The 57377-nt window shown below is 60.9% G+C and carries 48 protein-coding genes and 1 riboswitch (1 of these 49 only partly in view); of the genes, 32 read left to right on the forward strand and 16 right to left on the reverse strand.

The features are described from left to right. On the reverse strand, nucleotides 1-4182 hold the 5' portion of the coding sequence (locus tag SSARUM_RS17580) for a DUF637 domain-containing protein (RefSeq protein WP_060430432.1). 1800 nt of this gene lie to the left of the window's left edge; 4182 of the gene's 5982 nt are visible here — the first part of the coding sequence; the start codon lies at nucleotides 4180-4182; the stop codon falls past the left edge of the window. Between the two features lie 60 nt (nucleotides 4183-4242). Continuing rightward, nucleotides 4243-5910, reverse strand: a complete 1668-nt coding sequence (locus SSARUM_RS17585) for a ShlB/FhaC/HecB family hemolysin secretion/activation protein (protein ID WP_060430435.1) — start codon at nucleotides 5908-5910, stop codon at nucleotides 4243-4245. 376 nt (nucleotides 5911-6286) lie between these two features. Here SSARUM_RS17585 and SSARUM_RS17590 point away from each other — a divergent pair, with 376 nt between their 5' ends. The 3 genes from SSARUM_RS17590 to SSARUM_RS17600 are packed head-to-tail and all read left to right on the forward strand — an operon-like array spanning nucleotide 6287 to nucleotide 8230. After that, on the forward strand, nucleotides 6287-6877 hold the full coding sequence (locus SSARUM_RS17590; protein ID WP_230200802.1) for an SIR2 family protein: 591 nt from the start codon (nucleotides 6287-6289) through the stop codon (nucleotides 6875-6877). Beyond that, nucleotides 6828-7742: an SIR2 family protein gene (locus tag SSARUM_RS17595; RefSeq protein ID WP_230200801.1), complete on the forward strand. Its 915-nt coding sequence runs from the start codon at nucleotides 6828-6830 to the stop codon at nucleotides 7740-7742. The genes SSARUM_RS17590 and SSARUM_RS17595 overlap by 50 nt, the downstream gene beginning before the upstream one ends. After that, nucleotides 7739-8230 carry a TIR domain-containing protein gene (locus SSARUM_RS17600; RefSeq protein ID WP_033654571.1) on the forward strand — a complete coding sequence of 164 codons (492 nt, stop codon included), beginning with the start codon at nucleotides 7739-7741 and terminating at the stop codon, nucleotides 8228-8230. Before SSARUM_RS17595 ends, SSARUM_RS17600 begins: the two co-directional genes overlap by 4 nt. A gap of 69 nt (nucleotides 8231-8299) precedes the next feature. Here the strand turns inward: SSARUM_RS17600 and pstB are convergent, their stop codons facing one another. The 3 genes from pstB to SSARUM_RS17615 are packed head-to-tail and all read right to left on the reverse strand — an operon-like array spanning nucleotide 8300 to nucleotide 12958. Beyond that, on the reverse strand, nucleotides 8300-9112 hold the full coding sequence (gene pstB / locus SSARUM_RS17605; RefSeq protein WP_047570992.1) for a phosphate ABC transporter ATP-binding protein PstB: 813 nt from the start codon (nucleotides 9110-9112) through the stop codon (nucleotides 8300-8302). A 28-nt stretch (nucleotides 9113-9140) separates the two neighbouring features. Beyond that, entirely contained in the window at nucleotides 9141-10790 is a 1650-nt protein-coding gene (gene pstA, locus SSARUM_RS17610) for a phosphate ABC transporter permease PstA (protein ID WP_033648825.1), read from the reverse strand. Next, the gene (locus SSARUM_RS17615; protein WP_060430437.1) at nucleotides 10787-12958 is read right to left on the reverse strand and encodes an ABC transporter permease subunit; all 2172 of its coding nucleotides are present in this window, start codon (nucleotides 12956-12958) and stop codon (nucleotides 10787-10789) included. Before SSARUM_RS17615 ends, pstA begins: the two co-directional genes overlap by 4 nt. Before the next feature lie 396 nt (nucleotides 12959-13354). Between SSARUM_RS17615 and ppk1 the strand changes: the two genes are divergently transcribed. The 6 genes from ppk1 to SSARUM_RS17645 all read left to right on the forward strand — a co-directional run bounded on the left by ppk1 (nucleotide 13355) and on the right by SSARUM_RS17645 (nucleotide 22938). Further along, a complete protein-coding gene (ppk1, locus tag SSARUM_RS17620; RefSeq protein WP_033648827.1) occupies nucleotides 13355-15418 on the forward strand; it encodes a polyphosphate kinase 1 in 2064 nt (687 codons plus the stop codon). A gap of 10 nt (nucleotides 15419-15428) precedes the next feature. Continuing rightward, on the forward strand, nucleotides 15429-16979 hold the full coding sequence (gene ppx / locus SSARUM_RS17625) for an exopolyphosphatase (RefSeq protein ID WP_033635528.1): 1551 nt from the start codon (nucleotides 15429-15431) through the stop codon (nucleotides 16977-16979). A gap of 181 nt (nucleotides 16980-17160) precedes the next feature. Then, complete coding sequence (locus SSARUM_RS17630; RefSeq protein ID WP_004941600.1) at nucleotides 17161-17343, forward strand: YfgG family protein; 183 nt, start codon at nucleotides 17161-17163, stop codon at nucleotides 17341-17343. Nucleotides 17344-17446: 103 nt separating this feature from the next. Next, the gene (gene mgtE / locus SSARUM_RS17635; protein WP_033635529.1) at nucleotides 17447-18880 is read left to right on the forward strand and encodes a magnesium transporter; all 1434 of its coding nucleotides are present in this window, start codon (nucleotides 17447-17449) and stop codon (nucleotides 18878-18880) included. Between the two features lie 185 nt (nucleotides 18881-19065). Then, entirely contained in the window at nucleotides 19066-22392 is a 3327-nt protein-coding gene (locus tag SSARUM_RS17640; RefSeq protein ID WP_060430439.1) for a diguanylate cyclase, read from the forward strand. A 192-nt stretch (nucleotides 22393-22584) separates the two neighbouring features. Next, complete coding sequence (locus SSARUM_RS17645) at nucleotides 22585-22938, forward strand: DNA-binding protein (protein WP_033635531.1); 354 nt, start codon at nucleotides 22585-22587, stop codon at nucleotides 22936-22938. A 9-nt stretch (nucleotides 22939-22947) separates the two neighbouring features. On the opposite strand, the gene alkA is transcribed toward SSARUM_RS17645, so the two are convergent. Beyond that, nucleotides 22948-24438: a DNA-3-methyladenine glycosylase 2 gene (gene alkA, locus SSARUM_RS17650; protein WP_060430442.1), complete on the reverse strand. Its 1491-nt coding sequence runs from the start codon at nucleotides 24436-24438 to the stop codon at nucleotides 22948-22950. Nucleotides 24439-24602: 164 nt separating this feature from the next. Here alkA and yegD point away from each other — a divergent pair, with 164 nt between their 5' ends. Continuing rightward, entirely contained in the window at nucleotides 24603-25955 is a 1353-nt protein-coding gene (gene yegD, locus SSARUM_RS17655) for a molecular chaperone (protein ID WP_033648831.1), read from the forward strand. Nucleotides 25956-26006: 51 nt separating this feature from the next. Next, nucleotides 26007-26579: a GNAT family N-acetyltransferase gene (locus SSARUM_RS17660; RefSeq protein WP_060430444.1), complete on the forward strand. Its 573-nt coding sequence runs from the start codon at nucleotides 26007-26009 to the stop codon at nucleotides 26577-26579. Here the strand turns inward: SSARUM_RS17660 and SSARUM_RS17665 are convergent. Continuing rightward, the gene (locus SSARUM_RS17665) at nucleotides 26576-27193 is read right to left on the reverse strand and encodes a pyridoxamine 5'-phosphate oxidase family protein (RefSeq protein ID WP_060430446.1); all 618 of its coding nucleotides are present in this window, start codon (nucleotides 27191-27193) and stop codon (nucleotides 26576-26578) included. The two genes, SSARUM_RS17660 and SSARUM_RS17665, sit on opposite strands and share 4 nt — an antisense overlap. 62 nt (nucleotides 27194-27255) lie before the next feature. After that, the gene (locus SSARUM_RS17670; protein ID WP_060430448.1) at nucleotides 27256-28209 is read right to left on the reverse strand and encodes an aldo/keto reductase; all 954 of its coding nucleotides are present in this window, start codon (nucleotides 28207-28209) and stop codon (nucleotides 27256-27258) included. A gap of 272 nt (nucleotides 28210-28481) precedes the next feature. Here SSARUM_RS17670 and SSARUM_RS17675 point away from each other — a divergent pair, with 272 nt between their 5' ends. The 6 genes from SSARUM_RS17675 to baeR are packed head-to-tail and all read left to right on the forward strand — an operon-like array spanning nucleotide 28482 to nucleotide 39467. Continuing rightward, nucleotides 28482-29735 (forward strand): MdtA/MuxA family multidrug efflux RND transporter periplasmic adaptor subunit, encoded by a 1254-nt coding sequence (locus tag SSARUM_RS17675; RefSeq protein ID WP_060430449.1) that lies wholly within the window; start codon nucleotides 28482-28484, stop codon nucleotides 29733-29735. After that, on the forward strand, nucleotides 29735-32854 hold the full coding sequence (locus SSARUM_RS17680; RefSeq protein WP_060430451.1) for an MdtB/MuxB family multidrug efflux RND transporter permease subunit: 3120 nt from the start codon (nucleotides 29735-29737) through the stop codon (nucleotides 32852-32854). The genes SSARUM_RS17675 and SSARUM_RS17680 overlap by 1 nt, the downstream gene beginning before the upstream one ends. Then, on the forward strand, nucleotides 32851-35931 hold the full coding sequence (gene mdtC, locus SSARUM_RS17685; protein ID WP_060430452.1) for a multidrug efflux RND transporter permease subunit MdtC: 3081 nt from the start codon (nucleotides 32851-32853) through the stop codon (nucleotides 35929-35931). The genes SSARUM_RS17680 and mdtC overlap by 4 nt, the downstream gene beginning before the upstream one ends. 10 nt (nucleotides 35932-35941) lie before the next feature. Next, nucleotides 35942-37372 (forward strand): multidrug transporter subunit MdtD, encoded by a 1431-nt coding sequence (mdtD, locus tag SSARUM_RS17690; RefSeq protein ID WP_060430454.1) that lies wholly within the window; start codon nucleotides 35942-35944, stop codon nucleotides 37370-37372. Beyond that, nucleotides 37369-38751 (forward strand): envelope stress sensor histidine kinase BaeS, encoded by a 1383-nt coding sequence (baeS, locus tag SSARUM_RS17695; RefSeq protein WP_033635541.1) that lies wholly within the window; start codon nucleotides 37369-37371, stop codon nucleotides 38749-38751. The genes mdtD and baeS overlap by 4 nt, the downstream gene beginning before the upstream one ends. Next, on the forward strand, nucleotides 38751-39467 hold the full coding sequence (baeR, locus tag SSARUM_RS17700; RefSeq protein ID WP_033635542.1) for an envelope stress response regulator BaeR: 717 nt from the start codon (nucleotides 38751-38753) through the stop codon (nucleotides 39465-39467). The genes baeS and baeR overlap by 1 nt, the downstream gene beginning before the upstream one ends. A gap of 7 nt (nucleotides 39468-39474) precedes the next feature. On the opposite strand, the gene SSARUM_RS17705 is transcribed toward baeR, so the two are convergent. Then, the gene (locus SSARUM_RS17705; protein WP_041036282.1) at nucleotides 39475-39864 is read right to left on the reverse strand and encodes a type II toxin-antitoxin system VapC family toxin; all 390 of its coding nucleotides are present in this window, start codon (nucleotides 39862-39864) and stop codon (nucleotides 39475-39477) included. Between the two features lie 3 nt (nucleotides 39865-39867). Further along, complete coding sequence (locus tag SSARUM_RS17710) at nucleotides 39868-40131, reverse strand: antitoxin (protein ID WP_004941563.1); 264 nt, start codon at nucleotides 40129-40131, stop codon at nucleotides 39868-39870. Between the two features lie 339 nt (nucleotides 40132-40470). Here SSARUM_RS17710 and SSARUM_RS17715 point away from each other — a divergent pair, with 339 nt between their 5' ends. The 12 genes from SSARUM_RS17715 (at nucleotide 40471) to gutQ (ending at nucleotide 51120) form a co-directional block, all read left to right on the forward strand. Next, nucleotides 40471-40809 carry a YegP family protein gene (locus tag SSARUM_RS17715; protein WP_033635544.1) on the forward strand — a complete coding sequence of 113 codons (339 nt, stop codon included), beginning with the start codon at nucleotides 40471-40473 and terminating at the stop codon, nucleotides 40807-40809. Nucleotides 40810-40989: 180 nt separating this feature from the next. Then, entirely contained in the window at nucleotides 40990-42342 is a 1353-nt protein-coding gene (gene trhP, locus SSARUM_RS17720; protein WP_033635545.1) for a prephenate-dependent tRNA uridine(34) hydroxylase TrhP, read from the forward strand. A gap of 466 nt (nucleotides 42343-42808) precedes the next feature. Then, nucleotides 42809-43714 carry a lipid kinase YegS gene (yegS, locus tag SSARUM_RS17725; protein WP_033635546.1) on the forward strand — a complete coding sequence of 302 codons (906 nt, stop codon included), beginning with the start codon at nucleotides 42809-42811 and terminating at the stop codon, nucleotides 43712-43714. Nucleotides 43715-44003: 289 nt separating this feature from the next. After that, the gene (gene fbaB, locus SSARUM_RS17730; RefSeq protein ID WP_033635553.1) at nucleotides 44004-45053 is read left to right on the forward strand and encodes a class I fructose-bisphosphate aldolase; all 1050 of its coding nucleotides are present in this window, start codon (nucleotides 44004-44006) and stop codon (nucleotides 45051-45053) included. 337 nt (nucleotides 45054-45390) lie between these two features. Then, nucleotides 45391-45918: a hypothetical protein gene (locus SSARUM_RS17735; RefSeq protein WP_033648847.1), complete on the forward strand. Its 528-nt coding sequence runs from the start codon at nucleotides 45391-45393 to the stop codon at nucleotides 45916-45918. Between the two features lie 258 nt (nucleotides 45919-46176). Continuing rightward, nucleotides 46177-46725: a PTS glucitol/sorbitol transporter subunit IIC gene (gene srlA / locus SSARUM_RS17740; protein ID WP_004941528.1), complete on the forward strand. Its 549-nt coding sequence runs from the start codon at nucleotides 46177-46179 to the stop codon at nucleotides 46723-46725. A gap of 15 nt (nucleotides 46726-46740) precedes the next feature. Then, nucleotides 46741-47721, forward strand: a complete 981-nt coding sequence (gene srlE, locus SSARUM_RS17745) for a PTS glucitol/sorbitol transporter subunit IIB (RefSeq protein WP_033635556.1) — start codon at nucleotides 46741-46743, stop codon at nucleotides 47719-47721. A gap of 22 nt (nucleotides 47722-47743) precedes the next feature. Next, nucleotides 47744-48106, forward strand: a complete 363-nt coding sequence (srlB, locus tag SSARUM_RS17750) for a PTS glucitol/sorbitol transporter subunit IIA (protein ID WP_021504438.1) — start codon at nucleotides 47744-47746, stop codon at nucleotides 48104-48106. 10 nt (nucleotides 48107-48116) lie between these two features. Further along, nucleotides 48117-48896, forward strand: coding sequence for a sorbitol-6-phosphate dehydrogenase (gene srlD / locus SSARUM_RS17755; RefSeq protein ID WP_033648848.1), 780 nt, complete (start codon nucleotides 48117-48119; stop codon nucleotides 48894-48896). Between the two features lie 46 nt (nucleotides 48897-48942). Then, complete coding sequence (gene gutM, locus SSARUM_RS17760) at nucleotides 48943-49299, forward strand: transcriptional regulator GutM (RefSeq protein ID WP_060388332.1); 357 nt, start codon at nucleotides 48943-48945, stop codon at nucleotides 49297-49299. Nucleotides 49300-49382: 83 nt separating this feature from the next. After that, nucleotides 49383-50156, forward strand: a complete 774-nt coding sequence (gene srlR, locus SSARUM_RS17765) for a glucitol operon DNA-binding transcriptional repressor SrlR (RefSeq protein ID WP_033635559.1) — start codon at nucleotides 49383-49385, stop codon at nucleotides 50154-50156. Beyond that, nucleotides 50149-51120 carry an arabinose-5-phosphate isomerase GutQ gene (gutQ, locus tag SSARUM_RS17770; protein WP_060420023.1) on the forward strand — a complete coding sequence of 324 codons (972 nt, stop codon included), beginning with the start codon at nucleotides 50149-50151 and terminating at the stop codon, nucleotides 51118-51120. Before srlR ends, gutQ begins: the two co-directional genes overlap by 8 nt. A 40-nt stretch (nucleotides 51121-51160) precedes the next feature. On the opposite strand, the gene SSARUM_RS17775 is transcribed toward gutQ, so the two are convergent. The 3 genes from SSARUM_RS17775 to thiM form a co-directional block, all read right to left on the reverse strand. Next, nucleotides 51161-51619, reverse strand: coding sequence for an inhibitor of vertebrate lysozyme family protein (locus tag SSARUM_RS17775; protein WP_033648850.1), 459 nt, complete (start codon nucleotides 51617-51619; stop codon nucleotides 51161-51163). Between the two features lie 84 nt (nucleotides 51620-51703). Beyond that, nucleotides 51704-52504, reverse strand: a complete 801-nt coding sequence (thiD, locus tag SSARUM_RS17780) for a bifunctional hydroxymethylpyrimidine kinase/phosphomethylpyrimidine kinase (RefSeq protein ID WP_060420027.1) — start codon at nucleotides 52502-52504, stop codon at nucleotides 51704-51706. Continuing rightward, nucleotides 52504-53295: a hydroxyethylthiazole kinase gene (gene thiM / locus SSARUM_RS17785; RefSeq protein WP_033648852.1), complete on the reverse strand. Its 792-nt coding sequence runs from the start codon at nucleotides 53293-53295 to the stop codon at nucleotides 52504-52506. The genes thiD and thiM overlap by 1 nt, the downstream gene beginning before the upstream one ends. Before the next feature lie 35 nt (nucleotides 53296-53330). Next, a riboswitch (TPP riboswitch) is annotated at nucleotides 53331-53427 on the reverse strand. A 142-nt stretch (nucleotides 53428-53569) separates the two neighbouring features. On the opposite strand from thiM, the gene SSARUM_RS17790 reads away from it, so the two are divergent. Together SSARUM_RS17790 and SSARUM_RS17795 are read left to right on the forward strand one after the other, a co-directional pair. After that, a complete protein-coding gene (locus SSARUM_RS17790; protein ID WP_033648853.1) occupies nucleotides 53570-53995 on the forward strand; it encodes a GNAT family N-acetyltransferase in 426 nt (141 codons plus the stop codon). A 101-nt stretch (nucleotides 53996-54096) separates the two neighbouring features. Next, complete coding sequence (locus SSARUM_RS17795) at nucleotides 54097-54777, forward strand: methyltransferase (RefSeq protein ID WP_033648854.1); 681 nt, start codon at nucleotides 54097-54099, stop codon at nucleotides 54775-54777. Here the strand turns inward: SSARUM_RS17795 and SSARUM_RS17800 are convergent. Continuing rightward, entirely contained in the window at nucleotides 54754-55983 is a 1230-nt protein-coding gene (locus SSARUM_RS17800) for an MFS transporter (protein WP_060388330.1), read from the reverse strand. The two genes, SSARUM_RS17795 and SSARUM_RS17800, sit on opposite strands and share 24 nt — an antisense overlap. 95 nt (nucleotides 55984-56078) lie before the next feature. Here SSARUM_RS17800 and SSARUM_RS17805 point away from each other — a divergent pair, with 95 nt between their 5' ends. Further along, nucleotides 56079-56528, forward strand: a complete 450-nt coding sequence (locus SSARUM_RS17805; protein ID WP_033648951.1) for a winged helix-turn-helix transcriptional regulator — start codon at nucleotides 56079-56081, stop codon at nucleotides 56526-56528. A 6-nt stretch (nucleotides 56529-56534) separates the two neighbouring features. Here the strand turns inward: SSARUM_RS17805 and SSARUM_RS17810 are convergent, their stop codons facing one another. Both SSARUM_RS17810 and SSARUM_RS17815 read right to left on the reverse strand, forming a co-directional pair. Continuing rightward, nucleotides 56535-56795 (reverse strand): DUF1158 family protein, encoded by a 261-nt coding sequence (locus SSARUM_RS17810; RefSeq protein WP_033648856.1) that lies wholly within the window; start codon nucleotides 56793-56795, stop codon nucleotides 56535-56537. Next, entirely contained in the window at nucleotides 56767-57321 is a 555-nt protein-coding gene (locus SSARUM_RS17815; protein ID WP_223182026.1) for a DUF2778 domain-containing protein, read from the reverse strand. The genes SSARUM_RS17810 and SSARUM_RS17815 overlap by 29 nt, the downstream gene beginning before the upstream one ends. Between the last annotated feature and the right edge of the window lie 56 nt (nucleotides 57322-57377).

The following is a 57377-nucleotide window of genomic DNA, read 5'->3' on the forward strand; positions in this document are numbered from 1 at the left end:
ATCCCAGCTGTCGTAAGCGTCTTTGACCTTGCTCCACTGCACGTCGTTGCGCTTGTTCAGATCTTTGACCCAGGTGGTGCCCGGCGTATTGCCCAGGGCGTCGATGGCGCTTTGCAGCGCCTGCCCGTTTTTCACCTTCACATCGGCGCTGACGCCCTTGGCGGCCTCTACGGTCAAGGCGCCACCGGTATGAATGCTCGGCAGCACCCACTTATTGTCTTCGTACCCTTTATTGGCCTGCTTGATAAAGAAGCCTTTCGAATTGCTGACGGTCTGTTCGAAAGAGGTGTTTTTCACCGCGCGGAAGTTAACCTGGCCACGGGAACTGGTCAGGCGCGCGTTTTGCCCGGCGGCGATTTTACTGGCTTCATAGGTGCTGTCGTCGCGGCTCATCAGCGTGATATTGCCGGCGGCGGTAAACTCGGTAACCTTGTTGGTCACGTCATGGCGGGTCTGCTTAACCTCGGTTTTCTTGCCCCACCATTTGCGCTTGGTTTCCTTTTTCTCGTAATGGCTGGACTCTTCCATTGCCTGGGCGTAGAGATAGCCGCCCTTGGCGGCGATATCCATATTGCCGACACGCATGGCCTCTGCCTGGTTGTGGGCATCGACCTGGGCTTTCAGCCTTGTTTCTTCCGCATGTTTAGCTTGGGCTTCCTGTTGGACGCTAACTAATTTCCTATTTGCGTTTACCTTTTCACTATCAACAGAATTCAACGCTTGTTGGGCGGCGTGTATCTCATTCTTTTTTTTGATTATGCGTTGACGCAAATTTTCATATTCATCTATCGTCTTTTTTCGAATTGCCAGCGCAATCTCATAACCATCACCGGATGTTTCCGCAGGATCGACACCATAAGGGAATGGGTCAAATGCCTTCCCTCCCTCATTAAGCAATCTATCCAGATCTGAACGGGTTTTTATTTCAATATTCCCCATATCGAGGTGATAAGTCCCCGTACCCGGTATCATTACAGAACTACTGTGCTTGTATGAAATAGGATGCTGAGCAGGATTATCGAGTAACAAACCTTCAGGCGTATTTCTAACGTTGTTCAGTACATTCTGTTTTTGATTAACATTTTGCTCTGCATTTCTAACCGCCTGCTCCGCCGCCGCTATCCGGCTTCCCCAATCCGTCACCGCCACCGACGGTTTCCAGTTCGCCCCTAATCCTTTAACCACCAGTTTGGTCGCCTGGAACAGAATGCTGCCGCCGGAAATCACCGTCATCAGGCCGCCGGCATTCAGCTCGGTGCCCTGCTGAGTGCGAGTTTCGGTGAACTCGTTGCCGCCCTCGCGGTAAGTGTGATTTTGCACCGCCTCGAAACGCATATCGCCGCCGGAGGTCAGCGTCATGTTGGCGCCGGAGGTCAGCCTGGCGCCGTAAGTCAGCAGTTGGTTATTCGCCGACGCGGTCAGGTTTTTACCCGCGCTGAGGGCTGTGACCACATGGCGGTCGTCTTTGTTGTTGTCGTTGGCGGCATCAATGGCGGAATAGGCCAGGTTCGACAACCATAGATTCTGCCCGGCCAGCAGCGTGATATTGCCGTTAGCGGAGAGCGCGCCGCCCTGGGTGCCGATGTCGCGGGCCGAGTTAATCAGCAAATTGCCGCCGGCGTGTACCCGGCTGCCCAGTTCAGGCGTGCGGGACACAGGGAAAAGCGCATTGAATCGACCGTCAAGTTCACGGTAGTTAAGATCGGCGTTATGGGCGGCTAACAGCGTAACGTCCTTATCCGCATTAATCTTGGTGCCGCGGAGCGCCAGATAGCCACCGCTATTGAGCAGAACCGAACCCGTTGCCCTCATTTGGCCACTGGCCAACAGCTGGTTGAAGTATTCCTGCCGTTTAGCCGGAGAAACCGGCCCCCCCAATAGCGCCCCCTCCAACAACGCGCTGTTTTTTACGATTGCAATGCTGCCGTTAGCCGTCATGGCGATATTGCGACTTTGCGGCGCCAGCAGCGTATTCAGCAACGTAATGGTGCTGCCAGCCGTGAGAGACAAATCGCGTGAAGCCTCAAGGCTGCCCAACCAACGCGAACCGTCAGGACGGAAGTAGTGAGGTTTCTCGCTGGAATGTATCTTTATCTCACCGTTTTTGGCGTTTAGCGTGACGTCCTGCCCTTTCAGCTCACTTTGCCAGGCGTCGATGGCGTTGACCGCCGTCAGAGACAGCTCTTTTCCGGCGGCCAAAATGCCTTGCCCAAGAACAATCCGATCTTCGGCAATCGCGGTGATATTGCCGTCGGCACGAATCGCATCAGTACCGACGATATTTTTGGCATGCAGCAGAACATTCCGTGCCTTTAGCGACTCTGGCCTGCCGGAGGTGACCACTTCATTCAGCTGATTTTCATGAGGCGTCGGCGTACTGATCTCTATCTTATTTTTAAAATCCGCAGTGAGATTATTGCCGGCGGTAATCGATGATTTTTGCTGCCCCTTTGCTCGCCAGACGACAAGTTCCTGCTGCTTGGTATAAGGCGCTTTTTCCGTGACATACAGCAGATCCCAATCTCCGGGAGGCGCATCTTCGTCACGGGCAAACGCCCCAACGCCAAACGTGTTCGTTCCCAGACGCCAGTACCGATCTTTCTGGCCGAGTTGAATGCTCTTTACGGTAAAATCGTTCCCCGTCAGGATCAGATCTTTGGCCGCGCTGATATTCGACTGATCGTTCCATAACGTTGTCGCGTTGATATAAGCGTTGTTGCCTGAATTTATCACCCCCGGCGCCTGCGATTTCACCAGAAGATACTCGTCTTTCCCCACATTAACCTTGTCGCCTTTCGACAGGTTGATTTCGCCAAACCAACTGCCGATGCCAAAGTCCTTCAGTTCAGGCTCCAGCAGCACAATAGCGTCAACACCTTGCCGTGAGTCGTAATAACTTCCTACCAAGGATTTATTGAACGCTTTAGAGTTAGCGGGAGTATTTTTCCAAACGGCTTGAACCTCTTGCCTGACATTGTTCAAATTCTCCGTGCGTATAACCAAGTCACCGCTGTTGGTCTGAATGCGTGCAGAGCGGTTTTCTATCTGTTTGGCTTTATTCCCCTGAGCGTCTTTCTGAATCCAGAGATTATTGTTGCTATGCAATGCGGTGTTGTCGCCATCACGTAGTGCCACATTGCGTACCGTATCGGCAAACACCCGCATATCGCGATGCGCCGTAACATTGCCGTTGTTATTGAGCGTATCGGCAGCCATTGTCACGTCACGTTCACCGCGCACCTTAACACCCGATGAGATATGAATTTCCCTGGCGCTGGCGTTCAAGTCTGTCGCTGCCTGTGTATTGCCCAACTCAATCCGCCCGCTAACGCTCAGCGTAATATCCCGCTGTTTGCTGGTGAGGTCTTTCAGGTTAACCCCTACCCCATCCTCATTGGCCACCAGGCGGATTTTGTTGGCGTACATGCCGCCCAGTGCCTTGGTGTCCACCGCCAACACTGGTTTGGCGCCTTCGCCAGCGATCGGCTTGATGGTGCCGTCTTTAAAACTGATGCGGTTAGCGCCCTGGGTCAGCGACAGGTTTTGCGCGTTGATTTTGCCGTTCAGCTCGGTGGCGCGGCTGATGATGTCAACATAGTCGGCGCCGCTGCCGTCCAGCCCTTTACCGCCGATGGTGACGCCGCCTTTTTTCACCTCCAGCGCCTCCAGCGCGCCCTGCTTGTCGAACTGCGGTTTGCCGGTGGTTAACGTCACGCCCGGCGCGTTGATAAAGCCGCAGCCGTTGCAGGTGATGCCATTCGGGTTGGCGATCATCACGTTGGCTTTGTTGCCGAACACCTCGAGCTTGCCCTGCAGCTCGGAACGACTGCCTCCGGTGACTTCGTTGATGATAAGTTCTGCTGGCTTCCCTTTCAGATTCGGGTTGCCCTTTGCATTCTCAATAGTCACGCCCAGTTGGGTCTTGCCACCCTGGATGGCATTATTCAGCACCGCACCGGGCGTACCGACGTTAAAATCCTTGTAGGTATTGTGTGAAATCCCCGCGCCGTTCGGCGTGGCGATATTCACCACCGGTACGTTGCCCGGCTTGATAACCACCTGCGTATTGCCGTTAGCGGCGGTAATGCCGGCGGCGAACGCCGGGTGCAACGGCTGGAAAGCCGTCAGGTAGATCAGCAAATAGCTGGCGCCCCGCGCCAAAGGGGAAGTGGACTTATCCATATTCATTCCTTCGAAAGGATGTTGTTTTGAACGCCGAGGCGCTCCTGCTGTGTGCTGGCGTTATAACGTGACGGTGGCTTGCCAGTAGGCCACCCAACGATCCGGTTGCAGGCTGCCTGGGTGCGTCAGCGATTTACCGACGGTGACCGCCTGATTGAACCAGCGGCCGTTTAACGTCGCGCTCAGCGCCGCGCCGGCGACGCTGCCGCCGTCTATCAGACCGGCGCGCCCCTGCAACCAACCGGCGTCTAACGCGCCGGTGAAAGAAAGCTCTCCCAGCCCCGGCAACGTCTGCCATTGCCAGTTGAGTTCATTGCGCCAGTAGGCGCCGCGATTTCCGGTCAGGTACTGCTCTTTAAAGCCACGCACCGAGTATTGCCCGCCAATGGAAATGCGCTCGCCGGCATACAGGTTGTCTGCGCTGGTTTGCCCATAGGCCGAGGTCAGGTAATAGAGAGAGGGGGCGAGCGGATAAAAGTAGCTGGCGCTGAGGCCAAGCTTGCGGAACTCGCTGCGCGGCGCCCCGTCGCGCTCAGGATCGTCGGCGGTGGCGCCCAGCATGCGCAGCCCGCGGCTTACCGTCGGGTTCAGCGTCATATAGCCGCCGCCCGCAGCCGCACTGTAATTGAGGCCCAGGCTGGCGACGCTGAGCGTCGGGCTGCTGACGCCCAACCGTTCCCCCGCCAGCTTATTTTCCGTGGTACGCCGCGCCAGCCCGATATCGACGGCCAGCTTGCGTTTGCCATCCCGCAGCAACGTGCGGTTGGCGCCCAGACGCTGGGTCTGGTTGTTGCCCTGATAGCGGTAAGCCGCGCCGTTGAACGGCACCCGCTGGAAAAAATCGTTCCAGGCGTACTGGTAACTGAACAGCCAATAGCCGTAGGGTAAGGTGACGCCGCCGTTCAGGCTGCGGCTGCGGTAATGCGGGCTGAAATCGTTATTGCGCGCTGCGGAAAGCGACCATTGATCGGCGAGGCGCAGCGGGTTATCCAGCGTGAAGGCGGCGTTCATCTGCCCGGTGCCGGTGCTTTTCTGGCCGCTGTTGTCGGCGCCGAAAGAGAAAGAGACCGGCGCACGCCGGGCGCCACGCAACAAAACCACGTTGGAAAAGCCGGGTTGTTCGCCGGGTTGAATATCGATAGCCACCTGTTGCGATGGCAGGCGGTTGAGCTGCTCCATGCCCTGCTCAATATCGCGCAGATTCAATACGTCGCCAACCAGGCCGGGAAACGCCATTTTCAGCGCCAGCGTCTGCTCGCCGTTCTGCGTGATGGACTCGATTCGCCCTTCGCTGGCGCTCACGGTCAACACGCCGCGGGAGATATCCTGCTCCTGTAGCCAGGCCTGCGAGGTGACATAGCCGCGTTGCAGATAAGCATTGGTGGTTTCGCGCACCAGACGGTTGATGTGCTCTAGCGTCAGGCAGCGCCCTTGATACGGGCGAACCAGGCTTTCCTTCACCGACCAGGAAAGATGTTCGGCGCCCTGAAAAACGATCTGCCGCACCGGCTGGCAAACCGCCCCTGCGGCGGCCGACACAGGCAGCGGCAAGGCCGGCAACTCAACGTTATTTTGCAGCGCCTCGCGTTGCTGCTGCGCCTGTTCCAGCAACGTTTTCTGCTGCTGGGTAATGCTGTCGCGGTCAGCAGGGCTGGCGATCTCCGCACACCACGCCGGAGCGCAGAGCGCCAAGAGTGCAGGCCAAATCCCGGGCTTCCATGCACACATTTAAACACATCCATTTACGTTAGTTTACATAGCTTATCGAAGTATATACATTTTACACCGACGATCAATGATAATGAGAATTGTTTTTGTTTGATCGGGTTCACAACGTGGTTAAACATCAGGAATATATTTTATCGAGCTTGCCGCCACATTTCCTGATGGCGGATATTATTACCACATGAATTAAAAACCCAAATAATTGCCAATAATAAATTCAAGAGTTAAATAACACGCACAATATCGCTAAAAATAAAAAATAAAGTTTACAAAATTAACCCGCCGTCTTACCGTGATATTTTGTTTAATGCAATTATTCATGAAAGCCATAATTTACAACTAACCAATCAAGAACCTCGAACAATATCAGGATTTCCTAATGCCAGAACGTGATATAGAACTGTTTATTCGTGATTACGTTAATGATATCAAAGCCGGCAGCGCCGCGCTATTTGCCGGCGCCGGGCTGTCCATACCCGCCGGTTTCGTCAGCTGGAAAGAGCTTATCGGTGATATCGCTTATGAATTGGGGCTGGATATAGAAAAAGAAAGTGACCTTATTTCTCTGGCTCAATATCATCTCAATGAAAAAGGCAACCGGCATAAGATAAATCAAAAAATAATTACAGAATTCGCTGAGCAAGCGGAAGAAACTGAAAATCATCGGATCATTGCCAGATTGCCGATAGCGTCACTCTGGACAACCAACTACGACGATCTGATTGAAAAAACCTATGCCCGTTATAATCGCGTCTGCGACGTTAAAACCACGCCGGAAAGTCTGACCAACAATATTCACAAGCGCGATGTTGTCTTATATAAAATGCATGGTGATTATAGAACCCCCAACCAGGCGATTATCACCCGCGAACAATACGAAACTTACTCCCGTACACACCTTCCCTTTTATCAACATGCTGATGGCGGAGTTGACCGCCAAAACCTTCCTGTTTATCGGTTTCAGCTTTGAAGACCCCAACCTGCAATACGTATTGAGTCGCCTTTACGCGCAGTACGGCGAAGGGAAAAGAAACCACTACTGCATCATGCGGCGCGTTCAGGCTGGCGACAGCGGCAGCGAGGATCAGGCGTCTTATGATTACAACAGCCGAAAACAAAGCCTGATGATCAACGATCTGCGCCGTTACGGCATTCAAACGCTGCTGGTGGAGGACTATCGGCAAATCACCGACCTGCTGTATGCCATCGAAACGCAATTCAAGAAAAGCACGGTGTTTATCTCCGGCAGCGCCGACAACTACCACCCCTATGCCCGTGAAGAGTCCATCCAGTTCATACACCGCCTGGCGCGCCTGCTTATCCGCAAACAGTACCGCATCGTCAACGGCTTCGGTTGGGGCGTGGGCACGGCGGTGATCAACGGCGCATTGGAAGCCATTTACGCCAGCGGGGGGAAAATCAGCGAAAGCCAGCTGGTATTGCGCCCTTTCCCCCAATTCGCCAGCGGGAGCATTACGCTGCCGGCACTTTGGCACGAATACCGCCAGAACATGATTTCGCTCAGCGGCATCGCGGTTTTTTTGTTCGGCAACAAGCGTAACGCCGAAGGCGAATGCGTGCTGGCCGACGGTTTATTGAAAGAGTTCCACATCGCTGCGGAACAAGGCTGCGTCTGCATTCCTATCGGTTGTACCGGCGGCGCATCCGCCGAGATCTACCGAAAAATCAAGGAGGAGATGAAAGACACCCTCTATCACCGCCATCCCGTCGCCATGAACCTGCTGGATCAACTTAACGAGCCGGGCAGCCTGGCGGAGAAGAAAACATGCCTGTTGGCACTTATCGATATCATTACTAAGGATAATCCTCGATGACCAGAAAATGTTTTTACAGTTTCCATTATGAGCCGGACAACTGGCGCGCTTCTCAGATACGCGAAATGGGCTCGCTGGAAGGTAACCGGCCGGCCACGGATAACGATTGGGAGGAAGTGAAAAAAGGCGGTGACGACGCCATCGCCGCTTGGATCAAAGGCCAGTTGGACAATCGGAGCTGCGCTGTGATTCTCGCGGGTAAAGATACCGCCAATCGCAAGTGGATCAACTTCGAAATCTGTGAAGCCTGGAAGAAAGGCATGGGCGTGCTGGTGGTGTATATCCATAACCTGAAAGACAGCGCCGGCGAACAAGCCCGAAAAGGCAACAACCCGTTGGATCATATCAAGCTGGGGGATAGAAAGCTTTCCGGAATCGCCAAAGCCTATGATCCGCCTTATTTGACCAGCACCAATGTCTATAATCACATCAAGGAAAATCTGGCGGAGTGGGTAGAAGAAGCGATCCGCATTCGCGAAAATTACTGACGGCCGCCCTAAAGACGAAAGGCTGCATTATCCCGCAGCCTTTCGTTCGCTAGGGGTGCGGCACGTCGCTCACCCATACCGCCCGGTAATATAATCCTCGGTGCGGCGCTGGCGCGGCGAGGTGAAGATGGCGTCGGTATCGTTGTACTCCACCAGCCGCCCCTGATGAATAAAAGCGGTGTAGTCGGAGACGCGCGCTGCCTGCTGCATGTTGTGCGTCACCAGCACCACGCTGTAACGCTGTTTCAGCGCGGAAATCAGCTCCTCGATGGTCAGCGTGGAGATCGGATCCAGCGCCGAGGTCGGCTCGTCGAGCAGCAACACTTCCGGCTCGATGGCGATGGCGCGCGCGATCACCAGGCGCTGCTGCTGGCCGCTGGACAAGCGGAACGCATTTTCACGCAGCCGATCCTTCACCTCATGCCACAGCGCGGCGGCGCGCAGCGAACGCTCCACCGCTTCATCCAGCAAGCGCCGGTCGCGCACGCCCTGCAGCCGCAGGCCGTACACCACGTTTTCATAGATCGATTTCGGGAACGGGTTCGGCCGCTGGAACACCATGCCCACCCGCCGCCGCAGCGCCGCCACGTCAATCTGCGCGCCGGAGATCGTCGTGCCGTTCAGCTGCAGATCGCCCTCGATGCGGCAGTTGTCCACCAGATCGTTCATGCGGTTGAAACAGCGCAGCAGCGTCGATTTGCCGCAGCCCGAAGGGCCGATCAGGGCCGTCACCCGGTGCTTCGGAATGCGCAGCGAAATGTCGTGCAGCACCTGTTTGTCACCATAAAACAGGTTCAGTCCGTTGACCGCCAGCGCGGTCTGTTCATCGTCGAGATGCTGGACATCCAGCCGGGGCAAACTGCCTGGCGTCATCAAACCCATTACGCACTCCCCAAAAATAGCGTCATTGTTACTGCGACCATGCTCGGTACCGCTCCCTCAGCGAATGGCGGATACCCATCGCCGCCAGATTCAAACTCACCACGATCGTCACCAGCAGGAAGGCGGTGGCGAACACCAGCGGCCGCGCCGCCTCTACGCTCGGGCTCTGGAATGCCATATCGTAGATCTGGAAGCTCAAATGCATAAACTTCCGTTCCAGGTGCAGATACGGGAAAATCTCGTCCACCGGCAGCACCGGCACCGATTTCACTACCCCCACCAGCATCAGCGGCGCGGTCTCCCCGGCGGCGCGCGCCACCGCCAGAATCAGGCCGGTCATCATCGCCGGCGCCGCCATCGGCAGCACGATGCGCCACAGCGTCTCGGCCCGGCTGGCGCCCAGCGCCATCGAGCCCTGCCGCAGCGAGGTGGGAATGCGCGACAGCCCTTCCTCGGTGGCGACGATCACCACCGGCAGCGTCAGCAGCGCCAGCGTCAGCGCCGCCCACAGCACGCCGGGCGTGCCGAAGGTCGGGTTGGGCAAGGATTCAGGATAGAACAGCTGGTCGAGCGTGCCGCCTATCATATAAACGAAAAAGCCGAGGCCGAAGACGCCGTAGACGATCGAGGGCACGCCGGCCAGGTTGACCACCGCGATACGGATCACCCGCGTCAGCAGATTGTTGCCGGCATACTCGTGCAGATATACCGCCGCGATCACGCCAAACGGCATCACCACGATCGACATCAGGATCACCATCAACACCGTGCCGAAAATGGCCGGGAACACCCCGCCTTCGGTATTCGCCTCGCGCGGGCTGTCGGTGAGGAACTTCTTCACCTGCTCGCCCCAATGCGCCAGCTTCTCGCTGGTGTTCATGGCGTTCGGGTACCAGGCATCGCGCACCTGGCTGAGCGGAATGGTCAACGTCTGGCCATGCATATCGCGCAGCAGCAGCGCATCACGTTGGCGATCGCGGTTCAGCCCCGCCAGGCGTTCGGACAGCAGCTGGTATTGCCGCTGCAGCTCCAGCCGCTCGGCCTTGATGGCGTCCTGCGCGCGGGCGTCCAGCTTATCGTCGCGCTGCAGGCGCTTTTCCCGCAGCCGCAGCGCGTCAAACTGCTGATTGATGCGCGCCATATCGCGAAATTGAATGTCGTGCGCCTGGCGCGAGAGCGCGGCGATTTGCGGCAGCCGCTGCTGCAACGCCTGCCCCAGATTGCGGCCGGTCAGCGGTTGCCCGTCCTCCAGCAGCCCCGCCAGATAGCCGTAAGCGGTGCCGTGGCTGTCGCGCTCCAGCACCAGCAGGCTGCGCGGCGTGCTTTGACTGCCGATGTCGCTGGCCAGCAAGGTGCGGAAATCCTGCCCTTCACGCTCGCGGTTACCGACCTTGATCAGATAACGTTCGACGCTTTGCGCCTCGCCCGGCGGCGTCACGCCCGCTTCCGTTAGCTGGCGGCGCGAAATGCTTTGCTGTTGATACAGCTCGCCGATCACCGTCACCGGCCCGGCGCCGTTCTGATTCAGCTCGAACTGATAAACCGGGCTCGGCCAGAAATAGCGCATCCCTTGCCCGGCCAACAGCAACAGAATGCCGATCAGCGCCAACAGGCTGACGGCGACCGAACCGGCGGTCAGCCAAATCCACGGCGACCCGCTCTTCACCCAGTTCTTCATGGCGCCTCCTGATTCGGCGTGTAGCGCTTACGCAGCCGCAGGCGCACCGCCTCCGCCAGCGTGTTGAACACGAAGGTGAAGATAAACAGCACCAATGCGGTCAGGAACAGCACGCGGTAATGGCTGCTGCCGGAGACCGCCTCCGGCATTTCGATGGCGATATTGGCCGCCAGCGCTCGCAGCCCCTGGAACAGGCTGCCGTCGATAATTGGCGTATTGCCGGTGGCCATCAGCACGATCATGGTTTCCCCCACCGCGCGGCCAAAGCCGATCATCAGCGCGGAGAAAATCCCGGCGCTGGCGGAAGGCAGCACCACCTTGATCACCGTCTGCCATTGGGTGGCACCCAGCGCCAAAGAGCCCTGGCTCAGGGTAGCCGGCACGCTGAACAGCGCATCCTCCGCCAGCGAGAAGATGATCGGCACCAGCGCGAAGCCCATCGCCACGCCCACCACCAGCGCATTGCGCTGGTCGTAATTATCCCCCAGCCAGAAATGCAGCGGCTCACCGAACAGCGCCACCTCCAGCCGCGGCCCCAGGCTGAGCGCCAGCCACACCGTCAACGCCAGCAGCGGCAACAGCAACAGCAGATCGACACCCGGCCGGCAACGCGGCATAAAGCGATGGGTTAACGCGCCGCACAGCAGCACCGCCGCCGCCAGCAGCAGCGGCAACGCCAGCACCGCCAACAGGTATTGCTCGATGATCGGCGCCAGCCAAATGCCGGCCACGAGCCCGATCACCACCGTAGGCAACGCGCCCATCACTTCGATAGCCGGTTTGATCACCCGCCGCAGCCCCGGCGTCATAAAATAAGCGGTATAGATAGCGCCGGCCAGCGCCAGGGGAATGGCGAACAGCATCGCGTAAGCCGCCGCCTTGAAGGTGCCGAAGATCACCGGCATCAGGCTGAATTTCGGTTGATAACTGTCTTCGCCGGAGGTGGATTGCCAGACGTAGGCCGGCTGCGGGTAGTTCTCATACCACACCTTGCCCCACAGCGAACGCCAGGTGACGTCCGGATACGGATTGTCGAGCGCATAGCGCTGCCAGCCCTGCGCGCTCTCCAGCAGCAGGCCATCGCCGCGCGGCGCGAACGCTATCTGCTGCACCTCGGCGCCCAAACGGGTATTCAGCAGCGGCTGCGGTTGAATGGTGGAGAACAGCGAGAAGCCGCCATCGGGCCGCAGGGTGGCGAACACCCGGCGGTAAGGCTCGGCCACCGTCAGCTCCTGCCCGTCGGCGCCATGGTCGAAATGCTGCACCGGCGTCAGGCGCCAGCGCTGCTCTTTTTCTACTTCGAACCACTCGCGCAGATTGCCGTCGGCGCCCTTGATCAGCAGCGCGCTGCCGCCGGGCAGCGCCGTCATCTGATACGGGGCATGTTCGCCAAGGGTACGCGTTTCACGCAGCTGCAGCTGCGCGCCGTCGATCTGATAACGCGCCAGCCGGTTGCCCGCCAACAGGTAAAGCTGGCGGCCATCCGGCGTCAGCACCAGTTGCTCAGCATCATGTTCCAGCGGGCGCTCGCTGAACTGCGGCGGCCGGTCGGGGCTGAAACGGCCAAACACCAGGCGCCGATCGTCGGTCACCCCGGCCAGCAGATACTGCCCGCGATGCGCATCCGCCAGCGACAGCAGTTTCAGCGGCTTGCGCTGTGGATCCAGCGCCAACGGCTGCTGCCCGAGCGGGAACAGCCACTGCGGCCGGCCGGTCTCCGCCGTCGCGAAATCCGCGCGCGCCACCACCAAGCGGCCGTCGGCCTGCGCCAGCGCAAACAGATCGCGCTCTCCGGCGGCCTGCGCGAGCAGCGCCGGCTTGGCCAACAGCGTCTGCTGCGCCAGCGGCGCCTGGGGCTGGCCGTTCGGGGTCGGCGTCAGGCGATAAAATTGCCCCGCGCCCTGCGCGTCAATGCGGTAACCGACGCGCTGCTGCACGTCCATGCCCAGCGCCAGCGCCGGGGCCGACGCCGCGATCGGCAACGGCTGCGCCTGCCCAAGCGAGGCCGGTTTGAACAGCGGCAGCACCGCAAACAGCAGATAAACGAAGATCAGCATCAACGTCATCAGCACCATCAGCCCGCTGGCGGTCACTGCCGCCTGCACGCCGCGGTCGATGCGCCCGCGCATGCGATCTCGGGGATGTTGATTGGCCGTCGTCTGTGTCATGTGTCTCGCTGTCGCTGATGTAATCGGGCTTGCGCCGTAAGATAACCGGGCATCTTATGTCAGTTTTATGACGTTTGCATGACAAAGTTACCCAATCTCCACCAAGTCATTTTCACTGCCAACAGGCAATATGGCGCTGATATATTGCTGAAAAATGAACGCAAATACGCTTTATAACGCCAATAATAAGCCTGGAAACCTTAATTTAATGCTGCCCAATCCGGCGGCGCATTGCCCACGTCGCCGAAAATTTATCGGCGCCGAAAAATGCCGCGCGCCAACGCAATGGATATGTTGGACTTTCCTGTCAATCTCTCGCAATAATGATCAAGGACACTAGAGCGGCATCCGGGCGCTGCGTCCCGGATCCTATTCTAAATTTGAACTGGAGTGGCAATGGGTCAGGAAAAGCTCTACATCGAAAAAGAACTAAGCTGGTTATCCTTTAATGAACGCGTGTTGCAGGAAGCCGCAGATAAGAGCAATCCCCTGATTGAACGTATGCGTTTTCTGGGCATTTACTCCAACAACCTCGACGAATTCTATAAAGTCCGCTTCGCCGATCTCAAACGGCGCATCCTGATCAGCGAAGAGCAAGGCTCCGCTGGCGCCTCGCGCCACCTGCTGAAAAAGATCCAGGCCAAGGTGCTGAAAACCGATCAGGAGTTCGACGGCCTGTACAACGATCTGCTGCTGGAAATGGCGCGTAACCAGATCTTCCTGATCAACGAACGCCAGGTGTCCGAGAACCAGCAAATCTGGCTGCGGCAATATTTCAAACAGCATCTGCGCCAGCACATCACGCCGATCCTGATCAATCACGACACCAATCTGGTGCAGTTCCTGAAAGACGATTACACCTATCTGGCGGTGGAGATCATCCGCGGCGCGCGCATCGACTATGCGCTGCTGGAGATCCCGTCCGACAAGGTGCCGCGCTTCGTCAATCTGCCGCCGGAAGCGCCGCGCCGCCGCAAGCCGATGATCCTGCTGGACAACATTCTGCGTTACTGCCTGGACGATATCTTCAAGGGCTTCTTCGACTACGACGCGCTCAACGCCTACTCGATGAAAATGACCCGCGACGCGGAGTACGATCTGGTGACCGAAATGGAATCCAGCCTGCTGGAACTGATGTCCTCCAGCCTGAAACAGCGCCTGACCGCCGAGCCGGTGCGCTTCGTGTATCAGCGCGACATGCCGAACGAAATGGTGGAACTGCTGCGCGGCAAGCTGGGCATCTCCAACTACGATTCGGTGATCGCCGGCGGCCGCTACCACAACTTCAAAGATTTCATCAGTTTCCCGAACGTTGGCAAGGCCAACCTGGTCAACAAGCCGCTGCCGCGCCTGCGCCACATCTGGTTCGACGGTTTCCGCAACGGCTTCGACGCCATTCGCGAAAAAGACGTGCTGCTCTACTATCCGTACCACACCTTCGAGCACGTGCTGGAGCTGCTGCGCCAGGCGTCGTTCGATCCGAGCGTGTTGGCTATCAAGATCAACATCTACCGGGTGGCGAAAGATTCACGCATCATCGAATCGATGATCCACGCCGCGCACAACGGCAAAAAAGTCACTGTGGTGGTCGAGCTGCAGGCGCGCTTCGACGAAGAAGCCAACATTCATTGGGCGAAGCGCCTGACCGAGGCCGGCGTACACGTGATCTTCTCAGCGCCGGGCCTGAAAATCCACGCCAAGCTGTTCCTGATTTCGCGCCGTGAAGGCGATGAAATTGTGCGCTATGCTCATATCGGTACCGGCAACTTTAACGAAAAAACCGCGCGCATCTACACCGACTATTCGCTGTTGACCGCCGACTCACGCATCACCAACGAGGTGCGCCGGGTATTCAACTTTATCGAGAACCCCTACCGGCCGGTCACCTTCGACAACCTGATGGTGTCGCCGCAGAACTCGCGCCTGAAGCTGTATGAGCTGATCGACAACGAAATCGCCAACGCCCAGGCCGGGGAACAGGCCGGCATTATGTTGAAAATAAATAATCTGGTGGATAAAGGGCTGGTAGATCGGTTATATACCGCGTCCGGCGCCGGCGTGAAGATCCGCCTGCTGGTGCGGGGCATGTGTTCCCTGATTCCCAACCTGCCGGGGATCAGCGACAATATTCAGGTGATCAGCATCGTCGATCGCTTTTTAGAGCACGACCGGGTTTACGTTTTCGACAATAAAGGTGACAAACGGGTGTATCTGTCCTCCGCCGACTGGATGACCCGCAACATAGATTACCGTATCGAAGTGGCGGTATCGCTGCTGGATCCGGCGCTGAAACAGCGCGTTCTGGACATTCTGGAGATCCTGTTCAGCGATACGGTCAAGGCCCGTTATGTGGATAAAGAACTGAGCAACCAGTACGTGCCGCGTGGCAACCGCCGCAAAGTGCGTGCCCAGGTGGCTATTTACGAGTATTTAAAAGCTCTGGAACAACCAGGACAGTAGGCCAGCAACTATGCCGCTAAAAAACACTGCAACGAACAAACCGCAGGAAATCGCCGCCATCGACCTCGGGTCGAACAGTTTCCACATGGTGATCGCCCGCGTCGTCAACGGCGCCTTACAGGTATTGGGCCGTTTAAAACAGCGGGTGCATCTCGCCGACGGATTGGACAGCAACAACGTACTCAGTGAAGAGGCGATAGAACGCGGCCTGGCCTGCCTGGCGCTGTTTGCCGAACGGCTGCAGGGCTTCCCGGCGGATAACGTCACCATCGTCGGCACCCATACCCTGCGTCAGGCGGTGAACGCCGAAGTGTTCCTCAAGCGCGCCGCCAAAGTGATCCCCTACCCGATCGAAATCATCGCCGGCCAGGAAGAAGCGCGCCTGATCTTCATGGGCGTGGAGCACACTCAGCCGGAGAAAGGCCGCAAGCTGGTGATCGACATCGGCGGCGGATCCACCGAGCTGGTGATCGGCGAAGACTTCGAGCCGCTGCTGGCGGAAAGCCGCCGCATGGGCTGCGTCAGCTTCGCCCAGCTGTTCTTCCCGGGCGGCGAGATCAGCAAAAACAACTTCCGCCGCGCGCGGCTGGCGGCGGCGCAAAAATTGGAAACGCTGGCCTGGCAGTACCGCATTCAGGGCTGGCAGTACGCGCTGGGCGCCTCGGGCACCATCAAGGCCGCCCACGAAGTGCTGGTGGCGATGGGGGAAAAAGACGGTCTCATCACCCTGGATCGCCTGGAAATGCTCGCCGAACAGGTGCTGCAGTTCAAAAGCTTCAGTTCGCTGAGCCTGCCGGGGCTGTCGGAGGATCGCCAATCGGTGTTCGTGCCGGGGCTGGCTATCCTGTGCGGCGTGTTCGACGCGCTGGCGATCCGCGATCTGCGCCTGTCCGACGGCGCGCTGCGCGAAGGCGTGCTGTATGAAATGGAAGGTCGCTTCCGCCATCAGGACATCCGCAGCCGCACCGCCAAGAGCCTGGCCGATCACTACAACATCGACCGCGAACAGGCCAAGCGGGTGCTGGAAACCACCGAGCTGCTCTACTCGCAGTGGATGGCGCAAAACACCAAGCTGGCGCATCCGCAACTGGAAGCGCTGCTGAAATGGGCCGCCATGCTGCACGAGGTGGGGCTGAGCATCAACCACAGCGGCATGCACCGCCATTCGGCCTACATTCTGCAAAACTCCAACCTGCCTGGCTTCAACCAGGAACAGCAGCTGCTGCTGGCGGCGCTGGTGCGTTTCCACCGCAAAGCGATCAAGCTCGAAGAGCTGCCGCGCCTCAACCTGTTCAAGAAGAAGCACTACCTGCCGCTGATCCAGCTGCTGCGTCTGAGCACCCTGCTCAACAACCAGCGTCAGTCGACCACCACGCCGGAAACGCTGCGCCTGACCACCGACGACAACCACTGGACGCTGCGCTTCCCGGCCGGCTACCTGGCACAAAACAACCTGGTGCAGCTCGATTTCGAGCGCGAACAGGCCTACTGGAACGACGTCGTCGGCTGGAAGCTGCTGATCGAAGAAGAAGGCTCGCAAAACGAACAGCGCTCCGCCTGATCCCCCGCCCCCTGCCAGACAGGGGGTTTTTCTTTCCGCCCTCGCCCCGTCAACCTAAACGAAGCCCTAATACACCGCCCCGCACGCCGGAAAAAAATGGACAACTTTTGTCATCAGCGCCTAAAATCCGCTTACAAATTCTCGAGCGAATAACACAGGACACCGGCATACCGGGTGATATATGCGCAAGAAAACCACCGGACAGATGACGAAGATAGTGTTGTTTATCAGCTTTATCATTTTAGTCGGCCGACTGCTGTACGCCGCCGTGGTGGCGGTGCCTCATCATCAGGAAAAAAAGCAGGCCGCTGCGCAAAACGCCGCCGAAGTCAGCGCGCCGCAACAGGACGCCTCCTCTGAATAACCGCCGCACCCCGGCCGTTTCATAAAAATGACGCCGGCACCCGCTATGCTCTATCTTTTAATGAGCCTGCGTCAGGAACGCCGAGCGCCCGTAAAGGAACACCATGTCAGCCGCAACCCATAACGTCAAAAAAGTCGCTGAATACCGCCAGCGCATTCTCACTCTGCTGTTGAACAATAAGGAGTTGGTCGACGGCATTCTCGGCCGGCCAGGGGATGAACACGCCCTCAGCCAAAGCGAACTGCTGAACCAGACGGCGGAAATCACCGGTCTGTTGGACGATATGCACGCCGCCGACCTGGCGGACCTGCTGGAGGCGCTGCCGCAGGACGAACGTATGGCGCTGTGGCGGCTGGTGGGCAACAGCAAGCGCGGCCAGACGCTGGTGGAGGTCGCCGAACCGGTCTGGGACAGCCTGATCGAGGAAATGAGCGACAAAGACCTGCTCAAAGCGATCAAAACGCTAGACGTCGACGAACAGGCCTACCTGGCGCAATACCTGCCGCGTAACCTGATGGGCCGGTTGCTGACCTCGCTGGAGCCGGAGCAGCGCGCCCAGGTGCGCGAGATGAGCCAGTACGCCAAAGACAGCGTCGGCTGGATGATGGATTTCGAACTGGTGACGGTGCGGCCGGACGTCACGCTCGGCGCGGTGCATCGCTTCTTGCGCATGCGCAAAACCATTCCCGACGCCACCGATAAACTGTTCGTCACCGATCGCAAAAACACCCTGTTGGGCGAGCTGCCACTGACCGCAGTGCTGCTGAACGATCCGGAGATCCCGGTGCGCGAAGTGATGGACAGCGATCCCGCCACCTTTCAGCCCGAAGACAAGGCCGATGAAGCGGCCGGCGCGTTCGAACGTTACGACCTGATCAGCGCCCCGGTGGTTGACGCCAAGGGCAAACTGATGGGCCGCCTGACCATCGAAGAGATCGTCGACGCCGTCAACGAAGAGAGCGACACCAACCTGCGCCGCATGGGCGGTTTGAGCCCGGAAGAAGACGTGTTCGCCCCGGTCAGCAAGGCGGTCAAGACCCGCTGGGCCTGGCTGGCGATCAACCTCTGCACCGCATTCATCGCCTCGCGGGTGATCGGCCTGTTCGAACACACCATTTCCCAGCTGGTGGCGCTGGCGGCGCTGATGCCGATCGTCGCCGGCATCGGCGGCAACACCGGCAACCAGACCATCACCATGATCGTGCGCGCGCTGGCGCTGCACCAGATTGAAGTCGGCAACATCTCGCGCCTGATGCTCAGAGAGCTGGGCGTCGCCATCATCAACGGCGTGGTGTGGGGCGGCATCATGGGCGTCATCACCTGGCTGCTGTACGGCGACGCGGCGATGGGCGGCGTGATGACGCTGGCGATGCTGCTCAATCTGCTGCTGGCGGCGCTGATGGGCGTAGTGATCCCGATGACCATGCTCAAAATGGGCCGCGATCCGGCGGTCGGCTCCAGCGTGCTCATCACCGCGCTGACCGATACCGGCGGCTTTTTCATCTTCCTCGGCCTCGCCACCCTGTTCTTGCTGTAATACGCGAAAAGCCGGCCGCGCGCCGGCTTTTTCGCCATTCTGTCGCCGGGTTTGCGTTAACGCAGTAAAGTCGGCCATCCCGGTAGGTTTTCCTCTCGCGCTGTACTAACCTTTGCCAATAAATCGTCTTAATTCATCCACGTCATGAATCCAATCACTGACAGAGGCCATCGGTAAGGGTGTCTATGGAGATCAGCGCGCCGAACACGTTCGGCACCCACAAAGGCGTCGTGCTGACGCATTCCCTGTTAGTGGCGCTGGCGACGTTTCTGCTCGCCTTGCTGAGCCTGTCGCTGTCCAGCGAAGCCAGCCACTTCACCCCGCTGTGGTTTCCGACCGCCGCCGCGATCGCGGTGCTGTACCGCCACGCCCCGCGCCACTGGGGCCTGCCGCTGTTGGCCAGCGGCCTCGGCATCGTGCTCGCCAGCTTCTTGCTGTTCGGCGTCAGCGCCACGCCCGTCAAGCTGGCCGCCATCAACCTGCTGGAAGCGGCGGTTTGCGCCCTGCTGTTGCGCCGCATGCTAGACCCGTACGATCCGTTGAACGATCTCGCCAGTTGGCTGCGTTTTGTGGTCTGCGCAGTGATTTTTACCCCGCTGTTCAGCGCGCTGCTGGCCGCCGGCCTGGTGCCCGCGCCAGGCCAGCCTTTTTGGCAGCCGTTCGGTACCTGGTTCATTTCCGAAGCGATAGGGGTGCTGTCGCTGGCGCCGATCGGCCTCTCTTATAACCGTCGCACCCTGACGGCGCTGAACCCGTTTCCATTATTGCTGACGCTGATGGTTACGCTGGCTTTCAGCTTTGTGGCGCTGACCTACCTGCCTTTTCCGTTCACGTTCGTGATTTTGCCGCTGCTGTGGGCAGCCATCGCACTGCCGCGTTTTGGGGCGTTCACCGTTTGCTTCTGCACCCTCTTGCTGATCACCGTGATGATTTCGCTGGGGTTGCTGCATTTCCAGGCTTCCGGCAAGCACCTTGGCGATCTCGGTCTGTACTTGCCGATGCTGCTGATTTTAATCCCGGCGCACGCGATGGCGGTGGTGATGCACGCCTTTCGGGTGGAAAAACAGCACATCGTCGAGAGCGAAAGCCGCTTTCGCAGCGCGCTGGAGTATTCCGCCATCGGCATGGCGCTGGTGTCGCCGCAGGGGAAATGGCTGCAGGTCAATCAGGCGCTGTGCGCGCTGCTCGGCTATACGCCTGAGGCGCTGCATAAGCTGACCTTTCAAGAAATTACGCATCCCGACGATCTCACCGCCGATCTCAGCCAGTTGCACGACCTGCTCGATGGCCATATCAGCAGCTACACCATGGAGAAACGCTACATCCGCAGCGACGGCCAGACCGTCTGGGCGCTGCTGGCGGTCTCGCTGGTGCGCGACGCCGAAGGCCTGCCGCTGTATTTCATCTCGCAGGTGGAGGACATCAGCGATTTGAAGCGCAGCCAGGCGGAAAACAACCGGCTGGTGGAGCGCATTACGCTGGCCAATCAGGTGGGCGGCGTCGGCATCTGGGAATGGGTGATGAACCAGGAAAACTTCACCTGGGATCAGCGCATGTTCGAACTCTACGATCTCAATCCCGACCAAACGCCGACGCTGGCGCTGTGGCGCACCCTGTTGGTGCAGGAAGATCGCGACCGCACCGATCGCGAGCTGGCCGCGCTGTTGGCCGACCCCAAGCCTTTCGTCATGGAATACCGCATCGTGACCCGCCAGGGCAGCGTGCGCCATATTCGCGGCCAGGGCAACGTGATCCTCGACGATCAGGGCCGGCCGCTGCGCATGATCGGCACCAATATCGACATGACCGAGCTCAAGAGCCTCGCCGAAGCGCTGCACGAGGAGAAAGAGCGTTTGCACATCACCCTCGACGCCATCGGCGAAGGGGTGATCTCCACCGACAGCCACCTGCGCATTACCTTTATGAATCCGGTGGCCGAGCAGATGTGCGGCTGGCCGCTCGATCTGGCGATCGGTATGCCCGTCGCCGGCGTGGTGCGCCTGACCAACGGCAAAGACGGCCCGGAAATCGAAAACCTCACGCAATATCCACGGCAGTGGCCGGCGGATTACGCATTGGTGCTGCACAGCCGCGACGGGCGCTATTTCGACGTGCAGCAGTCTGTCTCACCGCTAAAAACCCTCGACGGTGAAACCATGGGCGCGGTGATGGTGCTGCAGGATGTCACCGCCTCGCGCGAACTGATGAAAAAGCTCAGCTACAGCGCCTCGCACGACGCGCTGACCGGCCTGCCGAACCGCGCCAGCTTCGAGAAGCAGCTGAAAGCGGCAATCGTCGCCGGCGGGGAACCGTCGCCGCCGCATTCGCTGGTGTTCCTCGATCTGGATCGGTTCAAGGCGGTGAACGACACCGCCGGCCACGCGGCGGGCGATGCCTTGCTGCGGGACATCGCCCAGCTGATGCGGCACCAACTGCGCAACAGCGACTGCCTCGCCCGGCTGGGCGGCGACGAATTCGGCCTGATCCTGTTCGACTGCCGGCCGGAGCAGGCCAAATCGCTGATGCAACAGGTGGTCAACCAAATCAGCCAGCATCCGTTCTACTGGGAAGGGAAAATTTATCGCGTCGGCGCCAGCGCCGGCATCACGCGCATCGGCGGCGACGCCAAAAGCAGCGAGCTGCTGGCCCAGGCCGACATCGCCTGCTACACCGCCAAGCACCACGGGCGCGGCCAGGTATATCTGTATGAAGCACGGCAAAAACAGCTGCTGGAGCGGCAGCATGAATTGCTGAGCCTGCAGGAAGTGCAGACGATCGTCAGCGAGGGGCAGCTGCGGCTGCTGACCCGCGCGGTCGCACCGCCGGCGACGCCGCTGTCGGCCGCGTTCCACCAGGTGAAGCTGCAGGTGATGGCGCCGGACGATCGGCCGCTGCCGCACGAGGCATTCATCGCCGCCGCGCAGCTGTACGGCCTGATGCCGGACATCGACCGCTGGACGGTGGCGCAGCTGCTGGTACGCTGCGCCGACGACATCAAGCGCAAAGGGCTGTCGCTCGCGTTGCCGCTGGCCACCGACAGCCTGCTGAACACCGACTTCCAGCGCGAGCTGACGGAAAGGGTGCGCGCTTCCTCGCTGCCGCCGCAGGCACTGTTGTTCAGCGTCGATGAGGCCGTGGTGCTGGAACACGCCGCGCAGTGCCGGGCGTGTCTTCGCGAACTGCAGCAACTGGGCTGCCGGCTGATCGTCAATGGCTTCGGGCATAACATCAATGCCTTCGATGAGCTGGGCGATCAGAAAATCGACATCATTCGCGTCGATGAACGCTTTATCACCAACGTGCACTGCAACCAGATGGATGAACTGATGGTCTCGATGCTCAACGGCGCGGCGCATCGGATCAAAGCGCAGACGCTCGCCGGGCCGGCCCACCAGCCGGTGACGCTGCAGGCGCTGCGCGATATCGGCGTCGATCTGGCGGATGGCGATCAGGTCGCGCTGGAGCAGCCGCTGGCGGTGTTGCTCAGCGACGGCTACTTCGGCATTCGCTAACCCCTCCCCCTCACCGGCGCCGTCTCGCGGGCGGCGCCGCACTCCCGTTATTCACATTGTGTTAACCCATGCGAGATTAGTGATATAAATAACACCTGAAGCTTAAACGATTAAATAAGATGAAACTCCCATGCGAACATCAGCGTATCCGTTGATTTTCCTCGACATGTGATGGCTCAGGGATAAGGGACTATGGAAAAGAAATGGTTTTCCGCCAGGGAACTGATGGGCAAGGCGGGGTTGCCTTCAACCCCGCAAGGGGTCAATTTGATGGCCCGGCGCGAAGGCTGGCTAAGCCGCCGCCGCAGCGGCGTGCAGGGCAAAGCGCTGGAATACCATATCGACAGTCTGCCGTACGGGGCGCGCAGCCTGTCGGCCTTGCGCGAGACAGACCCTCCGGGCTACGACGTCAAACGCCAGGATCCGATACGGGTCTGGATCGAGTATTACTATCACCTGACGCCGGCCGAGCGGGAAAAGCTGCTGGCGTTCCTGATGCGCGAGGGCATGAGCCGCCTGCTGCAGCTGATCGAGCCCCCCCGCTAGCCCGAATGCTCAATCCTCCCCTTCCGGCGCCCAGCCGTCGTTGTGCCACAGATGCAGCGTGGCGTAAGAGCGCCACGGGCGCCAACGTTCGGCATAGCGTTCGATCTGGCGCGGCGTCATGCCGGGAAAACGCTGTTTGATCAGGTAGTCGCCGGCCAGAAACACGTCCGGCCAAGACCAGGCGCGCATCGCGATATAGCTGGCGGTCCAGCTGCCGATGCCCGGCAGCGCGGTCAGCGCCCTGATGCCCTGGTCGATATCCAGCACGTTGTCGAGCTGCAGCCGCCCTTCGCCCAGCGCGCGGGCGATCTCGATCAGCGCCGCCGCGCGCTTCAGCTGCACCCCGAGCGGGCGCAGTGCTTCGGGCTGCAGCTGCGCCACCCGTTCTGCGCTGGGGAAAACATGGGTGATGCCCTCGTGCGGCGCCGCCAGCGGCTCTCCCCAGCGTTCGGCCATCCGCCCGGCGAAGGTCGCCGCCATTTTCACGCTGACCAACTGCCCCAGCACCGCCCGCGCCGCCTGCTCGAAGCTGTTCACGCAGCCCGGCAGGCGCAGCCCCGGTGCATCGGCCGCCAGCGAGCCCAGCGCCTCATTGATGCGATCCGGCGCGGCGTCCAGATCAAACAGCAGGCGCACGCGGCGCAGCACCTCCGTCGTCACCAAACTGAGCGCCGGCGCGATCTCGACCCTGACCCGGTTGCGCGCTTCCTCCGGCTGCACGCTGACCCAGCCGCAATACTCCGTGCCGCCCTGGTTGACGGCGATCGAACGCAGATAGCGCCGGCTCTCGACCCGCTCCACGCCCTGCACGGCGCGCGCCTGCAGGAAATTCAGCATGCGATCCCAGTCATAGGGCGGCCGGTAGCCCAGATGGAACACCAACCCGCTGGCGGCGGCCCGCTCACCGCGCGCACCGCCGCTGCGCAGCGCAGACGGGATCAGGCGATAGCGCGCCTTGAACAGCTCGTTGAAACGCCGCAGGCTGCCGAAACCGGCGGCGAACGCCACCTCGCTGAGCGGCAGATCGGTGTCCGCCAGCAGGCGTTTGGCCTGCAGCAACCGGTGCGACTGCGCGTAATCGATCGGCGAAGCGCCAAACTGTTCGGCGAAGATGCGCCGCAGGTGGCGATCGGAAATGCCGAGCCGCGCCGCCAGCGCTTCGCAGCTGTGTTCGGACAGATAGCCTTGCTCGATGAGCTGCACCGCCACCTGCGCATAGCGGTTGCCCAGATCGATCAGCGCCAGGCCGGGCGCCAGCTCTGGCCGGCATTTAAGGCAGGGGCGAAAGCCCGCCAGCTCGGCCGCCGCCGCGCTCGGATAGAAGGTGCAGTTTTCCAGCTTCGGCGTGCGGGCGCTGCACACCGGGCGGCAATAGATGCCGGTGGAAGAGACGCCGACGAAAAAGCGGCCGTCGAATTTGCGGTCACGCGCGCGCAGCGCGTCGTACAACGCTTGCTGTTGAGTATTCATGGCAACGCTCGGGTTCGGTTTTTTCTGCATTATGGGGCTCGCCTGGCGCGCTGACGTGCGGAATTCGGACATTAAGTTAAGCATGCCGATGCCGCGCCCGCTAAATTTTTCGACACTCGCGCATCGGCGCATTGCCCGCCGGCTCCGTCTCGGGTAAAGTCGCCCCCCTTCATTGGCATGGGGACAAAAAAGAGATGTTTATTGGATTCGATTACGGGACAGCCAACTGTTCCGTCGCGGTGATGCGCGACCACGGCCCCGAGCTGCTGACGCTGGAAAACAACGAACCGTATCTGCCTTCGATGCTGTGCGCGCCGACCCGCGAAGCGGTGAGCGAATGCCTGCACCGCCATTGGCAGGTGCCGACCGGCAGCGAAGAAAACCAGCAGCTGCTGCGCCGCGCCATCAGTTACAACCGCGAAGAGGACATTCCGGTCAACGGCGACAGCGTATTGTTCGGCCTGCAGGCGCTGGCGCACTACATGGAAGATCCGGAAGAGGTGTACTTCGTGCGCTCGCCGAAATCCTTCCTCGGCGCCAACGGCCTGAAGCCGCAGCAGATCGCCCTGTTCGAAGACCTGGTGTGCGCCATGATGTTCCACATCAAACGCCAGGCGGAAAACGTGCTGCAGACCGGTATCGAGCAGGCGGTGATCGGCCGGCCGATCAACTTCCAGGGCATCGGCGGCGAAGAGGCCAACCGGCAGGCGCAGGGCATTTTGCAGCGCGCCGCCGAACGCGCCGGTTTCAAAGCCATTGAATTCCAGTTCGAGCCGGTGGCGGCGGGGCTGGACTTCGAGGCGACGCTGAGCGAAGAGCAAACCGTGCTGGTGGTGGACATCGGCGGCGGCACCACCGACTGCTCGGTGCTGCTGATGGGGCCGCAGTGGCGCGACCGCGCCGATCGCCAGCAAAGCCTGCTGGGGCACAGCGGCTGCCGGGTCGGCGGTAACGATCTGGACATCATGCTGGCCTTCAAACAGTTGATGCCGCTGTTCGGCCTGGGCGGCGAAACCGCGAAAGGCATCGCCCTGCCGGCGCTGCCTTACTGGAACGCGGTGGCGACCAACGACGTGCCGGCACAAAACGACTTCTACAGCGCCGCCAACGGCCGTGTGCTGCGCGATCTGATCCTCGACGCGGCGGAGCCGGAAAAGGTCAAACGCCTGCTGAAAGTGTACCAGCAGCGCCTGAGCTACCGACTGGTGCGCGCGGCCGAAGAGAGTAAGATAGCCCTGTCCGGCCAAACCGCCATCAGCGCGCCGCTTGGCTTCGTGCAGGCCGATCTGGCGGAGAGCATCAGCCAGGCTCAGCTCGCCGACGCCATCTCGCAGCCGTTGATGCGCATCCAGGAACAGGTCAGCGCCGCGCTGGCCAGCAGCCAGACCGCGCCGCAGGTGATCTACCTGACCGGCGGCAGCGCGCGCTCCCCCCTGCTGCGCGCCGCGCTGCAACAGCAGCTGCCTGGCATTCCGATCGTCGGCGGCAACGACTTCGGCTCGGTCACCGCCGGGCTGGCGCGCTGGGCGCAAACGCTGTTCCGTTGACGGCCCAAGGGCGCGGCTCGCCGCGCCCTTGCTCATTGGAGGCTATGCATCATGTCAACCATCCTTACCCTCGACAGCGCCAGGCTGCGGCTGCGCCCCTGGCGCGACGAAGATCTGCCGGCCTTCGCTGCGCTTAACGCCGATCCGCAGGTGATGCGCTATTTCCCGTTCCCGGCGACGATGACGGCCGAGGAAAGCCACGCGCAGGCCGAACGCATCCGCGCCTTCATGCAACAACATGGCTGGGGGCTATGGGCGGTGGAAGTGAAAGACGGCGCGCCCTTTATCGGGTTTGTCGGGCTGGCGCGGCCGGGCGACGATCTGCCCTGTTCCCCCTGCGTGGAGATTGGCTGGCGGCTGGCGGCGGCCCACTGGGGCAACGGCTACGCCGCTGAAGCGGCACGCGCGGCGCTGGCGTGCGCCTTCGACACGCTTCACTTGCCGGAAGTGGTGTCCTTCACCGCCGAAAACAACCAACCGTCGCGCCGGGTGATGGCGCGCATCGGCATGCAATTTGACGGCGAAACCTTCCTGCACCCACGCCTGCCGGCGGGCCATCCGCTGCAAAAGCACGTCTTGTACCGGCTGAACCGGCAAACGTGGCGCGAACGCCGCGGCGATTAATACAGCGTATCCTTCAGCCGCTGCGGCAGCGCCTGGTCGTACTCCTCACCGTCGAAGCGCGTTTGGCTCACCGCGGCCAAAATATGGCCGGGGCTGGGCAGCGCCGAACGTTCGAGGCGGTTGCCCTCTTCCCAAAGTCCCGAACGCAAGATCGCCCGGCTGCACTGGAAGAACACCGCCTCCACCCTAATGCGCAGCACCGAACGCGGCAGCTGATTGCGGTAGGCGAAGCGCTGCAGCACCGCCGGCGCCACCACGATCTCCGCCCGCCCGTTAATCCGCAGCGTTTCGCCGATGCCGGGGATCAGCAGCAGCAGCGCCACCCGGTTGTCGTACAGGATATTGCGCAGGCTGTCGATGCGGTTATTGCCGCGCCGATCCGGCAGCAGCAGGGTTTTCTCGTCTTCGATCTGGATAAAACCGGCCGGATCGCCGCGCGGCGAGACATCCATGCCGTCCGGCCCGACCGTCGAGAGGGCGGCAAACGGCGCCGCCTCGATAAACGGGCGGTACGCCGGGTGAATATAGCTGACTTCTTTAAACACCGAGGGCGCGGCGGGTTTGCCGTACAGCTGTTCCAGCGTCGCGAGGTCGTTGATGGTATCGCCAGACATTGCAGTTTCCTGAATTAAGTCATATTGACCCCTTCAGCATAGAGCAAAATCGCCGGCGGCTCTTACTCAGCGCTGGCGTGGTTCAGCGTCTGAATGTCGTCCGCATCCAGCGTCAGGCGGGTGGCGCTGACTAACTCATCCAACTGCGGCAACGAGGTGGCGCTGACGATCGGCGCGGTGATGCTCGGGCGCGCAATCAGCCAGGCCAGCGAGACCTGCGCCGGGGAGCTGCCGTGCTTGCCCGCCACCTGATCCAGCTCCGCCAGAATGCGGAAACCGCGCGGGTTAAGGTAGCGTTCGACGATGCGATCGCCGCGCTGGCTTTTGCCCTCGTCCGCTTTGCTGCGGTATTTGCCGGTCAAGAAGCCGCTGGCCAGCGCGAAGAAGTTGATCACCCCGAGCCCGTGGCGCTGCGCCACGCCTTCCAGCTCAGCTTCATAGCCTTCGCGCGCATAAAGATTATATTCCGGCTGCAGGGTTTCGTAGCGCGCCAGCCCGTTGCTTTCGCTCACCCGCAGCGCTTCTTCCAGGCGATCCGCCTGATAGTTGGAGGCGCCGATCGCCCGCACCTTGCCGGCCTTGATCAGCGCATCGAACGCCGCCAGCGTCTCTTCCAACGGCGTATCGCGGTCATCGTCGTGCGACTGGTAGAGATCGATATAATCGGTTTGCAGGCGGCGCAGCGAGTCCTCCACCGCCTGCTGAATATAGCGCGGCGACAGCCCCTGTTTGCCTTCGCCCATCGGTTTGCCCACCTTGGTGGCGATGATCACCTGATCGCGCTTGCCGCTCTTCTTGAGCCATTCGCCGATAACGGTTTCCGATTCACCGCCCCTATTGCCCGGCACCCAGCTGGAATAGACATCGGCGGTATCGATAAAGTTAAGTTGATTGTCCACCAGCGCATCCAGCAGGCTGAAAGAGGTCGCCTGATCCGCCGTCCAGCCGAACACGTTGCCGCCGAAGGTCAACGCCGGCACCTGAATGCCCGAACGGCCCAGTTGTTTCTTGCTCATCACAAAGGCTCCATGGGTTAAATGATTTGCCTGTTAATTATTAGCGCCAAACACAGGAAATCGTTAAAACGCATTGGCTATAAGCCGGAATAAATCACTTATAAACATAGCACGCTCAAATCACCCACTTATTAGGACAATGCTGACGGTTCCTCCATATTTCCTTCATTTTTATGCCGTCTTCGCTGGCTAAACTAGTATCCTGTAAGGAGTGTCATTTTTGTGGCAATGAGTGCCCGCGCCCCTGCCTTTTGGAGAGAATTTTCACCACCATGAATGCAAAACCCCAACGTCGTTCCCTGCTGCTGCGCCTGCTGGTTGCGGCGATTGCGATCATCGTCGCCGTTCTGGCCTGGCGCCATTTCAGCGCCGCCCAACCGACCGCCGGGACGACGCCGGGCGCGCACCAGGCCGCCGGTAAAACGGGAGCGGGCCGCGCGGCGGGCGGCAGACGCGGCGCGCCGATGTCGCCGGTACAGGCGGCGACCGCCACCCGCCAGACGGTGCCGCGCTATCTTTCCGGCTTGGGCACCGCCACCGCCGCCAATACCGTGACCGTCACCAGCCGGGTCGATGGCCAACTGATGGCGATCCACTTTACCGAAGGCCAGCAGGTGAAAGCCGGCGATCTGCTGGCGGAGATCGATCCCCGGCCGTTCCAGGTTCAGTTGACCCAGGCTCAGGGGCAGTTGGCAAAAGATCAGGCCACGCTGGCCAACGCCCGGCGCGATCTGGCGCGCTACCAGCAACTGGTGAAAACCAATCTGGTTTCCCGTCAGGAGCTGGATACGCAAGCCTCGCTGGTGCAGCAGACCGAAGGCGCGATCAAAGCCGATCAGGGCGCGGTCGACAGCGCCAAACTGCAGATCACCTACAGCCGCATCACCGCGCCAATCGACGGCCGCGTCGGCCTGAAACTGGTCGACGTCGGCAACTATGTCACCAGCGGCAGCACCACCGGTCTGGTGGTGATCACGCAGACGCACCCGATCGACGTGGTGTTCACGCTGCCCGAAGGCAACATCGCCGATCTGCTCAAGGCGCAAAAAGCCGGGCCGGTGAGCGTCGAAGCCTGGGATCGCACCAATCAGAACAAGCTGACGACCGGTTCGCTGCTGAGCCTGGACAACCAAATTGATACCGCCACCGGCACCATCAAGCTGAAAGCGCGCTTCACCAACGAAGATGACGCACTGTTCCCCAACCAGTTCGTCAACGCGCGGCTGCAGGTGGATACCCTGCACGATGCGGTGGTGATCCCGACCGCCGCCCTGCAGATGGGCAACGAGGGCAACTTCGTCTGGACGCTCGGCGAAGACAACAGGGTCAGCAAACACCGGGTCACCGCCGGCGTGCAGGACAGCCGGCAGGTGGTGATCAGCGCCGGCCTCAGCGCCGGCGATCGGGTGGTGACCGACGGCATCGATCGCCTGACCGAAGGCATGCAGGTGGAGGTTCTGGCGCCAAACGCCGCGCCGGCAACGAACAAAACCCACCGCCAGCCTGACGTGCAGGGGAAATCCTGATGCAGGTGATGCCTCCCAACCCCGGCGGCGGCCCGTCCCGCCTGTTTATTCTGCGTCCGGTCGCCACCACGCTGCTGATGGTGGCGATATTGCTGGCGGGGATTATCGGCTACCGCGCGCTGCCGGTGTCCGCCCTGCCGGAGGTGGATTACCCCACCATCCAGGTGGTGACGCTGTATCCCGGCGCCAGCCCGGACGTGGTGACCTCCGCCATTACCGCGCCGTTGGAACGTCAGTTCGGCCAGATGTCCGGCCTCAAACAAATGGCGTCGCAAAGCTCCGGCGGCGCCTCGGTGGTCACGCTGCAGTTCCAGCTGGCGCTGCCGCTCGACGTCGCGGAGCAGGAAGTGCAGGCGGCGATCAACTCCGCCACCAACCTGCTGCCGACCGATCTGCCCTACCCGCCGATCTACAGCAAGGTTAACCCGGCCGATCCGCCGATCCTGACGCTGGCCGTGACCTCCACCGCCATGCCGATGACGCAGGTGGAAGACATGGTGGAAACCCGCGTGGCGCAAAAAATTTCTCAGGTGACCGGCGTCGGCCTGGTGACGCTGGCCGGCGGCCAACGCCCGGCGGTGCGCGTAAAATTGAACGCCGCGGCGGTCGCCGCCTATGGCCTGAACAGTGAAACCATCCGCGCCGCCATCAGCAACGCCAACGTCAACTCGGCGAAAGGCAGCCTGGACGGCCCGACCCGATCGGTCACCCTGTCCGCCAACGACCAAATGAAATCCGCCGACGACTATCGCCAGCTGATCGTCGCCTATCAGAACGGCGCGGCGATCCGCCTGCAAGATATCGCCACCATCGAACAAGGGGCGGAAAACACCCGGCTGGCGGCCTGGGCCAACAAGCAACAGGCGATCGTGCTGAACATTCAGCGTCAGCCCGGCGTCAACGTCATCACCACCGCCGACAGCATCCGCGAAATGCTGCCGACGCTGATTAAAAGCCTGCCCAAGTCGGTCGACGTCAAGGTGCTGACCGATCGCACCACCACCATCCGCGCCTCGGTCAGCGACGTGCAGTTCGAGCTGCTGCTGGCGATCGCGCTGGTGGTAATGGTGATCTACGTGTTCCTGCGCAACGTGCCGGCGACCATTATCCCCAGCGTGGCGGTGCCGCTGTCGCTGGTCGGCACCTTCGCCGCCATGTACTTCCTCGGCTTCTCCATCAACAACCTGACGCTGATGGCGCTGACCATCGCCACCGGTTTCGTGGTGGACGACGCCATCGTGGTGATCGAGAACATCTCGCGCTACATCGAGAAAGGGGAAAAACCGCTCGACGCCGCGCTGAAAGGCGCCGGCGAGATCGGCTTCACCATCATCTCGCTGACCTTCTCGCTGGTGGCGGTGCTGATCCCGCTGCTGTTCATGGGCGACATCGTCGGCCGCCTGTTCCGCGAGTTCGCCGTCACGCTGGCGGTGGCGATTTTGATCTCCGCCGTGGTGTCGCTGACGCTGACGCCGATGATGTGCGCGCGCATGCTCAGCCACGAATCGCTGCGCAAGCAGAACCGGTTTTCCGCCGCCTCCGAACGCTTTTTCGACCGGGTGATCGCGCGATACGGCCAGTGGCTGAAAACGGTGCTTAATCATCCCTGGCTGACGCTCGGCGTGGCCGTCGGCACCCTGGCGCTGACGGTATTGCTGTACCTGCTGATCCCGAAAGGCTTCTTCCCGGTGCAGGACAACGGCATCATTCAGGGCACGCTGGAAGCGCCGCAGAGCGTCTCGTTCAGCAATATGGCCGAGCGCCAGCAGCAGGTCGCGGCACAGATCCTCAAGGATCCGGCGGTGGAGAGCCTGACGTCGTTCGTCGGCGTCGACGGCAGCAACGCCACGCTCAACAGCGGCCGGCTGCAGATCAATCTGAAGCCGCTGAGCGAACGCAGCGAGCGCATTCCGGCGATCATCAGCCGCCTGCAGCAACAAACGGCGCAGTTCCCCGGCGTGAAGCTGTATCTGCAGCCGGTGCAGGATCTGACCATCGATACCCAGGTCAGCCGCACCCAGTACCAGTTCACTCTGCAGGCGATGTCGCTGGACGATCTCAGCCTGTGGGTGCCGCAGCTGATGGATGAGCTGAAGCAAACCCCGCAGTTGGCGGACGTCACCAGCGACTGGCAGGATCAGGGGCTGGTGGCCTACGTCAACGTCGATCGCGATTCGGCCTCCCGCCTCGGCGTCACCATGAGCGACGTGGACAATGCGCTGTACAACGCGTTCGGCCAGCGCCTGATCTCCACCATCTACACCCAGGCCAACCAATACCGCGTGGTGCTGGAGCACGACGTCAGCGCGATGCCGGGGCTGGCGGCGCTCAATGAGATCCGTCTGAGCGGCAACGACGGCGCCGTGGTGCCGCTGAGCGCCATCGCCAAAATCGAAGAGCGCTTCGGCCCGCTGTCGGTCAACCATCTCGACCAGTTCCCGTCGGCCACCGTTTCGTTCAACGTCGCCGACGGCTACTCGCTCGGCGAGGCGGTGGACGCGGTCACCCAGGCGGAAGAAAATCTCAACATGCCGAGGGACATCACCACCCAATTCCAGGGGGCGACCTTAGCCTTCCAGGCGGCGCTCGGCAGCACGCTGTGGCTGATTTTAGCGGCGGTGGTGGCGATGTACATCGTGCTGGGCGTGCTGTATGAAAGCTTCATTCATCCGGTCACCATCCTCTCCACCCTGCCGACCGCCGGGGTCGGCGCGCTGCTCGCGCTGATGATGGCCGGCAGCGAGCTGGACGTGATCGCCATCATCGGCATCATCCTGCTGATCGGCATCGTGAAGAAGAACGCCATCATGATGATCGACTTCGCGCTGGCGGCGGAACGCGAACAGGGTTTATCGCCGCGCGACGCCATCTATCAGGCCTGCCTGCTGCGTTTTAGGCCGATCCTGATGACCACGCTGGCGGCCTTGCTCGGCGCGCTGCCGCTGATGCTGAGCACCGGCGTCGGCGCGGAGCTGCGGCATCCGCTTGGCGTCTGTATGGTCGGCGGTTTGATCATGAGCCAGATCCTGACGCTGTTCACCACGCCGGTGATCTACCTGCTGTTTGACAAACTGGCGCGCAACACGCATCGCCAGCCGGATACGCAGGAGCTGCCGTGAAATTCTTCGCCCTGTTCATTCACCGGCCGGTGGCCACCACCCTGCTGACGCTGGCCATCGCCATCAGCGGCGCGATCGGCTTTCGCCTGCTGCCGGTGTCGCCGCTGCCGCAGGTGGACTTTCCGGTGATTTCGATCAGCGCGTCGCTGCCGGGTGCCTCGCCGGAAACCATGGCGTCCTCGGTGGCGACGCCGCTGGAGCGCGCGCTGGGCCGCATCGCCGGGGTTAACGAAATGACCTCGATGAGCTCGCTCGGCAGTACCCGGGTCATTTTGCAGTTCGATCTCGATCGCGACATCAACGGCGCCGCGCGCGACGTGCAGGCGGCGATCAACGCCGCGCAAAGCCTGCTGCCGACCGGCATGCCGAGCCGCCCCAGCTACCGCAAGGTCAACCCTTCCGACGCGCCGATCATGATCCTGACGCTGACCTCGGATACCTACAGCCAGGGGCAGCTTTACGATTTCGCCTCCACCCAGCTGGCGCAGAAAATCAGCCAGACCGAGGGCGTCGGCGACGTTTCCGTGGGCGGCAGCTCACTGCCGGCGGTGCGGGTGGAGCTGAACCCTTCGGCACTGTTCAATCAGGGCGTGTCGCTGGACACCGTACGGCAGGCCATCGCCAACGCCAACGTGCGCCGCCCGCAGGGCGCCGTGGAAAACCCGCAGCAGCGCTGGCAGATCCAGGCCAACGACGCGCTGAAAACCGCCGATGCCTACCGTCCGCTGATCGTTCATTACAACAACGGCTCGGCGGTGCGTTTGGCCGACGTGGCCGAGGTCAACGACTCGGTGCAAGACGTGCGCAACGCCGGGATGACCGACGCCAAACCGGCGATCATTCTGGCCATCAGCCGTGCGCCGGACGCCAACATCATCGAAACCGTCGATCGCATTCGCGCCGAGCTGCCCGCCCTGCAGGAGAATATCCCGGCCTCGATTAAACTCAGCGTCGCGCAGGATCGTTCGCCGACCATTCGCGCGTCGCTGGCCGAGGTGGAACAGTCGCTGGCGATCGCCATCGGGTTGGTGATCCTGGTGGTGTTCATCTTCCTGCGCTCCGGGCGCGCCACGCTGATCCCGGCGGTCGCCGTGCCGGTGTCGCTGATCGGCTCGTTCGCCGCCATGTATCTGTGCGGGTTCAGCCTCAACAACCTGTCGCTGATGGCGCTGACCATCGCCACCGGCTTTGTGGTGGACGACGCCATCGTGGTGCTGGAAAACATTTCCCGCCACGTCGAGGCCGGCATGAAACCGATCAACGCCGCGCTGCTGGGCGCGCGGGAAGTCGGTTTCACCGTGCTGTCGATGAGCGTTTCGCTGGTGGCGGTGTTTATCCCGCTGCTGCTGATGGAAGGCCTGCCCGGCCGGCTATTCCGCGAGTTCGCCGTCACCCTGTCGGTATCGATCGGGCTGTCGCTCATCGTCTCGCTCACGCTCACGCCGATGATGTGCGCCTACCTGCTGCGCCACCAGCCGCCGCGTTCGCAGCGGCGGGCGCGCGGCTTCGGCAAAATGCTGCTGGCGCTGCAGCAGGGCTACGGACGCTCGCTGAACTGGGTGCTCGGCCACTCGCGCTGGGTGCTGGCGGTGTTCCTCGCCACCCTTGCGCTCAACGTCTGGCTGTATATCAGCATCCCGAAAACCTTCTTTCCGGAACAGGATACCGGGCGCCTGATGGGCTTTATCCAGGCCGACCAAAGCATTTCGTTCCAGGCGATGCGCGGCAAACTGGAAGACTTCATGAAAATCGTGCGCGAAGATCCGGACGTGGAAAACGTCACCGGTTTTACCGGCGGCTCGCGCACCAACAGCGGTTCGATGTTCATCTCACTGAAACCCCTGTCGGTACGCAGCGACGACGCGCAGAAAGTGATCGCCCGCCTGCGCGCTCGCCTGGCCAAAGAACCGGGCGCCAGCCTGTTTCTGATGGCGGTGCAGGATATCCGCGTCGGCGGCCGGCAGGCCAACGCCAGCTACCAATACACGCTGCTGGCGGACGATCTCGCCGCGCTGCGCGAATGGGAGCCGAAGATCCGCACCGCGCTGGCCGCATTGCCCGAGCTGGCGGACGTCAACTCGGATCAGCAGGATAAAGGCTCGGAAATGGATCTGGTCTACGATCGCGAAACCATGGCGCGCCTCGGCATTTCGGTATCCGACGCCAACAACCTGCTGAACAACGCCTTCGGCCAGCGGCAGATTTCGACCATCTATCAACCGCTCAACCAATACAAAGTCGTGATGGAAGTGGCGCCGCCCTACACCCAGGACGTGAGCTCGCTGGACAAAATGTTCATCATCAACAGCGAAGGCAAGGCGATTCCGCTCTCCTACTTCGCCAGTTGGCGGCCGGCCAACGCGCCGCTGTCGGTCAACCATCAGGGGCTGTCCGCCGCCTCGACCATTTCCTTTAACCTGCCGGACGGCGGCAGCCTGTCGGACGCCACCGCCGCGGTAGAGCGCACCATGACTCAGCTCGGCGTGCCGTCTACGGTACGCGGCGCGTTCGCCGGCACCGCCCAGGTATTCCAGGACACCCTGAAGTCGCAGCTGATCCTGATCCTGGCGGCTATCGCCACGGTATATATCGTGCTCGGCGTACTGTACGAGAGCTATATCCATCCGCTGACCATTCTTTCCACGCTGCCTTCCGCCGGCGTGGGCGCGCTGTTGGCGCTCGAGCTGTTCGGCGCGCCGTTCAGCCTGATCGCGCTGATCGGCATCATGCTGCTGATCGGCATCGTGAAGAAAAACGCCATCATGATGGTCGACTTCGCGCTCGAGGCGCAGCGCAACGGCGGCATCAGCGCCCGCGAGGCGATTTTTCAGGCCAGCCTGCTGCGTTTCCGGCCGATCATGATGACCACGCTGGCGGCGTTGTTCGGCGCACTGCCGCTGGTGCTGACCAGCGGCGACGGCGCGGAGCTGCGCCAGCCGCTCGGCATCACCATCGCCGGCGGCCTGGTGATGAGCCAACTGCTGACGCTGTACACCACCCCGGTGGTCTATCTTTACTTCGACCGGCTGCAGGCGAAGTTCCGCCGCAACAAGCAACTGGCCCCGCTGCCGCATTAATGGCCGACCGATGCTGATGACACACGCCGCCACGGTACGCTGGCAACTCTGGATAGTGGCATTCGGCTTCTTTATGCAGACGCTGGATACCACTATCGTCAACACCGCCCTGCCCTCGATGGCCGCCAGCCTGGGGGAGAACCCGCTGCGCATGCAGTCGGTGATCGTCTCCTATGTGCTGACGGTGGCGGTGACGCTGCCGGCCAGCGGCTGGCTGGCGGACAAGATCGGCGTACAGCGGGTGTTTTTCAGCGCCATCCTGCTGTTCACCCTCGGCTCCCTCCTCTGCGCCCGTTCGGAAACCCTGAACGAGCTGATCGCCTCGCGCGTGCTTCAGGGCATCGGCGGCGCGATGATGGTGCCGGTCGGCCGCCTGACGGTGATGAAGATCGTGCCGCGCGAGCAGTACATGGCGGCGATGACCTTCGTGACGCTGCCGGGGCAAATCGGCCCGCTGATGGGGCCGGCGCTGGGTGGCTTCCTGGTGCAATACGCCAGCTGGCATTGGATTTTCCTGATCAACATTCCGGTGGGCATCGTTGGCGCCATCGCCACGCTGCTGCTGATGCCCAACTACCAAATGCAGACCCGCCGCTTCGATCTCAGCGGCTTTATCCTGCTGGCGATCGGCATGGCGTCGCTGACGCTGGCGCTCGACGGCCACAAGGGCATGGGGCTGTCCGGCGGCGCCATCGCCGGCCTGGTGGCGCTGGGCGTAGCGGCGCTGTTGGGGTATGTTTGGCATGCCTACGGCAATAGCCGCGCCCTGTTCTCGCTGCGGCTGCTGCGCACCCCGACTTACAAGATCGGGCTGCTGGCCAGCCTGCTGGGGCGCATCGGTAGCGGCATGCTGCCGTTCATGACGCCGCTGTTTCTGCAGGTCGGCATGGGCTTCAGCCCATTCCACGCCGGGCTGATGATGATCCCGATGATCATCGGCAGCATGGGCATGAAACGCATCGTGGTGCAGGTGGTCAACCGCTTCGGCTACCGTAACGTGCTGGTGGCCGCCACGCTGCTGCTGGCGCTGGTCAGCCTGAGCTTCCTGCTGGCGGCGATGCTCGGCTGGCTGTGGCTGCTGCCGGTGGTGCTGTTCTTCCAGGGGATGGTCAACTCGCTGCGCTTCTCGGCGATGAACACCCTGACGCTGAAAGATCTGCCTGACAGGCTGGCCAGCAGCGGCAACAGCCTGTTATCGATGGTCATGCAGCTGTCGATGAGCCTTGGCGTCAGCGTCGCCGGCATCTTGATCGGCAGCTTCGCCCATCATCAGGTGGTGGCCGATAGCCCGGCCATTCACAGCGCATTTATTTACAGCTACTGCTGTATGGCGTTGATTATCGCTCTGCCCGCGCTGGCCTTCGCGCGTGTGCCGGCCGATAGCGCGCCCAACCGCACGCTGACCAAAGAGCCGGGTACCGGCTCAACGAGGTTGCAATGAGGATAGGCATTACCGGGAAACTGTTCCTGGCCATTTTCGCTACCTGCATGCTGGTGTTGATCACCATGCATTGGGGGGTGCGCGTCAGCTTTGAGCGCGGCTTTATCGATTACATCAAGAGCAGCAACGAGCAACGCATCAACATGCTGAGCGAAGCGCTGGAGGAACAGTACAGCCACCATGGCAACTGGATATTCCTGCGCAACAACGATCAGGTGGTCTACCAGATCATGCGCTCGTTCGAGCAGAACAGCGACAGCAGCCACAATCTGCCGCCCAAGGGCTGGCGCACCCAGTTTTGGGTGGTGGACAGCCAGTTCAATCGTTTGGTCGGGCATTCTGGCCCCCTGCCGAAAGAGGGGCCGCGCCACCCGATCCGTTACAACAACCAGATCGTCGGCTGGGTGCTCACCACCCCGGTCGAGCGCCTGACGCGCAATACCGACATCAACTTCGATCGCCAGCAGCGGCGCACCAGTTGGATTATCGTCGCGCTCTCCACCCTGCTGGCGGCGGCGGTGACCTGGCTGCTGTCGCGCGGCATGCTGGCCCCGGTCAAGCGTCTGGTGGCGGGCACCCACCGCCTGGCGGCGGGCGATTTCACCACCCGCGTGGCGGTCAGCAGCCAGGATGAACTGGGCCGGCTGGCGCACGACTTCAACCAGCTGGCCACCTCGTTGGAAAAAAACGAGCAGATGCGCCGCGCCTTTATGGCCGACGTATCGCACGAGCTGCGCACGCCTCTGGCGGTGCTGCGCGGCGAACTGGAAGCGCTGCAGGACGGCGTGCGCCAGCCGACGCCGGCGTCGCTCAGCTCGCTGCAGGCCGAGGTATCCACCTTGACCAAACTGGTCGACGATCTGCACCAGCTGTCGCTCTCCGATCTCGGCGCGCTGGCCTATCGCAAATCGTCGGTGGACTGCGTACACCTGCTGCAGATCGCCGTCGCCGCCTTTCGCGAACGCTTCCGCGCCAAAGGGCTGGAGATCGTCACCCATCTGCCGCCCCAGGCGCCGCTGTTCGGCGATCCCGATCGCCTGAACCAGCTGTTCAATAACCTGCTGGAAAACAGCCTGCGTTACACCGACGCCGGCGGCCGGCTGGAGATCGGCGCCGAGCTGCAGCCGGGGCGGCTGCTCCTCTACTGGCAGGACAGCGCGCCGGGCATCAGCGATCAGCAACTGACGCGCATTTTCGAACGTTTCTACCGGGCGGAAGGTTCACGCAACCGCGCCAGCGGCGGTTCCGGGCTCGGGCTGGCGATCTGCCACAACATCGTGGAAGCGCACGACGGGAAAATCCGCGCCGAGCATTCGCCTTTAGGCGGCGTGCGCATTACAGTAGAATTTGCTACCCCGATAAAAAATAAGGCGCCCTGATGGACATTCAGAATCAACCCGTGCAGATCATGATTGTTGAAGATGAGCCCAAGCTGGGCCAGCTGCTGGTGGATTATCTGCAGGCGGCGGGCTACGCCACCCGCTGGCTGACCAACGGCAACGAGGTGGTGCCGACCGTGCACCAGCATCCGCCGGCGCTGATCTTGCTCGACCTGATGCTGCCGGGCGCCGACGGGCTGACGGTGTGCCGCGAGCTGCGCCGCTTCAGCGACGTTCCGATCGTGATGGTGACGGCGAAAATCGAAGAGATTGACCGCCTGCTGGGGCTGGAGATCGGCGCCGACGATTACATCTGCAAACCCTACAGCCCGCGCGAAGTGGTGGCGCGGGTGAAAACCATCCTGCGCCGCAGCTATCGGCCGCAGGAGAGCGCGCGGGAAGATGACCTGCTGCACATCGATGAACCGCGCTTCCAGGCCAGCTATCAGGGGCAGTTGCTGGATCTGACGCCGGCGGAATTCCGCCTGCTGAAAACGCTGGCCAGCCAGCCGGGCAACGTATTTTCTCGCGAGCAGCTGCTGAACAACCTGTACGACGACTACCGGGTGGTCACCGACCGCACCATCGACAGCCACATCAAAAACCTGCGCCGCAAGCTGGAACTGATCGACGGGGAAAAATCCTTTATCCGCTCGGTATACGGCGTGGGCTACCGCTGGGAAGCCGAGCCCTGCCGGCTGGTGAATGGGGTTTAGGGGGAAATCAGCGCGTCCAGTCTTCAACCGCCAACCCGGGCACCATGGCGAATGCGCGATCGTTGGTCACCAGCGTCGCGCCACGGCTCTGCGCGTGCGCGGCGATCAGTTGATCCAGCGCGCCCATGATTTTGCCTTTTTTCTCCATGTTCGCGCGCATTTCACCGTAGCAGCGGGCGGCCTCGCTATCCCATGCATAGACCGTCACCGCGGCAAGAAAGGCCTCGACCATGCTTTGCAACGCCTTGTTCCGCCGTTTAGCCACACCGTAAAGCAGTTCCGCCTCCGTGACGCTGGAAATACATACGGCAGAAGGCGGGAGCTTTTCCATGACGTTAAGCACCTGCGGATGCTGCCGAAACAAGTGGCTGACGGTGTTGGTATCAAACATGTACATCGCCTACTCTTCCTCTGAGAATGGATCGCGGTCTGCAACCCCTTGCTGACGATCTTCCGCGCCAAGAAACTCTTGCGGCACCGGCGTTTGGGCGATAATGCTCAGCAGCGGTGCCCAGCTGTCCGGCTTTGCCGGATATTTGGATAAAATCACGTTGCCCTCCCGATCGCGACGGATATAGACACGATCCGTATCAAATTCAAATTCCACCGGTAACCTCACCGCCTGATTTCTGCCGTTTTTAAACAGCTTTGCGATTCTTTCCATCTCGACAACCTCCACAGCAGGCATAGGCCAAAGCATATGCCTGTAGCGTGTCGATGCCAAGATGTATCGCTCATTTTTCATCCATATTGACGAAACGGCCAAACCGTAACGTACAATCTCACGGGGTGAAACCCTGTTCCCCTTGTTATGCGGCGCACTGCGCAATCACCGCGCCTTCCCTTAGCTTCCCGTGCGGCGCCAGGTTCACCGAATGAAAACTCCGCGCCGGCGCAAAAAAACTGCGCATTTTTTCGACTAAGCTGCTGTGAGGTTTAGCCGCCGATTTTCAAGCGATTGGCTACACTTACATCACGAATCGGAACCTACAGGAGAAGAACCATGGCAATCGGTCATTATGAGCTGAAAAAAGCAAAGAACGGGCAGTACCACTTCAACCTGAAAGCCAGTAACGGCGAGAGCATTCTGGCCAGCGAAATGTACGCCAGCAAAGCCTCGGCGGAGAACGGCATCGCTTCGGTGCAGACCAATTCACCGCACGAAGCGCAGTACGAACTGAAGCACAGCGCCAGCAATCAGCCCTATTTTGTGCTGAAGGCAAAGAACCATCAGGTGATCGGCGTCAGCGAAATGTACAGCTCCGAAAGCGCCGCCAAAAACGGTATCCAATCGGTGATGAAAAACGGCCCGACCACCGATATCCGCGATTTGAGCGCCTGATCTTTCCCTTTCTCCCGCGCGGTGGCCCGCCGCCGCGCATTTTCCGTTTGACCAAGATCAATCTCCCCTGAATAAATCCGGTTAACTGCTGATTTCTTGCCGCGCTGCGGCTACAATTCCCCGCTTTTACTGCGCCATCAGGTGGCGTGGTGCTGACCTGAAATCAGACCGAGACACACTATGTTTACACCGGAACTTCTCTCCCCGGCCGGAACGCTGAAAAACATGCGTTACGCCTTCGCGTACGGCGCCGATGCGGTTTACGCCGGCCAGCCGCGCTACAGCCTGCGGGTGCGCAACAACGAGTTCAACCACGAGAATCTGGCGCAGGGCATCAATGAAGCCCATGCGCTGGGCAAAAAATTCTACGTGGTGGTAAACATCGCCCCGCACAACGCCAAGCTGAAAACCTTCCTGCGCGATCTGAAGCCGGTTATCGATATGGGCCCGGATGCGCTGATCATGTCCGATCCCGGCCTTATCATGATGGTGCGCGAAGCCTTCCCGCAGATGGATATCCACCTGTCGGTGCAGGCCAACGCCGTTAACTGGGCGACGGTGAAGTTCTGGCAGCAAATGGGCCTGACCCGCGTGATCCTCTCGCGCGAACTGTCGCTGGAAGAGATCGCCGAGATCCGCGCCGAAGTGCCGGACATGGAGCTGGAGATCTTCGTGCATGGCGCGCTGTGCATGGCCTACTCCGGCCGCTGCCTGCTGTCCGGCTACATCAACAAGCGCGATCCCAACCAGGGCACCTGCACCAACGCCTGCCGCTGGCAGTACAAAGCGGAAGAAGGCAAAGAGGACGACACCGGCAATATCGTGCACCTGCACGAGCCGATCCCGGTGCAAACCGTCGAGCCGACGTTGGGCATCGGCGCGCCGACCGACAAGGTGTTCATGCTGTCTGAAGCGCAAAAGCCAGGCGAATATATGAGCGCCTTCGAAGATGAACACGGCACCTATATCATGAACTCCAAGGATCTGCGCGCCATCCAGCACGTGGAGCGTCTGACGCAGCTCGGCGTGCACTCGCTGAAGATCGAAGGCCGCACCAAATCCTTCTACTACTGCGCCCGCACCGCCCAGGTCTACCGCCGCGCCATCGACGACGCGGCCGCCGGCAAACCCTTCGATCCGACTCTGCTTACCACGCTGGAAGGCCTGGCGCACCGTGGCTACACCGAAGGCTTCCTGCGCCGCCACGTGCACGAAGCGCAGCAGAATTACGACTACGGCTCCTCGCTCTCCGAGCGCCAGCAGTTCGTCGGCGAATTTACCGGCGTGCGCCGCGATGGCTGGGCGGAAGTCGACGTGAAGAATAAGTTCGCGCTCGGCGACAGCGTCGAGATGATGACGCCGGGCGGCAACGTGGTGTTCACCCTCGAGAGCATGCAAAATAAGAAAGGCGAGCCGATTGAGGTGGCGCCGGGCAACGGCCATATCGTTTATTTGCCGATCCCGCAGGATATCGATCTCAATTATGCGTTGCTGATCCGCAATTTGGCGGAAGAAAATAGCGCCGGGGCATAAAAATGAATCGCCGTCATTCGGCAGCGATTTTTAGCAAATATTAGAATTGGATCACATCAATGTGCGCGCAGCTTGGTTACTATCACGCTGCTTAAAACGAACAACGAAAATATTTGCATAGCAATACTAGGAACCACCTCCTTAGCCGGCCCAATCTCCCTTGGGCTGGCTTTTTCTTTATGGGTGCGCCTATTTTTTTCGCCGCGCCGATTTCCATAACTTATTCCCGTTATCCGTTTTAATAATAATAATCACGTCGCCTCGATATATAAATAACGCTACAGCGATTAATCCTCTCGTCTTTAAAACCTGGCTTATTTCCGGGTAAAATTCAGATAAATTCGCCTTGTTTCTTATTCACTGAACGCCGGGAAATAACCAGAATTAGCTGAATATTCTGATGGCCTGGTGGCGGCAGCTGGTTTATCTTGAGGCATTCTTGGTTTTCCGCCGGAGGATATCGGCAATGCCTCAACACTCACATGCGCCCGCCCTGCTTATCATCAACGGCAAAGGCGCCGGTAACGAAGAGCTGCGTCAGGCGGTCAAACGCCTGCGCGCAGAGCAAATCACGCTGCACGTGCGCGTGACCTGGGAGCACGGCGACGCCGCGCGCTATGTCGCAGAAGCCACGCAGCTCGGCGTCGGCACCGTCGTCGCCGGCGGCGGTGACGGCACCATCAACGAAGTGGCCGCCGCGCTGGTGCAACTGCCGGCGCACAACCGGCCGGCGCTGGGCATCCTGCCGCTCGGCACCGCCAACGACTTCGCCATGGCCTGCAACATTCCCCCGTCGCCGGAACAGGCGCTGCAGCTGGCGATCAAGGGCCGCTCGGTGCCGATCGATCTGGCGAAGGTCAACGGCGAGCGCTACTTCATCAACATGGCCACCGGCGGCTTCGGCACCCGCATCACCACCGAAACGCCGGAGAAGCTGAAGGCGGCTCTCGGCGGCGTGTCCTACTTCGTGCACGGCTTGCTGCGCATGGATACGCTGCAGGCCGACCGCTGTGAAATCCGTGGGCCGGACTTCCGCTGGGCCGGCGAGGCGCTGGTGATCGGCATCGGCAACGGCAAACAGGCCGGCGGCGGCCAGGAGCTGTGCCCCAGCGCGCTGATCAACGACGGCCTGCTGCAGCTGCGCCTGCTGATCGCCGATGAGCTGCTGCCGGCGCTGGTCGCCGCCCTGTTCAACGACGAAGAGAGCAACAGCATCCTCAGCGCGGCGCTGCCGTGGCTCGAGATCGACGCGCCGCATGAGATGACCTTCAACCTCGACGGCGAACCGCTCAAGGGTCGCCATTTCCGCATCGAAGTGCTGCCGCAGGCCATCGAATGCCGCCTGCCGCCTAACTGCGCCCTGCTGGGCTGACCTTGTCGGGCGCAGCCGCTGCGCCCGACACCTTGCTGTTCCCAATTGCCCAGCAGAACACCGAGTGGTTCGAGATCGAATAATCAATCGTTTAGCGCGCCGGGGGCGATCGTGCCCGCGTATTTGGCCTCGCAAATGGCATTTCCTCTCAATCGCATCTATTGTTTGTCCTTGCCGGATCCAGTTCGGTAGTATCGCTTTACAGCTTCAATCACCGCTTTTTTACTGCGCCGGTGGTCAAAAACCCTTGCATTGCCGGTGTATGAAGAAGCTTAATCGGGAGTGAATCATGACTGATATTGTGCAGTTGCTAGGAAAGGAAGCGGAAGATCTGCTGCAACACCGCTGTACCACTATCCCCGCCGAGAATCTCTACCTGCCGGGCGACGACTTCGTTGACCGCGTAATGATCGATAACAACCGTCCCAACAGCGTGCTGCGTTCGATGCAAACCCTGTTCAACCACGGCCGCCTGGCCGGCACCGGCTACCTGTCGATCCTGCCGGTCGATCAGGGCATCGAGCACTCCGCCGCCGCCTCGTTCGCCGCCAACCCGCTGTATTTCGATCCGAAGAACATCGTCGAGCTGGCGATTGAAGCCGGCTGTAACTGCGTCGCTTCCACCTACGGCGTGCTGGCGTCGGTATCGCGCCGCTACGCGCATAAAATTCCGTTCCTGGTCAAACTCAACCACAACGAAACGCTGAGCTACCCGACCCAGTACGACCAGACCCTGTACGCCAGCGTCGAGCAGGCGTTCAACATGGGCGCAGTGGCGGTCGGCGCCACCATTTACTTCGGCTCCGAGCAGTCGCGCCGCCAGATCGAAGAGATCTCGATCGCCTTCGAGCGCGCGCATGAGCTGGGCATGGTCACCGTGTTGTGGGCCTATCTGCGCAACCCGGCATTCAACAAGGACGGCGTGGACTACCACTCCAGCGCCGATCTGACCGGCCAGGCCAACCACATCGCCGCCACCATCGGCGCCGACATCGTCAAACAGAAAATGGCGGAAAACAACGGCGGCTACCGCGCGGTGAAATTCGGCTATACCGACGATCGCGTCTACACCAAGCTGACCACCGATCACCCGATCGATCTGGTGCGCTACCAGTTAGCCAACTGCTACATGGGCCGCGCCGGGCTGATCAACTCCGGCGGCGCCGCCGGTGAGAACGATCTGCAGGAATCGGTGCGCACCGCGGTGATCAACAAACGCGCCGGCGGCATGGGCCTGATCCTGGGGCGCAAGGCGTTCAAGAAATCGATGAAAGACGGCGTGGCGCTGATCAACGCCGTGCAAGACGCCTACCTGGACAAGAAGGTCACCATCGCCTGATGTGACGGACCGCCTGTCCTCAAGCCCGGTTCGCCGGGCTTTTTTGTGCATCGAGGGAGGTCTTGACAAGGAAATAATGCAACCGAATGTATTTTATGAGCAAAAATAAGAGCTGGTTTTTATTTAATCTCCCTGCGCTTTTTTTATTCCAAATATGCGAAAGAGAACGACATAAATCATTAAAGATTGAAAGTTAACCTTATCAAATTTCAAATTCCCCACCTTTTCCGAAAACACAAAAACTTAGCGCATTAATAATTATTATAGTTCATTGTTATTTATGGACTTTTGGCTAAATTTTACGCTAGTTAATCCACATTTTTATGGTGGTGCCATCATGAAAGTCAATATTGTAATCATCTCCCTGCTCATCCTTTCGCTATCGTCTTGCGCGCTATTTAAATCTCCGGCCTCTAGGCATGAGTTGAAACCTGGAGAAACGTATTGGTTTGACTATGACTCAACAAGAAGCAGCGCCATTTATATTCCCGCAGACTCAAATATCAAGTACTGCGTGGCTCCACCGCCTGATGTCGCGCAGTCCGTTATTGCCGCGCTGAAAGCTGAAATGAGCACGGAACAAATTCAAAAAGTCAGTGGCGATGCAGAGTTCAGCACCGCCGTAGTCGATCTGGCTCGGCGCACCACCACGGTAAATTTTATCCGCGATACGTTGTATCGCGTCTGCGAAGCCAGACTACAAGGCCCGCTCACCGCGACGGAAAAAGAAATTTTCCTGGCCGCGATAGCCGCCGCCAAAGATATGGCAATCGCTGAAAAAGACAAACAAAAGCAAGAACTGGCCCAAACGGCCGAAAGAAACGGTGCTTCCGTAGAGACAATACAAAAGATTCTCGAGCAGTAACAGAAACACGCTAACAACGGCGATTTCCGTATACCCCCTCCCCAAAGCCCGGTTCACCGGGCTTTTTTGTGCCCGCGCTCTCCCCCTCATGCCACAGACCTTCTCTTTCTTTCATTTTAAACTTTCAAAATAAAATATTTATCTTTCAAATTGTGATCTATTTAAAACAAATGGCCCAACAAAGTGACTACTGTAAGGTCCATGGCGACAGAGCCGCCGTTCGCTCCAGGCCATATCAGTCCATTACAGGAGAACATAATGATTGAGCTAATCACCCACGGCGCCGAGTGGTTTATCGGCCTGTTTCAGAAAGGCGGTGAAGTGTTTGTCGGCATGGTGACCGGCATTTTACCTTTGTTGATCAGCCTGTTGGTTATCATGAACGCGCTGATCAAATTTGTTGGCCAGGAACGTATCGAACGATTGGCGCAGCGCTGCGCGGGCAACCCCGTGTCGCGTTATCTGCTGCTGCCGCTGATCGGCACCTTTGTCTTCTGCAACCCGATGACCCTCAGCCTGGGGCGCTTCATGCCGGAGAAATACAAGCCGAGCTACTACGCGGCGGCCTCCTACAGCTGCCACTCGATGAACGGCCTGTTCCCGCACATCAATCCGGGCGAACTGTTCGTTTACCTCGGCATCGCCAGCGGCCTAACCACCCTCGGCCTGCCGCTCGGCCCGCTGGCGGTGAGCTATTTCCTGGTGGGGCTGTTCACCAACTTCTTCCGCGGCTGGGTCACCGATCTCACCACCAGCCTGTTCGAACGCAAGATGGGCATCCGTCTGGATCGCCAGGTGCAACTTTAATTCGTGGAGTGCAGCATGAGTGCTTATATCCGTATTGAAAAAGGCGCCAGCGGCTGGGGCGGCCCCCTGGAGCTGCCGATAGAGCCCGGCAAGAAAGTGGTGTATATCACCGCCGGCACCCGACCTTCGATCGTCGATCGCCTCAGCGAATTGACCGGCTGGCCGGCCGTCGACGGCTTCAAAGAAGGTGAACCGCCGGCGGAAGAGATCGGGGTGGCGGTGATCGACTGCGGCGGCACCCTGCGCTGCGGCCTGTATCCGAAACGCCGCATTCCGACGGTCAACATCCACGCCACCGGCCAGTCCGGCCCGCTGGCGCAGTTTATCCTCGAAGACATCTATGTCTCCGGCGTGCGCGACCACAACATCAGCCGAATCGAAGCGGCAGATAGCCAGCCCGCCGCCACCGTTGCAGCGCCGCCCAAGGCGCGCGACTACGACACCAGCAAGAAGATCACCGAGCAAAGCGACGGGCTGCTGGCGAAGGTCGGCATGGGCATGGGATCGGTGGTGGCGGTGTTCTTCCAGGCCGGGCGCGACACCATCGACACCGTGCTGAAGACCATCCTGCCGTTTATGGCGTTCGTCTCGGCCTTGATCGGCATCATCATGGCCTCCGGCCTCGGGGACTTTATCGCTCACGGCCTGACGCCGCTCGCCAACAGCCCGATCGGCCTGGTGACGCTGGCGTTGATCTGCTCATTCCCGCTGCTGTCGCCGTTCCTCGGTCCCGGCGCGGTCATCGCCCAGGTGATCGGCGTGCTGGTCGGGGTGCAGATCGGCCTCGGTCATATTCCGCCGCAGCTGGCGCTGCCCGCGCTGTTCGCCATCAACGCGCAGGCCGCCTGCGACTTCATTCCGGTCGGCCTGTCGCTGGCGGAAGCCAAGCAGGACACCGTGCGGGTCGGCGTGCCTTCGGTGCTGGTCGGCCGCTTCCTGACCGGCGCGCCGACGGTGTTGATCGCCTGGGCCGCCTCGGCCTTCATTTATCAATAAGCTGATTTCCTGGGGGACGTTTATGCACACCATTTTTCACACCACCATCACGCAGATCGGCGGCTGCGCCCGCGACGCGTTGCTGGACAACATGCTGATCACCTTCCGTGAAGGCGCGCCGGCGGATATCGAAGAGTTCTGCTTCATCCACCGCCACGGCGCGACCGCCGGCGAGCTGCAGGTCGGCGGCGTGATGGAACTGGCGCAGCGGCGCTACGCCATCACCGCCGTCGGCAGCGTCGCCACGCAGAATCTGCGCGAGCTGGGCCACATCACCGTGCGCTTCGACGGCGAAGCCGAAGCCGAATTCCCCGGCTCGATCCACGTATCCGGCCCGACGCCGACCGATATCCCGTTGGGCAGCACGCTGTCATTTATCGCATAAGGAGTAGACCATGTCTGAAGTAGCTGTAGTGATTGGCGGCGGCCAAACGTTAGGCGCCTTTTTGTCCCACGGGCTGGCGCAGGCCGGTTATCGGGTGGCGGTAGCCGATCTGAACGCCGATAATGCCAATCAGGTGGCACAGCAGATCAACGAAGCGTTTGGCGCGGGCAGCGCCTGCGGTTTTCAGGCCGACGCCACCGACGAGCAGAGCGTGATCGCGCTGGCGGCGGCGGTTGACCGGGCATTCGGCCAGGCCAACCTGCTGGTGTACAGCGCCGGCATCGCCAAGGCGGCACCGATCACCGATTTTCCGCTGGGCGACTTCGATCGCTCGCTGCAGGTGAACCTGGTGGGCTATTTCCTCTGCGCCCGCGAGTTCTCGCGCCTGATGATCCGCGACGGCATCGCCGGGCGCATCATTCAGATCAACTCCAAGTCCGGCAAGGTCGGCAGCAAGCACAACTCCGGCTACAGCGCCGCCAAGTTCGGCGGCGTGGGGCTGACGCAGTCGCTGGCGCTCGATCTGGCGGAGTACGGCATTACCGTGCATTCGCTGATGCTCGGCAACCTGCTGAAGTCGCCGATGTTCCAGTCGCTGCTGCCGCAGTACGCGCAAAAACTGGGCATCGCGCCGGATCAGGTGGAGCAGTACTACATCGACAAGGTGCCGCTGAAGCGCGGCTGCGACTACCAGGACGTGCTGAACACCCTGCTGTTCTACGCCAGCGACAAGGCCTCTTACTGCACCGGCCAGTCGATCAATATCACCGGCGGCCAGGTGATGTTCTGACGCCATCGACGCCCCCTTCCGCGCAAGGGGGCCTAAGGAGAACCCCATGACTCAAGCTCTGATCGCCTTCGCGCTGCTGGCCTGGCTGCTGCAAATCGCCTTTGGCTGGTGGCAACTGCAGCGCTTCAACCGCGCCTTCGACGGCCTGTGCCGGCTGGGCGCCGTTGGCGTCGGCCGTTCCGGCGGCCGCTTCCGCCCGCGAGTGGTGCTGGCGCTGGCCTTCGACGCCGATCGACGGGTGTGCGGCAGCCTGTTGCTGCGCGGCCTGACCGTTTTCGCCCGGCCCCGCCCGCTGCCTCGATTGCACGGTTTGCATCAGCGGGATTTGCACCCGGATGTGATCTTCCCCGAGGATCGCGCATGCCAGTCTGCACTATCGTTAGCGATTGAACCCAAATCGTGATATTTTCACATTAAAAGACATTACCTTTCATAGTGAATTATTCAGCGAGGGGAAATGCCCAACTCTTGTGAACGGGAATCGCGATGAAACCAAAGCAGCGGCAGGCCGCTATCCTTGAATATCTGCAGCGGCACGGCAAAACGGCAGTGGATGCCCTGGCCGAGCATTTCTCCACCACCGGCACCACCATCCGCAAAGATCTCACCCTGCTGGAAGAAGAAGGCGAGGTGATACGTACCTACGGCGGCGTGGTGCTCAGCCGCGACGACGGCGATCAGCCGATCGACCGCAAAACCCATATCAACACCGAGAAAAAACGCCACATCGCCAGCGCCGCCGTGGCGCTGATCGCCGACGGCGACTCGCTGATCTTCGACGCCGGCAGCACGGTGCTGCAGATGGTGCCGCACCTGGCGCAGTTCAATAACATCACGGTGATGACCAACAGCCTGACCATCGTCAACGCGCTGGTGGAGCTGGACAACGATCAGACCATCCTGATGCCCGGCGGCACCTACCGCAAAAAATCGGCCTCGTTCCACGGCAGCCTGGCCGAATCGGCGTTTCAGCAGTTCAGCTTCGACAAGCTGTTTATCGGCGCGGACGGCGTCGATCTCAACGCCGGCGTCACCACCTTCAACGAAGTGCACAACGTCAGCAAAGCGATGTGCGAAGCCGCCGGCCGCATTATTCTGTTGGTAGACTCCTCGAAATTCGGCCGCAAGAGCCCGAACGTGGTGTGCGAACTCAGCGCCGTCGACACGCTGATCACCGACCGAGACATCAACCCCGATTACCTCGCCGCCCTGCAGGCGAAAGGCATCAATATCCTTCTGGTAGGAGACCCTGATGAGTAACGCCAACGCCCTGCTCGCCTTCGCCCGCGAAACGCTGGAGATCGAGCTGACCGAAGCGCAACGCCTGCTGGCGCGCCTGGACGACAACTTCGTCAGCGCCTGCGAACTGCTGCTAAACTGCCGTGGCAAAGCGGTGATTTCCGGCATCGGCAAATCCGGCCACATCGGCAAGAAAATCGCCGCGTCGCTGGCCAGCACCGGCACACCGTCGTTCTTCGTGCACCCGGCAGAAGCGCTGCACGGCGATCTCGGCATGATCGGCGCCGACGACGTGGTGGTGTTCATCTCCTACTCCGGCCGCGCCAAAGAGCTGGATCTGATCCTGCCGCTATTGGCGGAGAACGGCATTCCGGTGATCGCCGTCACCGGCGGCAAAGAGTCGCCGCTGGCGCAGGCCGCCGCCTGCGTGTTGGATATCGGCGTCGAGCGCGAAGCCTGCCCGATGGGGCTGGCACCGACCTCCAGCGCGGTCAACACCCTGATGATGGGTGATGCTCTGGCGATGGCGCTGATGCGCCAGCGCGGTTTCAACGCGGAAGATTTCGCCCGCTCGCACCCGGGCGGCAGCCTGGGGGCGCGCCTGCTGAACCGCGTGCATCACCTGATGCGCACCGGCGATCGCCTGCCGCGCGTGAGCGAAAGCGCCAACGTGATGGAAGCGATGCTGGAGCTGAGCCGCACCGGGCTCGGGTTAGTGGCGGTCTGCGACGCGCAGCAGCGGGTGGTGGGCGTGTTTACCGACGGCGACCTGCGCCGCTGGCTGGTGAAGGGCAACAGCCTGCAGGATCCGCTCAGCCCGGCGATCACCCGCCCCGGCTATCGGCTGCCGGAGCAGTGGCGCGCCGGCGAGGCGCTGGAGGCGCTGCACGAACAGCACATCAGCGCGGCCCCGGTGGTCGATATGGACGGCGTGCTGGTGGGGGCGCTCAACCTGCACGATCTGCATCAGGCCGGCATCGGCTGATCAACGCCGGGGGGCGCCATCACCGGCGCCCCCGGTCAGATCATTTCCAGTCGGGATTGTTCTCGAACTGCTGCTTCAGCAGCGCCTTCATGTCGTCATCCGGTTTGCCGAGCCACTGATACTTGGCGTATTTCTTCGGATGGTCGACGGCTTCCGGCCGGTCTTCCACCGCCACCCGCACGCCCCAGGCCTGGGATTTGTCCGCGCTGAACGCCACGATCAAAAAGTTGTTGCCGCAGTCGTGCGGTTTGCACAGATTGCCGACCAGATACTCTTTGCCCTTCCAGCTCAGGTTCTGCGCCGGCGTCGAGGTGCCGACGCCCTTGCGCGCCCAGCCCGGCATCCGCGCCTGGCCTTTCACCATGTTTTGCCAGCTGGCCTGATACCCCGGCTGCTGAATCAAATCCGACGTGGTGACGATCTGCTGAGCAAAGCTGCCCGCGCTGAAGCTGAGCAGTGCGCCGAAGAGGGCGCAACGCAGCGCCTGGTGTCCCGTCATAGTCCTTCTCCCTAGGTTAAATCAGGTTTCGCCCATAAAACCGGGCCTGAACTAGTCAGACCACGGTTGCGGCAAAAAGTTGACTCACCACCAGGCGTGGAAATGATGCACCGGCCCGATGCCGTGCCCCACTTCCAGCGTGTCCGCCTGTTGCAGTGCTTGTTGCAGGTAGTCCTTGGCGGCGGCCACCGTGGCCGCCCAGTCGGCATGGCGCGGGCGCAGCGCCGCCAGCGCGCCCGAGAGCGTGCAACCGGTGCCGTGGGTGTGGCGGGTGGCGACGCGCGGCGCGGTAAAGCGCTGCTCGCCTTCTGCGGTAAACAGCCAGTCCGGGCTCTCGCTTTCGCTCAGGTGGCCGCCCTTCATCAGCACCGCCCGGCAGCCCATCTCCAGCAGCGCCCGCCCCTGCTCGCGCATCTGCGCTTCATCTTCCGCCGGCGCGCACGCCAGCAGCGCCGCCGCTTCCGGCAGGTTCGGCGTAATGATCGACACCAGCGGCAACAGCTCGCTCCGAATAGACGCCACCGCCTCCGGCGCCAACAACGGATCGCCGCTTTTCGCCAGCATCACGGTGTCCAGCACCACGAATTCCGGCCGGTAATGGCGCAGCCGTTCGGCCACCGCCTGCACGATGTCGGCGTTGGCCAGCATGCCAATCTTGACGCTGTCGATGCGCACGTCGCTGAACACCGAGTCCAGCTGCGCGGCGACGAACGCCGGATCGATGTAATACACCGACTGCACGCCGCGGGTATTCTGCGCCACCAGCGCGGTGATCACCGAGGTGCCGTAGGCGCCAAGCGCCGAGAAAGCCTTCAAATCGGCCTGAATGCCGGCGCCACCGCTGGGATCGGTGCCGGCGATGGTCAGGGCGTTAATGCGTTTCATCACAGATCCTCCCCGCGCAGCTGATACAGGGCGTCGAGGAACGCCGGCGTAAAGCTGCCCGGCCCGGTGGCCTGTCTGGCCGCGAGGCCGCCGCAGTGGGACATCACCCGGCAGGCGGTCGCCACGTTGTCCAGGCGATCGCCCGGCAGGGCGCAAAACGCTGCCACGACCGCCGACAGCGCGCAGCCGGTGCCCACCACCCGCGTCATCAGCGGGGAACCGCCTTCGATCGCCCAATCGCGTTGGCCGTCGGTGACGTAATCCACCGCGCCGGTGACCGCCACCACCGCGCCGCTGCGCTGCGCCAGCTCACGCGCGGCGGGCAATGCCGCCAGCGAATCGTCGCCGCTGTCCACGCCGCGGCCGCTGGCCAGCAACCCGCTGAGCGCCATGATTTCCGAGGCGTTGCCGCGTATCGCCGCCGGTTTCTCGTCCAGCAGCTGTTTAGCAAAGGCGGTGCGGTAGGAGAGCGCGCCGACCGCCACCGGATCCAGCGTCCAGGGCTTGCCGGCCTGATTGGCGGCGGCCACCGCCACCCGCATCGATTCGGCGCGCAGCGCATTGAGGGTGCCGACGTTGATCAGCAGGCCGTCGGCCAGCACGCTGAACTGCGCCGCCTCTTGCGGCTCCACCACCATCGCCGGGGAGGCACCCAGCGCCAATAGCACGTTGGCGGTCAGCGATTGCACCACTTCGTTGGTCAGGCAGTGGATCAGCGGAGGCCGCTGTTGGAATTGGGTCAGACAGGCCGCGGCGCGCGCGCCGGGTAGTGCATCAGGTCGAGCGATCATATTCCTCCCAACCGGCGTTCAAGAAGGCGGCGCCGGCTGGGCGGCCGTGACTTCCCTACGCTGGCATTATCCAGATCAGGTAATACGGGTATTTCTCAGCCTTCACGTAGAAGGGCACCCCGAGTCATGAAAATCAATAGGTTGTGATCAACGTTGCGTTAATCCCTGCAGGGGATCATGCCAGCGGCGACGCAGACAAACAAGCGAATAAATTGGCCCGGCAGGCATACACCGCGCTATGCGCTATAGTGAGCACAAACCACCGGGAGATGCCATGCAGATAAGACCCTATCAAGAAACCGATCGCCCCTTTCTGCGCACGCTGTACCTGGCGTCGCGCAAGGCGGCGTTCGGCTGGCGCGATACCTCAAACTATCAGTTGGAAGATTTCGACGGCGCGACGCTGGGCGAAGCGATTTGGGTGGCGGAAGACGGCGGCACGCTGCTGGGATTCGTCTCCATCTACCGCGAAGACAACTTCATTCATAACCTGTATGTCGATCCCCATCAGCCGCCGCGCGGCGTCGGCAGTGCGCTGCTGCAGGCGGCGGAAGCTACCTTCACCGCCACCGGCTCGCTGAAATGCCTGGTGAAGAATGAAAAGGCGCTGGCGTTCTACCGCAAACACGGCTGGCGCATCATCTCTACCGGCAACGACGGCGAAGAAGATTATTACCTGCTGCATTCGCCGGCCCGCTAACGCCGCCTTTCCCGTCACAGAACTCATTAATGATAATGGATTTCATTATCATTTAAGCATACCCTTCCTTGTCTCTCTCAATGAACTTTGCAAGGAAGGTTATGCAACATCAAACGGATACACGCTTCCCCGATGCCGCGGCGGCGGACTACGATCGCCGTATTCTGACCCTGGTGCCCGGCTATCAGTTTGCTCAGTCGCTGCTGACGGCGACGCTCGCGCAGACGCTGCCGAATGACGCCACGCTGTTGCTGGCCGGCTGCGGCACCGGCAGCGAACTGTCGGCGCTGGCCGCCGCCAACGCCAGCTGGCGTTTCAGCGCAGTGGAACCCTCCGCCGGCATGCTGGCGGCCGCGCGCGCCAAGGCCGAAGCCGCGGGTTATGCACAACGGGTGAGTTTCCAGCCCACCTTGCTGCAACAAGCGCCGCAAACCCGCCACGGCGCGGCGGTGTGCTCATTGGTGCTGCACTTTATCGCCGACGATGGCACCAAACTGGATTTCCTGCAGCAGTTGGCACAGCGCCTCTCCCCCGCCGCACCGCTGCTGCTGTTCGACTATCAACCGGAGGGCCTGCCCGCCAGCCACTACCAACACTGGCTGCAAAGCGCCGGGCACTCGGCGGCGCAGGCGCAGGAGGTGATCGAACGCACCCGCCGCAACTGGCACCCGATGACGGCGGCACGCAGCCGTCTCCTCCTGGCGGAAAGCGGCTTCACCGCGCCTCAGCAGTTGTGCGGTGCGCTGGGCTTCCAGCTTTCACTGCTCCACCGCCGCCGCTGAGGGCGGCATGCCGCGCAGCGTCAGCCGCCAAAACAGCAGCGCGCTCAGGCTGACGCCCGCCCCCAGCCAGCAGACGCCGCTCCAGCCCGCCCAGGCGTACATATGGGTGCCGGCAAAGGCGCCCAGACCGCTGCCGACGGCGTAAAACAGCATGTAGCAGCCCACCAGCCTGCTGTGCGACTGCGGGTGCGCGCTGAAGATCATGCTCTGGTTCAGCACGTGGATCGCCTGGCCCGCCAGATCCAGCAATACGATGCCCGCCACCAGCCAAACCAGGCCGCTGCCGAGTAAACCGAGCGGCAGCCAGGCCAGCGTCAGCAGCAGCAGACACACGCCGCTGGCCACCTGCCCCAGTCCGCGATCCGCCAGATGCCCGGCGCGCACCGCCGCCAGCGCGCCCACCGCGCCGACCAGGCCGAACGCCCCCACCGCGGCATGGGTGAAGTTGAACGGCGCCTGACTCAGCGGCAACACCAGCGAACTCCAAAAGAGGCTGAAAGCGCCGAACATCAGCAGCGCCAACATGCCGCGAATTTGCAGCGTGCGGTCATGCAGCAGCAGGGTCAGCATTGAACGCAGCAGCGCGGGATAGCTCAGCGTACTGGGAGCGGTGCGCGGCGCAGGCAGCAGGCGCGACAGGATCGGCAGCAATACCAGCGTCACCCCGGCAGAGAAGAAGTACACCGTGCGCCAGCCGCCGACATCCGCCAGCGCGCCGGACAGGGTGCGCGCCAGCAGCAACCCCAACACCACTCCGCCCTGCGCCGCACCAACCACCCGCCCGCGCTCCTGCGGCGCCGCCAGTGCTGCGGCGAAAGCGATCAGCCCCTGCGTCATGGCGGTACCCAATAAGCCTACCAGCAACATCCCCGCCAGCAGCCAGGGCGCGCTTTGCGCCCAGCCCACCAGCAGCAGCGCGCCGATCAGCCCCAGCTGTTGCCCCGCCAGCAACCAATGCCGGTTCAGCCGATCCCCAAGCGGCACCACCAACAGCAGCGCCAGCGCGCAGCCCAGTTGGGTCACGGTGATCACCATGCCGACCGCCGCCAGGCTGATGGAAAAATCATGGGCGATGGCGTCCAGCAGCGGCTGCGCATAGTAAACGTTGGCCACGCTAAAGGCGCTGGCGGCGGCCAGCAGCAGCACCAGAGGGGCCGGCAGGCGCCCCAGCGCCGCACAGGGGGGATCCAGCAGTTTGTCGCTCATCGCATACCTCAATCTAGTTTCATTATTAAACCCAATGAACTTTAGGCGCAGAGGTTTTATAATGCAACCAGAATGTGCAGTTGGAGATAACCGTCGTGAAACGTAAAAGCCTGGAAGACGCGCCGTGCCCGGTGGCGCGCACGCTGGATGTGATTGGCGACTGGTGGTCGCTGCTGATCGTGCGCGACGCCTTCGACGGCGTCACCCGCTTCAGCGAATTTCAAAAAGGGCTGGGGATGGCGAAGAACATCCTTGCCACCCGCCTGCGCGCGCTGGTGACGCACGGCGTGCTGGAAATCGTGCCCGCCGCAGACGGCAGCGCCTATCAGGAATATGTGCTGACCGAGAAAGGCCGCGCGCTGTTTCCGGTGATCGTCGGCCTGCGCCAGTGGGGGGAAGATCATCTGTTCGCCGAGGGAGAAGCGCACTCAACGCTGGTGGAAAGCGACAGCGGCCGCCCCGTCCCGCGCCTGACGCCGATCGGCAGCGCCGGGCAGACGCTCACCCCGCTGAATACCCGGGTGGTGAAGGTGGAGGAACGGTGATGAGAGTTAGTGGCGGTGCCCGCAGCTCACCCGCTGAAAAACCTGGCGGATAAAGAGCCATTCCAGACACCCGGCCAGCAGATAAACCGCGCCAAAAATGAGCGCACCAAACCATTCCGTATCGTTAAAATGGAAAAACTCGCTGGCGTCAATCAGCCAAGCGGTTTGATCCTGGTTTAGCCTGGGTACAGGAAAAAGCTTTATTGTCAGCACAGCCAGCCCAACAACAGCCAATGCGTTAGCGAGCAACAGGGCAAGTTTTTTCATAGCCTTTCACCTCGATAGTCCCATATGCCTGTAATGTCGTTCCCGGAACTCTGGCTGTTTTCGATTTCAGCAATGCAGCTCGCAGACGATTGAATTCGTTTTGGGAATAAAAGGTTACACATCCTTCGGATAATCCAAGTGGACCGATTGGATGCAACCTGAATTGCCCACGCATAATGCCGTTAATCCATGTTCTATCGTTAACTGTTCCATCATCTCTGTATAAAGCAAACCAACTATTGTGATCTACATTGGTCACAATATCTTTTATGAAAGTAATAGTCTGCGACTTTAAACCACCGGATGGCCGATCCACAATCCAGTAAGTACCGGCTGGTATAGCCCCGTGATTGGGAACATCTGTACATCCTGGTTGATTTGTATACTGTTTATTACCAGAAAACACAGAGAACATCCCAACCCCTTGACACAACAGAGTGTTTATTTTGTTTCCATTATGAACTAAAAAGCAGCGAAGCATTTTATTTCCCCCATCCTTTGGCTGAGCACCGATAATATCCAGCAAATAAGATTTTATCTATCTTATTGATTTTTTGAATATTGTTAACTCGTGATGATAGA

This window comes from Serratia sarumanii, assembly GCF_029962605.1.
Classification (GTDB): Bacteria; Pseudomonadota; Gammaproteobacteria; order Enterobacterales; family Enterobacteriaceae; genus Serratia; species Serratia sarumanii.

What these genes read in the sequence shown, in the direction of transcription:
- SSARUM_RS17600 (WP_033654571.1), top strand. Translation starts at nt 7,739, where the DNA reads ATGACCAGAAAATGTTTTTACAGTTTCCATTATGAGCCGGACAACTGG.
- trhP (WP_033635545.1), top strand. Translation starts at nt 40,990, where the DNA reads ATGTTTACACCGGAACTTCTCTCCCCGGCCGGAACGCTGAAAAACATG.
- ppx (WP_033635528.1), top strand. Translation starts at nt 15,429, where the DNA reads ATGCCGCTAAAAAACACTGCAACGAACAAACCGCAGGAAATCGCCGCC.
- baeS (WP_033635541.1), top strand. Translation starts at nt 37,369, where the DNA reads ATGAGGATAGGCATTACCGGGAAACTGTTCCTGGCCATTTTCGCTACC.
- yegD (WP_033648831.1), top strand. Translation starts at nt 24,603, where the DNA reads ATGTTTATTGGATTCGATTACGGGACAGCCAACTGTTCCGTCGCGGTG.
- pstA (WP_033648825.1), bottom strand. Translation starts at nt 10,790, where the DNA reads ATGAAGAACTGGGTGAAGAGCGGGTCGCCGTGGATTTGGCTGACCGCC.
- SSARUM_RS17810 (WP_033648856.1), bottom strand. Translation starts at nt 56,795, where the DNA reads ATGAAAAAACTTGCCCTGTTGCTCGCTAACGCATTGGCTGTTGTTGGG.
- pstB (WP_047570992.1), bottom strand. Translation starts at nt 9,112, where the DNA reads ATGGGTTTGATGACGCCAGGCAGTTTGCCCCGGCTGGATGTCCAGCAT.
- SSARUM_RS17735 (WP_033648847.1), top strand. Translation starts at nt 45,391, where the DNA reads ATGAAAGTCAATATTGTAATCATCTCCCTGCTCATCCTTTCGCTATCG.
- SSARUM_RS17715 (WP_033635544.1), top strand. Translation starts at nt 40,471, where the DNA reads ATGGCAATCGGTCATTATGAGCTGAAAAAAGCAAAGAACGGGCAGTAC.
- SSARUM_RS17705 (WP_041036282.1), bottom strand. Translation starts at nt 39,864, where the DNA reads ATGTACATGTTTGATACCAACACCGTCAGCCACTTGTTTCGGCAGCAT.
- gutQ (WP_060420023.1), top strand. Translation starts at nt 50,149, where the DNA reads ATGAGTAACGCCAACGCCCTGCTCGCCTTCGCCCGCGAAACGCTGGAG.
- SSARUM_RS17710 (WP_004941563.1), bottom strand. Translation starts at nt 40,131, where the DNA reads ATGGAAAGAATCGCAAAGCTGTTTAAAAACGGCAGAAATCAGGCGGTG.
- SSARUM_RS17800 (WP_060388330.1), bottom strand. Translation starts at nt 55,983, where the DNA reads ATGAGCGACAAACTGCTGGATCCCCCCTGTGCGGCGCTGGGGCGCCTG.
- SSARUM_RS17595 (WP_230200801.1), top strand. Translation starts at nt 6,828, where the DNA reads ATGGCGGAGTTGACCGCCAAAACCTTCCTGTTTATCGGTTTCAGCTTT.
- ppk1 (WP_033648827.1), top strand. Translation starts at nt 13,355, where the DNA reads ATGGGTCAGGAAAAGCTCTACATCGAAAAAGAACTAAGCTGGTTATCC.
- srlA (WP_004941528.1), top strand. Translation starts at nt 46,177, where the DNA reads ATGATTGAGCTAATCACCCACGGCGCCGAGTGGTTTATCGGCCTGTTT.
- SSARUM_RS17585 (WP_060430435.1), bottom strand. Translation starts at nt 5,910, where the DNA reads ATGTGTGCATGGAAGCCCGGGATTTGGCCTGCACTCTTGGCGCTCTGC.
- alkA (WP_060430442.1), bottom strand. Translation starts at nt 24,438, where the DNA reads ATGCAGAAAAAACCGAACCCGAGCGTTGCCATGAATACTCAACAGCAA.
- fbaB (WP_033635553.1), top strand. Translation starts at nt 44,004, where the DNA reads ATGACTGATATTGTGCAGTTGCTAGGAAAGGAAGCGGAAGATCTGCTG.
- SSARUM_RS17680 (WP_060430451.1), top strand. Translation starts at nt 29,735, where the DNA reads ATGCAGGTGATGCCTCCCAACCCCGGCGGCGGCCCGTCCCGCCTGTTT.
- srlR (WP_033635559.1), top strand. Translation starts at nt 49,383, where the DNA reads ATGAAACCAAAGCAGCGGCAGGCCGCTATCCTTGAATATCTGCAGCGG.
- SSARUM_RS17615 (WP_060430437.1), bottom strand. Translation starts at nt 12,958, where the DNA reads ATGACACAGACGACGGCCAATCAACATCCCCGAGATCGCATGCGCGGG.
- SSARUM_RS17640 (WP_060430439.1), top strand. Translation starts at nt 19,066, where the DNA reads ATGGAGATCAGCGCGCCGAACACGTTCGGCACCCACAAAGGCGTCGTG.
- SSARUM_RS17790 (WP_033648853.1), top strand. Translation starts at nt 53,570, where the DNA reads ATGCAGATAAGACCCTATCAAGAAACCGATCGCCCCTTTCTGCGCACG.
- SSARUM_RS17660 (WP_060430444.1), top strand. Translation starts at nt 26,007, where the DNA reads ATGTCAACCATCCTTACCCTCGACAGCGCCAGGCTGCGGCTGCGCCCC.
- SSARUM_RS17775 (WP_033648850.1), bottom strand. Translation starts at nt 51,619, where the DNA reads ATGACGGGACACCAGGCGCTGCGTTGCGCCCTCTTCGGCGCACTGCTC.
- SSARUM_RS17675 (WP_060430449.1), top strand. Translation starts at nt 28,482, where the DNA reads ATGAATGCAAAACCCCAACGTCGTTCCCTGCTGCTGCGCCTGCTGGTT.
- baeR (WP_033635542.1), top strand. Translation starts at nt 38,751, where the DNA reads ATGGACATTCAGAATCAACCCGTGCAGATCATGATTGTTGAAGATGAG.
- SSARUM_RS17630 (WP_004941600.1), top strand. Translation starts at nt 17,161, where the DNA reads ATGCGCAAGAAAACCACCGGACAGATGACGAAGATAGTGTTGTTTATC.
- srlE (WP_033635556.1), top strand. Translation starts at nt 46,741, where the DNA reads ATGAGTGCTTATATCCGTATTGAAAAAGGCGCCAGCGGCTGGGGCGGC.
- yegS (WP_033635546.1), top strand. Translation starts at nt 42,809, where the DNA reads ATGCCTCAACACTCACATGCGCCCGCCCTGCTTATCATCAACGGCAAA.
- SSARUM_RS17670 (WP_060430448.1), bottom strand. Translation starts at nt 28,209, where the DNA reads ATGAGCAAGAAACAACTGGGCCGTTCGGGCATTCAGGTGCCGGCGTTG.
- srlD (WP_033648848.1), top strand. Translation starts at nt 48,117, where the DNA reads ATGTCTGAAGTAGCTGTAGTGATTGGCGGCGGCCAAACGTTAGGCGCC.
- SSARUM_RS17795 (WP_033648854.1), top strand. Translation starts at nt 54,097, where the DNA reads ATGCAACATCAAACGGATACACGCTTCCCCGATGCCGCGGCGGCGGAC.
- thiD (WP_060420027.1), bottom strand. Translation starts at nt 52,504, where the DNA reads ATGAAACGCATTAACGCCCTGACCATCGCCGGCACCGATCCCAGCGGT.
- srlB (WP_021504438.1), top strand. Translation starts at nt 47,744, where the DNA reads ATGCACACCATTTTTCACACCACCATCACGCAGATCGGCGGCTGCGCC.
- thiM (WP_033648852.1), bottom strand. Translation starts at nt 53,295, where the DNA reads ATGATCGCTCGACCTGATGCACTACCCGGCGCGCGCGCCGCGGCCTGT.
- SSARUM_RS17645 (WP_033635531.1), top strand. Translation starts at nt 22,585, where the DNA reads ATGGAAAAGAAATGGTTTTCCGCCAGGGAACTGATGGGCAAGGCGGGG.
- SSARUM_RS17665 (WP_060430446.1), bottom strand. Translation starts at nt 27,193, where the DNA reads ATGTCTGGCGATACCATCAACGACCTCGCGACGCTGGAACAGCTGTAC.
- mgtE (WP_033635529.1), top strand. Translation starts at nt 17,447, where the DNA reads ATGTCAGCCGCAACCCATAACGTCAAAAAAGTCGCTGAATACCGCCAG.
- gutM (WP_060388332.1), top strand. Translation starts at nt 48,943, where the DNA reads ATGACTCAAGCTCTGATCGCCTTCGCGCTGCTGGCCTGGCTGCTGCAA.
- mdtD (WP_060430454.1), top strand. Translation starts at nt 35,942, where the DNA reads ATGCTGATGACACACGCCGCCACGGTACGCTGGCAACTCTGGATAGTG.
- SSARUM_RS17590 (WP_230200802.1), top strand. Translation starts at nt 6,287, where the DNA reads ATGCCAGAACGTGATATAGAACTGTTTATTCGTGATTACGTTAATGAT.